Origin of the sequence: Amycolatopsis azurea DSM 43854 (assembly GCF_001995215.1) — a bacterium.
GTDB classification, from domain to species: Bacteria; Actinomycetota; Actinomycetes; order Mycobacteriales; family Pseudonocardiaceae; genus Amycolatopsis; species Amycolatopsis azurea.
On record NZ_MUXN01000004.1, the window covers coordinates 115,536 to 171,974 of the forward strand.

The 56,439-nt window shown below is 68.8% G+C and carries 54 protein-coding genes (2 of these 54 running past the window's edge); 27 read left to right on the plus strand and 27 right to left on the minus strand.

Annotated elements, in window-relative coordinates:
- The 3 genes from B0293_RS06955 to B0293_RS06965 form a co-directional block, all read right to left on the minus strand.
- On the minus strand, positions 1-1,048 hold the start of the coding sequence (locus B0293_RS06955; RefSeq protein WP_039915340.1) for an MMPL family transporter. 1,067 nt of this gene lie to the left of the window's left edge; only the first 1,048 of its 2,115 coding nucleotides appear in the window; it begins with the start codon at positions 1,046-1,048; its stop codon lies beyond the left edge, outside the window.
- A 109-nt stretch (positions 1,049-1,157) separates the two neighbouring features.
- Entirely contained in the window at positions 1,158-1,826 is a 669-nt protein-coding gene (locus tag B0293_RS06960) for a response regulator (protein WP_005150595.1), read from the minus strand.
- Positions 1,823-2,899, minus strand: a complete 1,077-nt coding sequence (locus tag B0293_RS06965) for a sensor histidine kinase (RefSeq protein ID WP_005150592.1) — start codon at positions 2,897-2,899, stop codon at positions 1,823-1,825. The genes B0293_RS06960 and B0293_RS06965 overlap by 4 nt, the downstream gene beginning before the upstream one ends.
- A 115-nt stretch (positions 2,900-3,014) precedes the next feature.
- On the opposite strand from B0293_RS06965, the gene B0293_RS06970 reads away from it, so the two are divergent.
- From B0293_RS06970 to B0293_RS06990, 5 genes are all read left to right on the plus strand, one after another.
- Positions 3,015-3,572 carry a helix-turn-helix domain-containing protein gene (locus B0293_RS06970; protein ID WP_039915243.1) on the plus strand — a complete coding sequence of 186 codons (558 nt, stop codon included), beginning with the start codon at positions 3,015-3,017 and terminating at the stop codon, positions 3,570-3,572.
- A complete protein-coding gene (locus tag B0293_RS06975; RefSeq protein WP_005150588.1) occupies positions 3,565-4,452 on the plus strand; it encodes an SRPBCC family protein in 888 nt (295 codons plus the stop codon). Before B0293_RS06970 ends, B0293_RS06975 begins: the two co-directional genes overlap by 8 nt.
- A gap of 10 nt (positions 4,453-4,462) precedes the next feature.
- Positions 4,463-5,215, plus strand: a complete 753-nt coding sequence (locus B0293_RS06980; protein WP_005150586.1) for an SDR family NAD(P)-dependent oxidoreductase — start codon at positions 4,463-4,465, stop codon at positions 5,213-5,215.
- A gap of 72 nt (positions 5,216-5,287) precedes the next feature.
- Entirely contained in the window at positions 5,288-5,785 is a 498-nt protein-coding gene (locus B0293_RS06985) for a DUF3761 domain-containing protein (protein WP_245191816.1), read from the plus strand.
- 57 nt (positions 5,786-5,842) lie between these two features.
- A complete protein-coding gene (locus B0293_RS06990; RefSeq protein WP_005150583.1) occupies positions 5,843-7,270 on the plus strand; it encodes an MFS transporter in 1,428 nt (475 codons plus the stop codon).
- Between the two features lie 41 nt (positions 7,271-7,311).
- Here B0293_RS06990 and B0293_RS06995 read toward each other — a convergent pair whose 3' ends face one another.
- Both B0293_RS06995 and B0293_RS07000 read right to left on the minus strand, forming a co-directional pair.
- The gene (locus B0293_RS06995) at positions 7,312-8,865 is read right to left on the minus strand and encodes an acetolactate synthase large subunit (RefSeq protein ID WP_039915239.1); all 1,554 of its coding nucleotides are present in this window, start codon (positions 8,863-8,865) and stop codon (positions 7,312-7,314) included.
- 11 nt (positions 8,866-8,876) lie between these two features.
- Positions 8,877-10,259 (minus strand): FAD-binding oxidoreductase, encoded by a 1,383-nt coding sequence (locus B0293_RS07000; RefSeq protein ID WP_005150580.1) that lies wholly within the window; start codon positions 10,257-10,259, stop codon positions 8,877-8,879.
- A gap of 190 nt (positions 10,260-10,449) precedes the next feature.
- Between B0293_RS07000 and B0293_RS07005 the strand changes: the two genes are divergently transcribed.
- Positions 10,450-11,238, plus strand: a complete 789-nt coding sequence (locus B0293_RS07005) for a Calx-beta domain-containing protein (protein WP_005150579.1) — start codon at positions 10,450-10,452, stop codon at positions 11,236-11,238.
- On the opposite strand, the gene B0293_RS07010 is transcribed toward B0293_RS07005, so the two are convergent.
- Entirely contained in the window at positions 11,222-14,209 is a 2,988-nt protein-coding gene (locus tag B0293_RS07010; protein WP_245191815.1) for a BTAD domain-containing putative transcriptional regulator, read from the minus strand. The two genes, B0293_RS07005 and B0293_RS07010, sit on opposite strands and share 17 nt — an antisense overlap.
- Positions 14,210-14,358: 149 nt before the next feature.
- Here B0293_RS07010 and B0293_RS07015 point away from each other — a divergent pair, with 149 nt between their 5' ends.
- A complete protein-coding gene (locus B0293_RS07015; protein WP_005150576.1) occupies positions 14,359-15,345 on the plus strand; it encodes a hypothetical protein in 987 nt (328 codons plus the stop codon).
- 63 nt (positions 15,346-15,408) lie between these two features.
- Here the strand turns inward: B0293_RS07015 and B0293_RS07020 are convergent, their stop codons facing one another.
- The gene (locus B0293_RS07020) at positions 15,409-15,906 is read right to left on the minus strand and encodes a DUF3830 family protein (RefSeq protein WP_005150574.1); all 498 of its coding nucleotides are present in this window, start codon (positions 15,904-15,906) and stop codon (positions 15,409-15,411) included.
- Entirely contained in the window at positions 15,906-17,156 is a 1,251-nt protein-coding gene (locus B0293_RS07025) for an aspartate aminotransferase family protein (RefSeq protein WP_005150572.1), read from the minus strand. Before B0293_RS07025 ends, B0293_RS07020 begins: the two co-directional genes overlap by 1 nt.
- An 88-nt stretch (positions 17,157-17,244) precedes the next feature.
- Between B0293_RS07025 and B0293_RS07030 the strand changes: the two genes are divergently transcribed.
- The 3 genes from B0293_RS07030 (at position 17,245) to B0293_RS07040 (ending at position 20,618) form a co-directional block, all read left to right on the plus strand.
- On the plus strand, positions 17,245-18,708 hold the full coding sequence (locus tag B0293_RS07030) for an NAD-dependent succinate-semialdehyde dehydrogenase (protein ID WP_005150570.1): 1,464 nt from the start codon (positions 17,245-17,247) through the stop codon (positions 18,706-18,708).
- A complete protein-coding gene (locus B0293_RS07035) occupies positions 18,705-19,808 on the plus strand; it encodes a tartrate dehydrogenase (protein WP_005150568.1) in 1,104 nt (367 codons plus the stop codon). Before B0293_RS07030 ends, B0293_RS07035 begins: the two co-directional genes overlap by 4 nt.
- Positions 19,809-20,141: 333 nt before the next feature.
- Positions 20,142-20,618 carry a DUF4262 domain-containing protein gene (locus B0293_RS07040; protein WP_005150565.1) on the plus strand — a complete coding sequence of 159 codons (477 nt, stop codon included), beginning with the start codon at positions 20,142-20,144 and terminating at the stop codon, positions 20,616-20,618.
- A 4-nt stretch (positions 20,619-20,622) separates the two neighbouring features.
- Here B0293_RS07040 and B0293_RS07045 read toward each other — a convergent pair whose 3' ends face one another.
- The 3 genes from B0293_RS07045 to B0293_RS07055 are packed head-to-tail and all read right to left on the minus strand — an operon-like array spanning position 20,623 to position 22,874.
- Positions 20,623-21,315 (minus strand): GntR family transcriptional regulator, encoded by a 693-nt coding sequence (locus B0293_RS07045; RefSeq protein ID WP_005150563.1) that lies wholly within the window; start codon positions 21,313-21,315, stop codon positions 20,623-20,625.
- Positions 21,316-21,318: 3 nt separating this feature from the next.
- Positions 21,319-22,089 (minus strand): maleate cis-trans isomerase family protein, encoded by a 771-nt coding sequence (locus B0293_RS07050; RefSeq protein WP_005150554.1) that lies wholly within the window; start codon positions 22,087-22,089, stop codon positions 21,319-21,321.
- 44 nt (positions 22,090-22,133) lie between these two features.
- On the minus strand, positions 22,134-22,874 hold the full coding sequence (locus tag B0293_RS07055) for a maleate cis-trans isomerase family protein (protein WP_005150553.1): 741 nt from the start codon (positions 22,872-22,874) through the stop codon (positions 22,134-22,136).
- Between the two features lie 99 nt (positions 22,875-22,973).
- Here B0293_RS07055 and B0293_RS07060 point away from each other — a divergent pair, with 99 nt between their 5' ends.
- On the plus strand, positions 22,974-23,963 hold the full coding sequence (locus tag B0293_RS07060; RefSeq protein ID WP_005150552.1) for a D-2-hydroxyacid dehydrogenase: 990 nt from the start codon (positions 22,974-22,976) through the stop codon (positions 23,961-23,963).
- A gap of 7 nt (positions 23,964-23,970) precedes the next feature.
- A complete protein-coding gene (locus B0293_RS07065) occupies positions 23,971-25,347 on the plus strand; it encodes an amidase (RefSeq protein ID WP_005150551.1) in 1,377 nt (458 codons plus the stop codon).
- A 42-nt stretch (positions 25,348-25,389) separates the two neighbouring features.
- On the opposite strand, the gene B0293_RS07070 is transcribed toward B0293_RS07065, so the two are convergent.
- On the minus strand, positions 25,390-26,610 hold the full coding sequence (locus tag B0293_RS07070) for an MFS transporter (protein WP_005150544.1): 1,221 nt from the start codon (positions 26,608-26,610) through the stop codon (positions 25,390-25,392).
- Positions 26,607-27,125, minus strand: coding sequence for an ArsR/SmtB family transcription factor (locus B0293_RS07075; RefSeq protein WP_005150542.1), 519 nt, complete (start codon positions 27,123-27,125; stop codon positions 26,607-26,609). Before B0293_RS07075 ends, B0293_RS07070 begins: the two co-directional genes overlap by 4 nt.
- A gap of 145 nt (positions 27,126-27,270) precedes the next feature.
- Between B0293_RS07075 and B0293_RS07080 the strand changes: the two genes are divergently transcribed.
- Positions 27,271-28,209, plus strand: a complete 939-nt coding sequence (locus B0293_RS07080; RefSeq protein ID WP_005150540.1) for an aldo/keto reductase — start codon at positions 27,271-27,273, stop codon at positions 28,207-28,209.
- Here B0293_RS07080 and pqqB read toward each other — a convergent pair.
- From pqqB to pqqA, 5 genes are all read right to left on the minus strand, one after another.
- Complete coding sequence (gene pqqB / locus B0293_RS07085) at positions 28,206-29,069, minus strand: pyrroloquinoline quinone biosynthesis protein PqqB (RefSeq protein ID WP_039915229.1); 864 nt, start codon at positions 29,067-29,069, stop codon at positions 28,206-28,208. The genes B0293_RS07080 and pqqB overlap by 4 nt on opposite strands.
- On the minus strand, positions 29,066-30,154 hold the full coding sequence (gene pqqE, locus B0293_RS07090) for a pyrroloquinoline quinone biosynthesis protein PqqE (protein WP_005150538.1): 1,089 nt from the start codon (positions 30,152-30,154) through the stop codon (positions 29,066-29,068). Before pqqE ends, pqqB begins: the two co-directional genes overlap by 4 nt.
- Positions 30,145-30,417 carry a pyrroloquinoline quinone biosynthesis peptide chaperone PqqD gene (gene pqqD, locus B0293_RS07095; protein ID WP_005150536.1) on the minus strand — a complete coding sequence of 91 codons (273 nt, stop codon included), beginning with the start codon at positions 30,415-30,417 and terminating at the stop codon, positions 30,145-30,147. Before pqqD ends, pqqE begins: the two co-directional genes overlap by 10 nt.
- Before the next feature lie 2 nt (positions 30,418-30,419).
- A complete protein-coding gene (gene pqqC, locus B0293_RS07100) occupies positions 30,420-31,100 on the minus strand; it encodes a pyrroloquinoline-quinone synthase PqqC (RefSeq protein ID WP_039915226.1) in 681 nt (226 codons plus the stop codon).
- Positions 31,101-31,200: 100 nt separating this feature from the next.
- Positions 31,201-31,296 (minus strand): pyrroloquinoline quinone precursor peptide PqqA, encoded by a 96-nt coding sequence (gene pqqA / locus B0293_RS07105; protein WP_007033797.1) that lies wholly within the window; start codon positions 31,294-31,296, stop codon positions 31,201-31,203.
- Positions 31,297-31,634: 338 nt separating this feature from the next.
- Between pqqA and B0293_RS07110 the strand changes: the two genes are divergently transcribed.
- Positions 31,635-32,621, plus strand: a complete 987-nt coding sequence (locus B0293_RS07110; protein WP_005150532.1) for a PQQ-dependent sugar dehydrogenase — start codon at positions 31,635-31,637, stop codon at positions 32,619-32,621.
- A 72-nt stretch (positions 32,622-32,693) separates the two neighbouring features.
- Here the strand turns inward: B0293_RS07110 and B0293_RS07115 are convergent, their stop codons facing one another.
- Positions 32,694-34,070 (minus strand): WS/DGAT/MGAT family O-acyltransferase, encoded by a 1,377-nt coding sequence (locus tag B0293_RS07115; RefSeq protein WP_005150531.1) that lies wholly within the window; start codon positions 34,068-34,070, stop codon positions 32,694-32,696.
- A gap of 96 nt (positions 34,071-34,166) precedes the next feature.
- Between B0293_RS07115 and B0293_RS07120 the strand changes: the two genes are divergently transcribed.
- The 8 genes from B0293_RS07120 (at position 34,167) to B0293_RS07155 (ending at position 43,963) form a co-directional block, all read left to right on the plus strand.
- Entirely contained in the window at positions 34,167-35,180 is a 1,014-nt protein-coding gene (locus B0293_RS07120; protein ID WP_005150530.1) for a glutathione S-transferase family protein, read from the plus strand.
- The gene (locus B0293_RS07125) at positions 35,164-36,321 is read left to right on the plus strand and encodes an NAD(P)/FAD-dependent oxidoreductase (protein ID WP_005150529.1); all 1,158 of its coding nucleotides are present in this window, start codon (positions 35,164-35,166) and stop codon (positions 36,319-36,321) included. The genes B0293_RS07120 and B0293_RS07125 overlap by 17 nt, the downstream gene beginning before the upstream one ends.
- The gene (locus tag B0293_RS07130; protein WP_005150526.1) at positions 36,314-36,940 is read left to right on the plus strand and encodes a pyridoxamine 5'-phosphate oxidase family protein; all 627 of its coding nucleotides are present in this window, start codon (positions 36,314-36,316) and stop codon (positions 36,938-36,940) included. The genes B0293_RS07125 and B0293_RS07130 overlap by 8 nt, the downstream gene beginning before the upstream one ends.
- 140 nt (positions 36,941-37,080) lie before the next feature.
- Complete coding sequence (locus tag B0293_RS07135; protein ID WP_052014245.1) at positions 37,081-38,712, plus strand: thiamine pyrophosphate-binding protein; 1,632 nt, start codon at positions 37,081-37,083, stop codon at positions 38,710-38,712.
- Positions 38,709-40,769, plus strand: coding sequence for a hydantoinase/oxoprolinase family protein (locus tag B0293_RS07140; RefSeq protein ID WP_005150523.1), 2,061 nt, complete (start codon positions 38,709-38,711; stop codon positions 40,767-40,769). The genes B0293_RS07135 and B0293_RS07140 overlap by 4 nt, the downstream gene beginning before the upstream one ends.
- A complete protein-coding gene (locus B0293_RS07145; RefSeq protein ID WP_005150521.1) occupies positions 40,766-42,475 on the plus strand; it encodes a hydantoinase B/oxoprolinase family protein in 1,710 nt (569 codons plus the stop codon). Before B0293_RS07140 ends, B0293_RS07145 begins: the two co-directional genes overlap by 4 nt.
- Positions 42,476-42,477: 2 nt before the next feature.
- Entirely contained in the window at positions 42,478-43,263 is a 786-nt protein-coding gene (locus B0293_RS07150; protein WP_005150519.1) for an SDR family NAD(P)-dependent oxidoreductase, read from the plus strand.
- 4 nt (positions 43,264-43,267) lie between these two features.
- The gene (locus B0293_RS07155; protein ID WP_005150516.1) at positions 43,268-43,963 is read left to right on the plus strand and encodes a GntR family transcriptional regulator; all 696 of its coding nucleotides are present in this window, start codon (positions 43,268-43,270) and stop codon (positions 43,961-43,963) included.
- Between the two features lie 276 nt (positions 43,964-44,239).
- On the opposite strand, the gene B0293_RS07160 is transcribed toward B0293_RS07155, so the two are convergent.
- Positions 44,240-46,192: an NPCBM/NEW2 domain-containing protein gene (locus B0293_RS07160; RefSeq protein WP_005150510.1), complete on the minus strand. Its 1,953-nt coding sequence runs from the start codon at positions 46,190-46,192 to the stop codon at positions 44,240-44,242.
- A 216-nt stretch (positions 46,193-46,408) separates the two neighbouring features.
- On the opposite strand from B0293_RS07160, the gene B0293_RS07165 reads away from it, so the two are divergent.
- A complete protein-coding gene (locus tag B0293_RS07165; RefSeq protein WP_005150503.1) occupies positions 46,409-47,680 on the plus strand; it encodes an aminotransferase family protein in 1,272 nt (423 codons plus the stop codon).
- Here the strand turns inward: B0293_RS07165 and B0293_RS07170 are convergent.
- Positions 47,677-48,858 carry an alpha/beta hydrolase fold domain-containing protein gene (locus B0293_RS07170; RefSeq protein WP_005150501.1) on the minus strand — a complete coding sequence of 394 codons (1,182 nt, stop codon included), beginning with the start codon at positions 48,856-48,858 and terminating at the stop codon, positions 47,677-47,679. The genes B0293_RS07165 and B0293_RS07170 overlap by 4 nt on opposite strands.
- Before the next feature lie 107 nt (positions 48,859-48,965).
- Here B0293_RS07170 and B0293_RS07175 point away from each other — a divergent pair, with 107 nt between their 5' ends.
- The 3 genes from B0293_RS07175 to B0293_RS07185 are packed head-to-tail and all read left to right on the plus strand — an operon-like array spanning position 48,966 to position 50,888.
- Positions 48,966-49,376, plus strand: a complete 411-nt coding sequence (locus tag B0293_RS07175; RefSeq protein WP_005150498.1) for an alpha/beta hydrolase fold domain-containing protein — start codon at positions 48,966-48,968, stop codon at positions 49,374-49,376.
- Between the two features lies 1 nt (position 49,377).
- Positions 49,378-49,983, plus strand: coding sequence for a dihydrofolate reductase family protein (locus B0293_RS07180; protein WP_005150494.1), 606 nt, complete (start codon positions 49,378-49,380; stop codon positions 49,981-49,983).
- Positions 49,980-50,888: an NAD-dependent epimerase/dehydratase family protein gene (locus B0293_RS07185; protein WP_005150492.1), complete on the plus strand. Its 909-nt coding sequence runs from the start codon at positions 49,980-49,982 to the stop codon at positions 50,886-50,888. Before B0293_RS07180 ends, B0293_RS07185 begins: the two co-directional genes overlap by 4 nt.
- 338 nt (positions 50,889-51,226) lie before the next feature.
- Here the strand turns inward: B0293_RS07185 and B0293_RS07190 are convergent, their stop codons facing one another.
- The 4 genes from B0293_RS07190 to B0293_RS07205 all read right to left on the minus strand — a co-directional run bounded on the left by B0293_RS07190 (position 51,227) and on the right by B0293_RS07205 (position 53,406).
- Complete coding sequence (locus tag B0293_RS07190; protein ID WP_005150490.1) at positions 51,227-51,649, minus strand: VOC family protein; 423 nt, start codon at positions 51,647-51,649, stop codon at positions 51,227-51,229.
- Positions 51,628-51,822: a hypothetical protein gene (locus B0293_RS07195; protein ID WP_005150488.1), complete on the minus strand. Its 195-nt coding sequence runs from the start codon at positions 51,820-51,822 to the stop codon at positions 51,628-51,630. Before B0293_RS07195 ends, B0293_RS07190 begins: the two co-directional genes overlap by 22 nt.
- A gap of 235 nt (positions 51,823-52,057) precedes the next feature.
- Complete coding sequence (locus B0293_RS07200; RefSeq protein WP_005150487.1) at positions 52,058-52,576, minus strand: GNAT family N-acetyltransferase; 519 nt, start codon at positions 52,574-52,576, stop codon at positions 52,058-52,060.
- Between the two features lie 53 nt (positions 52,577-52,629).
- Positions 52,630-53,406: an IclR family transcriptional regulator gene (locus B0293_RS07205; RefSeq protein WP_039915217.1), complete on the minus strand. Its 777-nt coding sequence runs from the start codon at positions 53,404-53,406 to the stop codon at positions 52,630-52,632.
- Positions 53,407-53,518: 112 nt separating this feature from the next.
- Here B0293_RS07205 and B0293_RS07210 point away from each other — a divergent pair, with 112 nt between their 5' ends.
- On the plus strand, positions 53,519-54,427 hold the full coding sequence (locus tag B0293_RS07210; RefSeq protein WP_005150485.1) for an SDR family oxidoreductase: 909 nt from the start codon (positions 53,519-53,521) through the stop codon (positions 54,425-54,427).
- Here B0293_RS07210 and B0293_RS07215 read toward each other — a convergent pair.
- Both B0293_RS07215 and B0293_RS07220 read right to left on the minus strand, forming a co-directional pair.
- Positions 54,418-55,947, minus strand: coding sequence for a PH domain-containing protein (locus B0293_RS07215; protein ID WP_039915215.1), 1,530 nt, complete (start codon positions 55,945-55,947; stop codon positions 54,418-54,420). The two genes, B0293_RS07210 and B0293_RS07215, sit on opposite strands and share 10 nt — an antisense overlap.
- On the minus strand, positions 55,944-56,439 hold the 3' portion of the coding sequence (locus B0293_RS07220; protein WP_039915212.1) for a PH domain-containing protein. Its footprint extends 59 nt past the window's final position; only the last 496 of its 555 coding nucleotides appear in the window; its start codon lies beyond the right edge, outside the window; the stop codon is at positions 55,944-55,946. Before B0293_RS07220 ends, B0293_RS07215 begins: the two co-directional genes overlap by 4 nt.

The window sequence follows — 56,439 nt, forward strand, 5'->3', positions numbered from 1 at the left end:
TGCGGATGCTCTTTTCCAGGCGGCGGCCGAAAAGGGAGAGCAACGCGGGCAGCAGGGTGACCGACGCGAGCATCGTCACGAGCACGGTCAGCGCCACCGAGAGCGCGACACCGCGCAGAGAACCGAGGCCGAGCGCGAGCAGGCCGAGCAGCGCGATGATCACCGTGCCGCCGGCGAACAGCACCGACCGGCCCGCGGTGTCGAGCGCCCGTCGTGCCGCCCGCTCGCGGTCGAGGCCACCCAGGATTTCGCCGCGGTACCGGGAAAAGATGAGCAACGCGTAGTCGACGCCGACACCGAAGCCGACCAGCATCATCAGCGGCGCCGTGTAACTCGCGATGTCGACGAACCGGCTGACGAGCACGATCACACCGAGTGTGCTGCCGACGGCGAAGATCGCCGTGATCACCGGGAGCCCGGCGGCGAGGATCGAGCGGAACAGGAAGACGAGGATCACCAGCGCGGCCAGCATCCCGACGCCCTCCGACGGGCCGCCGCTCTCATTGGTCCGCTGGATCGGCTCACCGCCGAGTTCGACCTGGAGCCCGGCGGATTCGGCCTTCTTCGCGGTGTCGACGACGCGCACGATGTCGTCGTACGGCAGATCGTTCGACTCGAGGTCGAAAGCGATGGCCGCGTAACCGATCGTGCCCTCGCGGGAGATCGCGGAAGGGTTGTCGAAGGGGCTCGTCACCGCTTTGACGTGCGGCTTGCCCCGGACTTCGGCGAGCATCGAGTCGATCGGCCCGCGTGCGGTCACGAGCCCGTTGTCGGTCTTGAAGACGATCTCGGCGGTCGCGCCGGTCCGCGCGGGAGCCTGTGCCTTGAACAGGTCCATGATCTGCTGGGATTCGGTGCCCGGCAGGGAATTGTCGTCGTGGTAGGCGCTGCCCGCCAGCTGTGAACCCAGCGTGACACCGATGAGGGTGAGCAGCCAGAGCGAAACGGCGAGCCAGCGGTGGCGCTGCGACCAGCCCGCCAGCTTCGACAGGCCGCCCCCAGGCTGTCTGTCCGGCTGTGTCTCTGAATGAGTGGTGATGGTGTCCATGGCGGAAAGCATCGGCTTTCGCCGACGGCGAATCGTCGGGCTCCGGCGGACACTCCGGCCACAACTTCTGGGTACCCCTAAGGCACTTCCCGTACTACCGGGGTTGTGGTCACGGGGTCAACCAGCGAGGGGTGACCATGCCCGATTCGTAGGCAAGGACGACGAGTTGCGCGCGGTCACGGACATCCACCTTGGTCATGATGCGGCTGACGTGCGTCTTCGCCGTCGCCGGGCTGAGCACGAGTTCCTTCGCGATTTCGTCGTTGGACAGACCGGCCGCGACGAGGCTCATCACCTCGCGTTCCCGTTCGGTGAGCCGGTTCAGCACCGGCGAAGGGGCGGGGCGGGCCACCCGGCCGGCGAACTCGGAGATCAGGCGGCGGGTGATCGACGGCGCGAGCAGCGCGTCGCCCCGGGCGACCACCCGGACACCGTGGATCAGTTCCTCCGGCTCGGTGTCCTTGACCAGGAACCCGCTGGCGCCCGCGCGCAACGCGCCGTAGACGTCCTCGTCGAGGTCGAAGGTGGTGAGGATGACGACCTTGATCCCGGTCAGCGCCGGGTCTCCGAGCAGATGCCGGGTCGCGGTGAGCCCGTCCATCACGGGCATCCGGATGTCCATCAGGACCACGTCGGGTTTGTGTTCGTGCGCGGCTTCGAGGGACGCATGCCCGTCCGCCGCTTCGGCGACGACGGTGATGTCGTCCTCGCCGTCCAAAATGGACTTGAAGCCGGCGCGGACCAGCCGCTGGTCGTCGACGAGCAGGACCCGGATCACTTCTTCACCCGGAGCGGAAGCCGTGCGCGGACGCGGAAGCCGCCGTCCTCGCGGGCGGACGCGGTCAGCTCGCCACCGAGTGCCTCGGCCCGTTCGGTCATCCCGCGGATCCCGTTGCCGGGTTTCGCCGCGCCTCCCCGGCCGTCGTCGTCGATCTGCACGGACACATCATGGTGTGTGTAGCCGATCCGCACCACGACGGTGTTCGCGGCGGCGTGGCGCGCGACGTTGGTCAGCGCCTCCTGGACCACGCGGAAGGCGGCGTGTTCGACGTCGGGCGGCAGATCCCGCGCCGTGCCGTCGATCTCGGTCCGGACGGTCAGGCCGTGCGCGCCCGCCGACTCGGCCAGTTCGGCGACCCTGGCCAGGCTCGGCGTGTCCGCCTGTCGCAGCATTCCCAGCGTGGCGCGGAGTTCGCGCAACGCGTCCTTGCTGGTCTGTTTGATCGTGGCCAGGGCCTCCTCCGATTTCGCCGGATCCTTGCCGTGCAGTGCCGCACCCGCCTGGACGTTGATGAGCGCCAGGTTGTGGCCGAGGGCGTCGTGCAGCTCGCGCGCGATCCGGAGCCGTTCGTCCGCGGCCCGGCGCTGTGCCTCGGCCTCCTTGGTGCGCTCGGCTTCACGGCGGTAGAACGTCACGGCGCCGACCGCGATCAGCGCGATGAACCAGCCCGCCATCAGCAGGAACGCGAAGTTGTCGACCTGCCGTGCGGCGCCGGCCTGTGCCTCGCCGATCGCGACTCCGCCCATCGAGGCCGCCGCGACGACCGCCGCGCTGCGGATCCGCCCGGTCGAGGCGTTGTTGTACAGCGCGAAGGCGAACGCGAGCAGGACGAACCCGTCCGGATCGGTCCGCGGGTAGTAGACCGCGCAGCAGACCGCGGTGAAGATCGCGACCGGGAGCGGGTACCGGCGGCGCAGGAACAACGCGGCGCACGCGAGCACCGCGCAGATCCAGCCGAGGACCGCGTTGCGCGGCGGTTCCGCGCTCGCGCCGAGCGAGACCGCGACGGAACTCGCGAGCACCGCCACGGTGACCGCGATGTCCGCCGCGTACCGACGCAGGATCGCCACACGACGAGAGTAGCGCGATCGAGCCCGATTGACAAAATGGATTTTTACGTTCAAACTTATTTTTGTGATCGAGGATGTGGCGCCGTGAAGGACGTGCTGTGAAAGACGACGTGCAGTGAAAGACGTGGAGTACCTGGAGCGGATCGAGCAGGCGGAGGCGCTGCTGAAGCCCCAGCGGGTGGACGTCCTGCGGCAGCTGGCGGAGCCACGGTCCTGCACCGAGGTGGCGGCGGTGCTGGACCAGACGCCGCAGCGGGTCTATTACCACGTGAAACGCCTGGTGGAAGCCGGGCTCGTGAAGCAGGTGACGGAGCGGAAGGTGCGCGCCGTCAGTGAGGGCGTGTACCAGGCGACCGCGCGTTCGTACTGGCTGTCGCCCGGATTGGTCGGCCGGATCGGTCCGCGGGCGGCGCGGGACGAGCTGAGTCTCGGCTATCTGGTGGACCTCATGGAGGAGGTCCAGTCGGACGTCGCCGCACTCGACAGGACCGCGCCGGAGCTGCCGTCGATCGGTGTCTCGGGCGAGATCCGGGTGGAGCCGGAGCGGCGCCAGGAGTTCCTCGACGAACTGAAGACGACTTTGCAGGATCTGTTCACTCGCTACGGCGGAGCGGAAGGCGACGCCTTCAAACTCGCCGTGGCCTGTTACCCGAAAGGAGAAGCCCGTGACTGAACCGGCGAGCTTCCAGGTGCGCGTGCGCGCGCCGATCGACGAGGTCTGGCACGCACTGATCGACCCCGGTGCGCTGCGCACGTGGTTTTCCGAACACGCGGAAGTCGACTTGCCGTCCCGCTACGAGTTCTGGGGTCGCTACACGCCGGACGGCGAGGTCCCGCGTCAGCGGCTGTTACTGGCCGAGGACAACGTCCTGCGGTTCGCCTGGACCGTCGACGGTACGGAGACCGTCGTCGAACTCGAACTGGCGGAAGACGGAGCCGGAACCTCTTTGTCGTACAGCCAGACCGGCCTGCCGGACTTCGCCGCGCTGATGGCGGACTCGGACTCGCCGCTCGGCATGATGCACACGTTCTGGGCGCTGGCGGTCGCGAACCTGGTCGATCACGTCGAAGGGCGCCCGATCACCGCCCGCTGCGATCTCACCTCACCGGTGATGCGGGAAGAAGTGCGCATCGGCGCGGCGCGACCGGAGGTCTACCGCTCGATCACCGATCCCGCCGAGTTCACGCGCTGGTTCGGCGCGCGGATCGAAGCCGAGATGCGCGTCGGCGGACGCTGGGCGATGGGCTCACTGGAGCAGGACCCGGACCCGGCGAAGATCGTCGATCTGGTGCCCGGCGAGAGGATGACGCTCGCGTACGAGGAAGGCATCGTGACGTCCTGGGAACTCGAGGACTCCGGTGGTGGTACCAAGCTGACGTTCGTCCAAAGTGGATTCTCCGGCGAGAAGCCGCCGTATGGCTCCTGGATGGGCTGGCTCAGTGGCTTGGCGGAGCTGCGCCGGTTCCACGAGGTCGACATGTGGCTCCCGATCTGGGTCGACGTCCACCTCGACGGAATGCCCGAAGGGCTTATCGCACTGGATGGGAAGTAGGGAGGATCCGATGTTGCTCGAAGGCAGGAACGCGATCATCTACGGTGCGGCGGGTGGGATCGGGAGCGCGGTGGCTCGCGGATTCGCCAGGGAGGGCGCGACGGTCCATCTCGTCGGCCGCACGCTCAAGAAGCTCGACGCGCTGGCCGGCGAAATCCGTGCGGCGGGCGGGAAAGCGGAAACGGCGGAGTTCGACGCCCTCGACGAAGCGGCCATCGACGAGCACGCCGCTTCAGTGGCTTCTTCGGCGGGCAGTGTCGACATCTCGATGAACGTCATCACGCACAACGACGTCCAGGGCACCCCGCTGGTCGAAATGTCGTTGGCGGACCTCGAAAGCCCGGTACGCACGGCGGTCCGGACCAACTTCCTGACCGCGCGGGCGGCCGCCCGGCACATGATCGGGCAGGGATCCGGGGTGATCCTGATGTTCGGTGGCGACGGCGATCCGCTGCCGGGATACCACCTCGGCGGATTGCAGGTCGCGTTCAGCGCGATGGAAGCGTTGCGGCGAGGGCTGGCGTGCGAGCTCGGACCGCAGGGCGTCCGTGTCGTGACCCTGCGTACCGGCGGGATTCCGGAGACGATTCCGGCGGGTGCCGGGCTCGACGACGCGATCCGCGACATGGTCGACGCGACGATGCTCAAGCGAACGGCATCACTCGAAGACGTCGCCCGTGTCGCCGCTTTCGCCGCGTCGGATCATGCACGCAGCATGACGGCGACGGCGCTGAACATCAGTTGCGGCACGATGGTCGACTGACCTCCCGCCGGAAGTAACACCGGCGAACGATCTCCCGACTACGCGGCACTACCACGTGCCGGGGAGGCCGTTATGCCGAAGAGAACGACGAAGCTGGGTATGGCCCTGGCGATCGGGCTTCTGGTCGCCGGGGGGTGCGGTGTCGAGACCGGACCCGCCGGGCGGGTCACGACGCAGAGCAGTTCGACGACACAGAGCACTTCGACAACGCAGAGCAGTTCGACACCGGCAAGCAGCAGCTGGGCGGCGCCGACGACCACGGACACACCTACTTCGGCACCTCAGCAGTTCGTTCCGCCGAGCACGACCGCCGTCGCGGTGCCGAAGCAGGTCGATCCGGCGCCGTCGAAGACCCGCCCGAAGACGACGCCCACGGCGAAGGCGCCGAATCTGGCGGAGTGCGGCAGCGACTACTACCGCAACACCGACGGTGTCTGCGTCCACCGGCCGGCGACCGGACCCGGTGCGGCCAACGGCGCGACCGCCCTCTGCAAGGACGGTTCCTATAGCTACAGCCAGAATCGTCGCGGTACCTGTTCCGGACACGGTGGGGTTCGCACCTGGTTGTGATCCCGTCGGTCAATCATTCACTCAGGAGGGTGGTGCTGTGTAAGGTCGGATCATGGGATGCGCAAGGTGAAACCGGTCGGACGGGCACCTTCGCCCAGGATCTTCGTCGTCGTGCTCGCCACCTGCGGTTTGGTGGCCTCGTTCATGCAGACGCTCGTCGTCCCGCTCATTCCGGCGTTTCCGCGGCTGCTCAACACGACCCCGTCGGACGCGTCGTGGGTGGTGACGGCGACCCTGATCGCCGGAGCCGTGGTGATGCCGGTGAGCGGCAGGCTCGGCGACCTCTACGGTAAACGCCGGTTGCTGCTGATCAGCCTGGGTTTCCTGGTCGCGGGCTCGGTGGTGTCCGCGTTGACCAGTTCGCTCGCGCTGATGGTCGTCGGCCGGGGACTGCAAGGCTGCGCGATGGGCGCGATCCCGCTGGGGATCAGCATCATGCGTGACGAACTCGCGCCGGACCGGGTCGGCGCCGCGATCTCGGTGATGAGTTCGACGCTCGGCGTCGGCGGCGCCATCGGGCTCCCGGTGTCGGCGCTGGTCGCGCAGAACGCCGATTGGCACGTCCTCTTCTGGGCGTCGGCGGGGCTCGGGCTCGTCTGTGGCCTGCTGATCCTGTTCGTGGTGCCGGAGTCGCCGGTGAAGACACCGGCGCCGTTCGACTACCTCGGCGCCGTGGGGCTGACGGTCGGGCTCGTCTGCCTACTGTTGCCGATCGTCAAGGGCGGCGAATGGGGCTGGGGCAGCGGTCGCACCCTCGGTTTCGCCGGGACCGCGGTGGTGCTCCTGCTGGTCTGGGGCGCCTATCAGCTGAGGCGCCGCGATCCACTCGTGGACCTGCGGGTGTCCGCCCGGCGGCCGGTGCTGTTCACCAACCTCGCGTCGATCATGATCGGGTTCGCGCTGTACTCGATGGCGTTGTCGTTCCCGCAGTTGCTGCAGGCGCCCGGGTCGACCGGTTACGGCCTCGGCCTGACGATGGTGCAGGCCGGACTCTGTCTGGCGCCGAACGGGCTGGTCATGTTCCTGCTGTCGCCGGTTTCGGCCAGGCTCATCGAGCGCTACGGACCGCGTACGACGCTGATGGCCGGTGCCACCACCATCGCGACCGGGTACGTCTTCGCGACCGTGTTGATGGACAACGCCTTCGAGCTGATCACGGCGTCGATCATCATCGGTGGTGGCGTCGGCATCGCCTACGCGGCCATGCCCGCGCTGATCATGGGCTCGGTCCCGGTCACCGAAACGGCGTCCGCTAACGGGTTCAACTCGCTGATGCGCTCCGTCGGCACGTCGACGTCCAGCGCGGTGATGGCGACCATGCTCGCGTCGCTGGCGATCACCGTGGGCGGGGTCTCCGTTCCGTCCGCGACAGGGTTCCGGCTGAGCTTCGTGGTCGCCGCCGGTGCGGCACTGCTGGGACTCGTCCTGACCGCCTTCGTCCCGAAGCAACGCCAGCCCGAACCGCTGGTCGCGTCGGTTCGGTAACGCCCCCGCGTGCGATCTCAGCGCACGCGGGGGCGCTCCGCTCAGAACAGCGTCGGAACGATCGCGTCGATCAGGTGCGGTCCCGGCTCGGCGAGCGCGCGCTGGAACTGTTCGGCCAGCTCCTCCGCGGTCGTCGCCCGGGTCGCCGGGACGCCCATGCCCTCGGCGATCTTGACGAAGTCCATGTCCGGCCGGGAAAGGTCGAGCAGTTCGTTCGCCTTGGGGCCGCTGGCGTCCGCGCCGACGCGCTGCAACTCCAGCCGCAGGATCGCGTACGCGCGGTTGTTCAGCAGGACCGTGGTGACGTCGAGGTTCTCCCGCGCCTGCGTCCACAGCGCCGAAATCGTGTACAGCGCGCTGCCGTCGGACTGCAGGTTGATCACCGGCCGGTCCGGTGCGGCGACGGCCGCCCCGGTCGCGACGGGCATGCCGTAACCGATCGCGCCGCCGGTCAGGGTCAGCACGTCGTGCCGCGGCGCACCCGCGGTCGCGGCGGGCAGCAGCAGACCGGAGGTGTTCGCCTCGTCGGCGATGATCGCGCGCTCCGGCAGCAGCGCGCCGATCACCTCGACCCAGTTCTGCGGCGTCAGTGGCCCGGAGGGCAGCGCCGGCCGCGAGGCCTCTTGCAGTACCGGTTCCGTCTCGGTGGCGACCAGGTCCGCGACGTCGTTCAGGGCGCGCGGGACGTCCTGCCCCACTTCGGCCAGCACATGGACCTGCGCGCCTTCGGGGACCAGATCGCTCGCCTTGCCGGGGTAGGCGAAGAACGACACGGGCGCCTTCGTCCCGGCGACGATCACGTGCTTGATCCCGTCGAGCTGGTACGCGACCTGCTCGGCGAGGTAGCCCAGCCGCTCGATCGTCGGCAGGCCTTCGCCGCGCTCGAGCCGGGCGGGGAACGTCTCGACGAACGCCTTCACCCCGGTCGCGGCGGCGATCCGGCTGGTCGCGCGCAGGCCGGCCTCGCGGCAGCCACCGCCGCCGACGAGCAGTGCCACCGGCTCACCACTGGCCAGCACTTCGGCGATGGTCTTCACCTTCGTCGCGTCGACGACCTGCGGGATCCGCGGTGGGATGGGCGCGCAGGTCTCGCCGCCGTCGCCCCAGGACGCGTCGGCGGGGAGGATCAGCGTCGCGATCTGCCCGGGGGAATCCTGAGAGGCCGCGACCGCCGCGGCGGCGTCGGCACCGACGTCCTTCGTGTGTTCGGAGCGGCGGACCCAGCCCTGGAGCGAACCGGCGACGGCTTCGATGTCCGATTCGAGCGGGGCGTCGTACTGCTTGTGGTAGGTCGCGTGATCGCCGATCACGTTGACGATCGGGGTGTGCGCGCGGCGCGCGTTGTGCAGGTTCGCCAGCCCGTTCCCCAGTCCCGGGCCGAGGTGCAGCAGCGTGGCCGCCGGTTTGTCGGCGATCCGCGCGTAACCGTCCGCGGCGCCGGTGACGACGCCTTCGAACAGGCCGAGCACACCGCGCATCTCGGGCACGGTGTCGAGCGCGGCCACGAAGTGCATCTCCGAGGTGCCGGGATTCGAGAAACACACATCGACGCCACTGTCGACGAGCGTGCGGATCAGGGACTGGGCGCCGTTCATCTCACTCACTTTCAAGCCCTCTCAGCGAAAAGGACGCCGGGGTTGAGGATCCCGGCCGGGTCGAAGGTCTCCTTGATCCGGCGCATCAGCGCGATCTTCGCCGGGTCCTCCAGGTCGAGGAAGTAGCCGGCCTTGGCCTTCCCGAGGCCGTGCTCGCCGGAGATCGCGCCGCCGAGTTCCATGCCGAGCGCGAAGATGTCGGTCAGCAGTCGCTTCCGCTTCTCCGTGTCCTTGCAGAAGATGGCAAGGTGGACGTTCCCGTCGCCGGCGTGTCCGCAACCGAGCGCGCCCGCCTCGCGCGAGAGCGCCATTTCCCTGCTCCGGCGCATGAACTCCGGCATCGCGGACCTCGGGACCACCACGTCGATGACGTCGTCGGCACCGGCGGCCTTGGCCGTCCAGAACGCCTTCTCGCGGGCCTCGATGAGCTTGCGCGCCGAAGTGCCTTCGAGCACGTACACGTCCATCGCGCCGAGGTCGCCCAGCATGCCGCCGAGTTCCTCGATGTCGGCGTGCAACCGGTCGTTGTCCCGGTTTTCCAGTGCCACCACCAGATATGCCTGGGCGGTGTCGCGGATGGAGTCCGGGACACCGAGGCTGAGCTTCTCGTTGTAGCTGATCGCGGCGAGCGTCAGGTTGTCGATGTACTCCAGGATGTGCGGCGAGAGCCCGCTGGAGATGATCTTCGGGACGACGGTCATCACCTCGTCGAAGGTCTCGAACGGGGCGAACACCGTGGCGCCGTGCGGCAGGCGCGGGTGCAGCTTCACGATGACCTCGGTCGCGATCGCGAGCGTGCCCTCGGAGCCGATGATCAGCTGCGTCAGGTCGTATCCGGTCGACACCTTCGAGGTCTTGCCGCCGGTCCGGATGATCTCGCCGGTCGGCAGCACCGCCTGCAGGCCCACGACGTTGTGCCGCGTGACGCCGTACTTCACCGCGCGCATCCCGCCCGCGTTCGTCCCGACGTTGCCGCCGACGCTCGCGCTCAGCTCGCCGGGGTGGACGGTGTAGCCGAGTCCCGCCGCCGTGGTCTTTTCGTCCAATTCGGACAGTGTGACGCCCGGCTGAACGACCGCGACGTGGTTCTCGGTGTCGATCTCCAGCACGGCGTTCATGCGCTCGAAAGAGATCACCAGACCGTCTTCGCGGGGCTGCGCACCACCCGAAAGCCCGGTTCCCGACCCTCTCGCGGTCACCGGCACGCCGTGTTCGCTCGCGGCCTTGAGCAGCTCCGCGACCTCCTCCGCGCTTCCCGGTTTCGCCAGGTGGGCGGGCCGCTGTGGGCTGACGGTCAAAGCCTCGTCGTGTGCGTAGTCCTCGGGGATCGCTTCGCCTGAAAGCAGATTCGTGTCCCCGACGATCTCGGCGAACCGTGCCGCAACATCGCCCATCGACTGCCCTTTCCTCACGCGTCTTTGCCTGGTTACCGAAGCGTAGTACGTCATGGGCGGCGATGGCCATGAATCATTTTCATGTTTGCTTCGAGCGGTCACAACCTCATGACAACCTCACTCGGTTACCCATGTCGCAGCGGGCCACGGCGGCCCGCCGGAAGGGGTGGGACGCTCGATGGGATCAACGATGAGACGGATCGCGGCGCTGGGGGCGGCGGTCGCGGTCACGTTCGGACTCGCGGTACCGGTGGCCGAAGGCGGGGAAGCGGGCTGCACGGCGCCCGTGGTGAACGTCAGCGGCGTCAGCCAGGCCGAAGGGACGAGCGCCGGGTACACCACTCTTCTCTTCACCGTTTCCGTCGACGACGGTGGCTGCGCGCCGCAGGGCTCGGTCGAGTACCGGACGATCGAGGGCAACGGGTCGCCGGTCGATCCGGCGTTCACCGCGAAGGAAGGGGTCGACTACCTGCCGAGCGCGGGCACGCTGACCTGGTCCGGGACCGCGAACACGCAGACCGTCGCGGTCAAGGTCCGTGCCGACTCCCTCGTGGAGAACGACGAGATGTTCTCCCTGCGCCTGTACGGCGAGAAGGGATTGCGGATCGGGCACAGCGTCGGAGTCGCCTGGGTGGCCGACGACGACTCGACGAAGACCACACCGCAGATCACCACCCAGGACGGTGAGATCTGCTGGTCGATCCCGCCCAACTTCGCGCAGCCCACCTGCAAGGTGCCGCTCGTGCTCTCCCGACCGTGGCTCGCGGGACCGCTCACGGTCCGCTACCGCACCGAAGGCACCGGCCACGTGCCGGTGAAGGACGGTGTCGTCACCTTCCAGCGCGGTGAGACCAGGGGATACGCCGAGTTCACGGTCCTGCCCGGCCAGCAGGGCAGGGCGCGGGTCGAGTTCTTCGAGCCGTCACAGGGCAAGCTCGTCTACGCGACCTCGACCGTGGTGATCAGCCCCGCCCGGTGACGAGATCGGCGTCGGCCGTCGCGTTCGCCCGCCGGTACAGCTCGATCGCTCGAGCCCAGTGGGCGGCCGCGGCGGCCGTGACGCCGCATCGCGCCTCGAGGTCACCCAGGTCGCGGTGCAGGTGGGCCTCCTCGTACGGGTCCGGGACGCTTTCCCGGACCGCGAGGCCTCGCTCGAGGTTCTCCCGCGCCGCGGCCAGGTCGCCGAGTCCGAGATGGGCCCGGCCGAGCCGGTCGAGCGCGGCCGCCTCGCTGTGCCGGTTCCCGACGTCGCGGCTGATCAGCAGCGCCTGGTCGAAATCGTCCCGTGCGGCCCGGAAGTCGCGGCGGGCGAGGTGGACCTGGCCGGCGTGCAGCAGCGATTCCCACTCCTGCCACCGGTCGCCGATCGCCCGGGACGCGGCCAGCGCCTTGCCGAGATGCTCCAGCGCGACGTCGTGATCGCCGAGTTCCTCGTACGCCTCGCCGAGGGTGTCCAGAGTGGCGGCTTCCAGCCTGGCGTTGCCGAGTTCACGGAACGTCGCCAGCGCGGCCGCCAGCGGGCTGAGACCGTCCATCGGCTGGCCGCGCCGGACGTAGGCGTGGCCGAGGTTGCGCTGGGACAGCGCGCGTCCGAGCCGGTTGCCCGCCGAAGTGCACCGCTCCACCGCAAGCCGGTACGCGGTGATCGCCTCGTCGAACCGGCGCAGCGCGGCGTAGGCGTTCGCGGTGTTGTTGTAGATATGCCCTTCGCCTTCGAGATCCCCCGCGGCGCGGGCGGCCTTCAGCGCGCGGGCGTTGGTTTCGAGCGCGTCCGTCAGACGACGGGTCATGAAGTAGGCCGCGCCCAGCGCACGCAGCATTTCCGCCTCGGCCAAGGGATCGTCGAGTTCGGCGGCCGCCGCCGCTCCTTCGCGGCAGAGCCCGATCCGCTCGTTCCAGCCGCCCATGGTGTCGTAGAAACTGGTCAGCAAATAGGTGAGCTGCCAGGCGGCGGTGTTGCGGCCGTGCTCGCGCGCGAACCGCACCACCGGCAGCAGGTTCGCGCGCTCGGCGCCCAGGAACGCCAGCGCCGCACGCCGTTCCGCGGGGAACGGGCGCTCGGGCTGAGGGTGACGCAGCGCCGGGGTGACCAGATCGCGGTTCGGGTCGATGATCCGGTTCGCCTCGGCGGCGACGTGCAGGTACCAGTCGATCAGCCGGTCCGCCGCCTCGGCGCGGCTCGACGCCGTCTCGTCGGCGCGGGCGCACGCGACGGCGAACTCACGGATCAGATCGTGCAGGCGGTGGCGATCCTGACCCGCCGGGGTGATCAGGTGAGCGGCGGACAACGCGGCGACCGCGGTCCGGCCGGCTTCGGCGGGCACCCCGCACAACGCGCTGCCCAGGGCCGAGCTGAACGACGTCCCCGGGATCAACCCGGACAGCCGGAACAGGTGCGCCGGGTCGTGCTCCAGCGGCAGATAGGCGCTGGCGAGGACGGTTTTGACGGTCCGGGAATCTCCTTGCACGGCAAGGGTTTCGAGTCGGCCGACGCCGGTCAGCTCATGGGTGAGCTCCGCGATCGGGCGGCTCGGCTCACCACTCAGGCGCGCGGCGGCGATCCGCAGCGCCAGCGGCATCCCGTCGCACAGCCTGGCCAGCCGCGCGGCCTGCGCGGGTTCACGGGCGACCCGGTCCGGGCCCAGCACCCGGGTGAGCAGGGTCATCGATTCCGTGTCGGCCAGCGCGTCGAGAGCGAACACACGGACGGCGTGCCTGCTGCCGAGCGCGGCCAGGGTCTGCCTGCTGGTCACGATCAGCAGCGCCTTCGCCGTCCCGGGGACCAGCGGAAGGATCTGATCCACGCTGCCCGCGTTGTCGGCGACGATCACGCACCGCCTTCCGTGCAGCAGCGAGCGGTAGAGCGCCGCGCGTTCGGCCGTCGCGTCGGGCAGCCGGTCGTCGGGGAGGCCGAGCCCGCGCGACAGATGCGCGAGCGCGTCGCCCGGTGTGATCGCTTCGTGCGGGTCGTGCCCGGCGAGGTCGAGGAAGAGTTGGCCGTCGGGGAAGTGGTCCGCGATGCGGTGCGCCCATTGCACGGCGAGCGCGGATTTGCCCATCCCCGCCGCGCCGGAGATGACCACGACCGGCGGCTCGGGTTCGTCGAGAAGCCTGTCGAGCGAAGCGAGTTCCTGCTGCCGTCCGGTGAAGTGCCCGACCCGGGCGGGGAGTTGTGCGGGCGCCGTGCCCCGCACCGGCGCGTCGAGTTCGGGCGCGCGGCGCAGGATCGCCGTATGCAGTTCGACCAGGTCCGGGCCGGGATCGACGCCGAACTCGTCGGCAAGTCCCCGGCGCACCGCCTGGAACGTCTCCAGCGCCTCGGCGTGTCTTCCGCAGCGATGCAGGGCGAGCATGTGCAGCGCGGCGAGCCGTTCGCGATACGGCTGCTCGGCACGGAGCCGCGGAAGTTCCCGGAGGACCTCCTCGTGGTCGCCGAGCCTGAGTTCGGCGTCCCAGAGTTCTTCCCAGGCGGACAGCCGCAGTTCCTGGAGCCGTTCGACTTCGCGGAGCCCCCAGCCGTCGAGTTCGGCGTCCGCGAAGGCTTCGCCACGCCAAAGCCGCAACGCGTCGCGCAACGCCGTCACCGCTTGGCCGGGATTGCTCCGCTTGGCGGCACGGAGTTCTTCCTCGAAACGGAGAGCGTCGACTGAGGACGGTGCGACCGTGAGGACGTACCCGGGTTTGCGCGTCAGCAGAACCGGAGGGAACCCGCAGTCCTCCAGCGCCTGACGGATCCTGGCGACGTGGCTGTGCAGGGTCTTCACCGCGGTACGGGGCGGATCCTCACCCCACAGCACGTCGACCAGCCGGGGGATCGGGACGACGGAACCCGCGTGCAGGGCGAGGACGCCGAGCACGGCTCGCTGGCGGGCGCCGTGCAGCTCCGCCCGCCCGGTGGGGCCGATCGCTTCGACCGGGCCCAGCACCCGTAATTCCCCTGGCCCGGGCACCCTGCTCCCTCCGGCATGTGACCACGGTGAGCGTATCCGGGCGAAGACCCACCGAAATCGGCCAATTAGGGCACACGATCTCCACAACCCCGCCACAACCCGGCTGACCGACGGTCAACAGGTCGAATGTTTCGCCCAAGGAGGGAAACATGATCAGCAGGAATCCGCGGCGTCGTCGAACGCTGCTCGCCTCGGCCGCTTTGGCCGTCGCGACGTTGTTCGCGGGTGTCGCACCGGCGGTGCAGGCCGCACCGGAGGCTCGGAGCGACGTCTTCATCCGGGACAACGGATCCGATTACGGCTACGAGGCCTCGTCCGGTTCGCTCTACTCCAGCCCCGACATCCGGGTGTGTTTCTCGGCGACGGTGCTGTGCGCCACCGACGATCCGATCGTCCAGGGGAGCACCGCCTACATCCATGTCACGCTGAATCGTCCCGGCCCGTACGGGGATGGGTACGAGAAGGGGAACCTGCAGGTCTGGTACACCAAACAGGGCACCGTGGCCCAGTGGCCGAACCAGTGGAACTACATCGGCTCGAAGCTCGACGTGGATGTGCCCTACGGCACCAAGACGGTCGTCATCCCGTGGAAGGTCCCGATCGGCTCGCACTTCTGCCTGCTGGCCCGGTGGCTTTCGCCGACCGACCTGCCGACGGAGGGCGTCAGCACGTCCCTCAACACGCGGAACAACAACAACATCGCCTGGCACAACGTGAACGCCGTCCCGTTCAAGATCAAGGTCCCGGTGATCCGGCCCATCGTGTTCGGCTGGCACGGTCCTGACCCGACAGCGGTCGGCGACATCGTCTTCACCCAGCCGGGCAAGCCGTTCACCGGCCCGGGACGGATCACCATCGACCTCGGTCCTGATCTCGCCGCGCGCTGGCGGGCAGGCGGAGCGAAGGGTGAGGGCATCGAACGAGTCGGCGAGACCGAGCTGGCCATCGTGAACCCGCAGCGGGCCCGGATCAGCGGGCTGGCGTTCAAGGCGGGCGAACAGATCGACGCCAAGCTGAGCTTCACCGCCGGAGCCGAGGCGGCCGGTGGTCAGTACACCGTCCACGTGACCCAGGTCGACCAGCGGGGCGAAGAGGTCGGTGGCGTCGAATATCGGCTCGCGGCCGAACGGCAGTAAGCCAGGGAGGGGTGCCGGCCCGTGGGCGGTGAGGGAGGGGAACCCTCGCCGCCCACGGGCTTTTCACGCGCGTGAGAACGAAAGCGTCTCGCCCTCGACACCTCGCAGCCAGAGGTCCTGTGCGGCTTCCGCCATCTCGGCCAGTCCTTCCTCGATCGTCGCGAACACGTTGCCGGGCACCCAGCCCGCGTCGCCGTTGATCAGCAGGTTGTTGCGGCCGTAGAAGATCGCGAGATCCGTGGCTCCCTGGTCGCTGTGCGCCTCACTGTCCTCGTCGTAGCCGTACGCCGGGTTGCCGATCTCCCACGCCTCGAACCCGAAGTACACGACGTCGCCCGGAATCGGCGTCACCGTGGGGTTTTCGCGGCCCGGCTTCGGTTCGGCGAAGGGCGGCACGAGGGTGTAGACCTCGTTCCGCGCGTACTTCGCGTGGTAGGCCGAACCGCTTTGCGGCAACGCGTCCCAGACCGCGCGGCAGGTCCGCGGCGCCTCGGCGTCGAGCAGCCTGGCCCGGCAGGAGACCCCGCGCTTGTCGAGCGTGATCGTGATGTAGCGGGCCATCACTCGACCCCCGCCACGACGTCACCCCAGATCCGCAGCGCTTCGTCGACCTGTTCGGTGTCGACGATCAGCGGCGGCACCATCCGGACGACGTTCATGTACGCGCCGCACGTCAGCAGCAGCAATCCGTTGGAGGACGCGGCCTTCTGCGCCGCCTGGGCCTTCGCGGTGTCCGGCTCGCCGTCCGGCGTGGTGAATTCGGAGCCGACCAGCAGCCCCAGCCCGCGGACGTCGCCGATCGACGGCGACTTGTCCGCGATCACCCGGACACCTTCGAGCAACTGGCGTCCGCGTTCGGCGGCGTTCTCGACGAGACCCTCCTGCTGGATCACCTCGAGCGTGGCTATCGCCGCCGCGCAGGCCACCGCGTTGCCGCCGTATGTCCCGCCCTGGGAACCGGGGAGCGCTTTCGCCATCAGCTCCTCCGATGCGGCGATGCCGGAGATCGGGAAACCGCTCGCGAGTCCCTTCGCGATGAGCACGATGTCCGGGCGCACCCCGAAGTGCTCGTGCCCCCAGAACCTGCCCGTCCGGCCGAAGCCGGTCTGGATCTCGTCCATCACCAGCAGGATCCCGTGCTTGTCGGCACGCTCCCGCAAGCCGGCCAGGAACGCGGGGTTCGCCGGGACGTACCCGCCCTCGCCGAGCACCGGCTCGATGAAGAACGCGGCCGTCTCGTTCGGCGCGCAGACCGTCGCGAACAGGTAGTCGAGCTCGCGCAGGGCGAACTTCGTCGCGGTCTCCTCGTCCCAGCCGTAGTGGAAGGCGTACGGGAAGGGCGCGACGTGCACACCGGACATGAGCGGCGAGATCCCGGCGCTGAACCGGGTGCCCGACGTCGTCATCGTCGCGGCCGCGACGGTCCGGCCGTGGAACCCGCCCTGGAAGACGATGACGTTGGGCCGCTTGGTCGCCTGCCGCGACAGCCGGAGCGCCGCCTCGACCGCCTCGCTGCCCGAGTTCGAGTAGAAGAGGGAGTCGAGGCCTTCCGGCAGGACCCCGCCCAGCTTCTCGGTCAGCTCCAGCATCGGCTTGTGCATGACCGTCGTGTACTGCCCGTGGATGAGCTTGCCGACCTGTTCCCGCGCGGCGCTCACCACGTGCGGGTGACAGTGGCCGGTGCTGGTCACGCCGATCCCGGCGGTGAAATCCAGGTGACGTTTGCCATCGGTGTCGTAGAGGTATACCCCTTCACCGTGGTCGACCACGACCGGCGTTGCCTGCTTGAGCAGCGGTGATAGCTGGGCCATGGGCTGCGCTCCTAGGTCGGCTGAGCTGTTGTCGATTGTTGACAATATCCATAGCATGGCGTTCGGGACAACATGGAGGAGCGTTGGGATGAGCTCGATCAGTGAGGCCGGCGTAGTCGCGGCGGTCGACAAGGAACTGTTCATCGGCGGCAAGTGGGTGCCCGCCGCGGGTGGGAAGACCTTCCCCGTTCTCGACCCCTCGACGGGCGAAGCCTTGTGCGAGGTGGCCGACGCGTCACCGGCGGACGGTGTCGGCGCGCTCGACGCCGCCGTCGCCGCACAGGCCGACTGGGCGAACGTCGCCCCGCGCGAACGCGGCGAGATCCTGCGTCGCGCCTACGAACTGCTCATCAAGCGCGCCGATGAACTCGCGCTGCTGATGACCCTCGAGATGGGCAAGCCGCTCGCGGAGTCGAAGGGCGAGGTCACTTACGCGGCCGAGTTCTTCCGCTGGTTCGCGGAGGAAGCCGTCCGGATCGACGGTGGTTACGCCGTCGCGCCCAACGGGACGGGCCGGTTCCTGGTGACCAAGCAGCCCGTCGGGCCGTGCCTGCTGATCACACCGTGGAACTTCCCCATGGCGATGGGCACCCGCAAGATCGGCCCCGCGGTCGCGGCAGGCTGCACGATGGTCATCAAGCCCGCCGCTCAGACCCCCCTTTCGATGTTGGCTCTCGCGGCGATCCTCGCCGAAGCGGGATTGCCGGAAGGCGTGCTGAACGTGCTCACGACGTCGGACTCCGGCGGCGTGATGGAGCCGCTCATCCGGGACGGCCGTGCCCGGAAGCTGTCCTTCACCGGCTCGACCGGCGTCGGCCGGAAGCTGCTCGAACAGTGCGCGGACAAGGTGCTCCGCACTTCGATGGAACTCGGCGGCAACGCTCCTTTCCTTGTTTTCGAGGACGCCGACCTCGACGCGGCGATCGAAGGCGCGATGACCGCGAAGATGCGCAACATCGGTGAGGCCTGCACGGCCGCGAACCGCTTCTATGTCCAGCGAGGCATCGTCGACGAGTTCTCCCGGCGCCTCACCGAGCGCATGGAAGCCCTGCCGATGGGGCGCGGCACCGAGGAAGGTGTCGTCGTCGGCCCCCTCATCGACGAAGCCGCCGTCGAGAAGGTCAGTAGCCTGGTCTCGGACGCCGCCGGGCGAGGAGCGCGCGTCCTCACCGGCGGGTCCACAGTGGACGGTCCAGGCAACTTCTATCAGGCCACGGTGCTCACCGACGTGCCCAAGGACGCCAGGCTCGCTTCGGAGGAGATCTTCGGGCCGGTCGCCCCGATCACTCCGTTCGACAGCGAGGACGAGGCCGTCGCGGCGGCGAACGACACCGAATTCGGTCTCGTGTCCTATGTGTACACCTCCGATCTCAAGCGGGCGCTGCGGGTTTCGGAACGGCTGGAGGCCGGCATGATCGGCCTCAACCAAGGACTGGTCTCGAACCCGGCGGCACCTTTCGGTGGGATCAAGCAGTCCGGACTCGGCCGCGAAGGTGGCACCGTCGGCATCGACGAGTTCCTCGAGACCAAGTACATCGCGGTGGCTCTGTGAATTCTCAAGCAGGGACTTCTCAAGCGGCGACTTCTCAAGCAGGGAAGTCGTATCGGATCGCCAGCATTCCCGGCGACGGGATCGGTGTCGACGTGACGGTCGAGGCCCGCAAGGTCCTCGACCGCGCGGCGGCGTCTCATGGTTTCTCGTTGTCCTGGCAGGAGTTCGACTGGAGCTGTGAGCGGTACACCAAGACCGGCTCGATGATGCCGGACGACGGTATCGAGCAGCTTTCCCGGTTCGACGGGATCTTTCTCGGCGCGGTCGGGTTTCCCGGTGTCCCGGATCATGTGTCGTTGTGGGGCCTCCTCATTCCGGTGCGGCGCGCGTTCACGCAATACGTCAATCTCCGGCCGGTCCGGTTGCTGCCGGGCACCACATCGGCACTCGCGGGCCGCAGTGCCGAAGAACTGGAGATGGTGATCGTCCGGGAGAACTCCGAAGGCGAGTACTCGGAGATCGGCGGCAGGCACAATCGGGGACAGGCGAACGAGGTCGTCTTACAGGAATCCGTGTTCACGCGGGTCGGGGTGGAGCGGATCATCCGCTATGCCTTCGAGCTGGCGAAGACGCGGACGGGGCGGGTCTGCTCGGCGACCAAGTCCAACGGGCTCATTCACTCGATGCCGTTCTGGGACGAGATCTTCGCGGAAATCTCCGCGGAATATCCGGACGTGCATGCCGAGCAGTGCCATGTCGACGCGCTCGCCGCGCGAATGGTCCAGGCGCCGGACCGGCTCGATGTCGTGGTCGCTTCCAATCTTTTCGGCGACATCCTGAGCGACCTGGCGGCGGCCGTGACGGGAGGGCTCGGGATGGCGCCTTCGGGCAATATCAATCCGATGGGTGAGTTCCCTTCCATGTTCGAGGCCGTGCACGGCAGCGCTCCCGACATCGCCGGACAGGGCATCGCGAATCCGGTGGCGCAGATCCTGGCGGGTGCGATGATGCTCGACCATCTCGGTGAAACCGTTGCGGCACAAGATGTTCACGCTGCGGTGGAGAAGGTTCTCGAGGAGGGTGCCGTGCAGACCCCTGACCTCGGCGGGAAGTCCACCACCGCCGAACTCGGGTCCGCGGTGGTCGCCGCTCTATCTTGAACCATCCGCATAGTGGCGTGTCAAGTCCGGGAAGTCATGAACGGTCCATTCATGATTTCGGATGGCAGTAGTACATGAAGGCCCCCTTCCTTGCGCCAGGCGCAAGGAAGGGGGCCTTCATGTACTTGGATCGTGAGTGACAAGTGGGTTCATCGGGCCGAAGGCGAAGTTTCCCCTCGGGCGGCCAGGCGAACGTGCCTGGCGGAAACCGATGTCCCCGATGTGGCATTCGGGACACCACGACGCGAACACGTTTCGATCCCGGGTGTGAGTTTTTGTCGGTGCCTCGGTGCACAGTGTCGATCGTCGGATTCGACGACTGGAGGAGTGCCGATGTGCTGGCATTGCGACAACCCCCGGAAGACCCACGACGACTACCTCAAGGAGGAGGTCCGTCCGCTTGTCCGGGAGTACGGCTGGATGGTGCAGGCGGTCGAGAGCGGGACGGCTCAACCCGCCCTCGCCTACACGGTCGGGCTCACCGACGCCGGGCTGCCCGAGCTGGTCGTCACCGGCCTGAGAGAACGAAGATCCTGCCAGCTGCTGAACTATTTCGCCCAGCAGTCGGTCCGGTCGGGGCCGCCGGAGCCGGGTGAGGTGGTGCCCGCCGCGGTGGGATGGCCCGCGTTCGAGGTCGTTCCGCTCAGCGCGCCGTCGGCGCACCTGCTCACCGCCGTCCTGATGTACGGCGAAGAATTCAGTGCCCTGCAACTGGTCTACGAGGACGAGCACGGCATCTGGCCGTGGGACAGGGAGTTCCGCGGCGGGACGGGCGGGCAGCCGGTGCTGGGGGCGCGGGGCCGTGGCTGAATCCTCAAGGCACCGCGGGAGCTTCGCCCTCTCGCAGGCTGGTCCCCGGGGCCAGCCGCTGGACGGCGTCCTCCATATGGGCTTCCAGCAACGACAGCGCGGTCTCTTCGTCGCCGGCCCGCAGGGCCTCGATGATCCTGGTGTGCTCGGTGACCCGTTCTTCGACCTGCTGGTAGGTCCCCTGCAACGCGGTCAGGCACATCCGGGTCTCGATCAGCAGGGTCCTGGCCATGCGCACGAGCCGTTTACTGCCGGAGGCGGCGATCAGCGCCTCGTGGAAGCGGAGGTCCGCCCAGGAGAGCGCGGTCGGATCGTCGTCGTCCGCGGCGGCGGCCATGGCGGCCACGGCCTGTTCGAGTTCGGTGGCGACCCGCTCCCGGTCGCCGCGCAGTGCCCGCAGCATCGCGGCGCGCTCGATGGCCGAACGCGCCGAGTAGATGTCGTAGACGTCGCCGGGTTCGAGGTCGATCACGAACAGGCCGCGGTGGCGCTCACTGCGCAGCAGTCCCTCGGAAACGAGATGCTGCATCGCCTCTCGCAACGGTCCCCGCGAAACCTCGAACCGGGAGGCCAGGTCCGTTTCGCCGAGCTGGGTGCCGGGAGGGAGAGCGCCGGTCATGATCGCGTCCCGCAGCTGGCGCGCGATGATCCCGGCGGTCGATTCCCGGCTGACCGGCTCGATTTCCGGCAAGGACATGGTTCAGCTGCCCCTCTGCCCGAACAAGGCGCCCAGTGTGCGGACCAGCGGGGCCTTCCCGGTGAGCCGCAGGCCCTCCCAGACGGTGACCTGGTTGGCGGTCAGCACCGGCTTGCCGAGCCGGGTCTCGAGAGTGTTGATCTCGCCGAGCGTCCGCATGGCGGTGTCGGGGACGAGCAGCGCGTCGGCGGCCGGGTGATCGCCGCTCGCCGCGAGTTCGACGACGGCTTCCGGGCTGAGTTCGCCGACCTCGGCGGCGGTGTCGATGTCCGCGCTGCCCATCGAGACGACTTCGATCCCGCCCGCGCCGAGGAACTCGACGAACAGCCGGGCGACGTCGTCCGGGTAGCTGGCGGCGACCGCGACCCGCCGGACATGAAGGGAGTGAGCGGCGTGGACGAAGGCGAAGGAGGTGCTCGACGCCGGGACGCCGGCGACGGCGGCCAGCCGGTCTGCCTGGTCGCGGGCGCCTTCCCAGCCGTAGACGAAGCTGCCGCTGGTGCACGCCCAGACCACCGCGTCCGGTTCGTGTTTCGCCAGCAGCGCGGCGCCGTCGGCGAGACGGCTTTCGCTGCCGAGGTCCAGCAGCTCGGGCACGGCGTGCAGATCGGTCCCGTAGATGTGCTCGACGGGCAGCTTGATCCCGGCCATGTCGCCGCCGAGGAGCTGCTCCGCGAGCGGGTAGTCGTCTTCGGCCGCGTGATCGGGGTAGATGAATCCGATCGTGGTCGTCTCGGACGGCGGCTCGGGTGGGCTGAACGGGGTGATGGGCACGGGACCTCCGGAGGACAGATTGTCGACAATCGTAGGCGAAGAGGTCAGTCGACCTCCCGGAGCCACTTGCCGGGCCCGACGATCGGCAGGTTCATCCGCCGCAGGCAGGCCCACATCGTGAGCTGGTTCGCGGTGAGGACGGGCTTGCCGACCGCGCTTTCGAGCGGCTCGATCAGATCGTAGGTGGGGAGGTTGGTGCAACTGACGAAGATGGCGTCGGCGTCGGCGTGGTCGGCGGCGAGGATGCGTTCGGCGATGGTCCGGTAGCTGACCTTCCAGATGCCTCCGCCGAGGCCGAGGTGATCGCTCGAGACGGTCCGCACGCCGAGTTCGCCCAGGAAGTCGTGCAGCTTCCCGGTCAGGTCGCCGTCGTACGGGGTCAGCACCGAGACCCGGTGGAGGTCGAGCTGGTGCAGGACCTCGGCCAGGGCGCCGGAGGTGGTGACGGCGTCCGGCGCGCCCGCGTCGCAGATCGCCTTGGTCAGAGAGCGTTCGTAGTCCACACCGTTGACGAAACTGCCGGAGGTGCAGAGATAGGCGACGACTTCGGGCTCCACGTGGAGCACGTCTCTCGTGGCGGCGGCGAGATGCCTGCTGTCGCTGACGAGCTGGGCCATCTCCATGCTGACGGGCACGGGCTCGTACGGCGTCCGAGCCAGATGGAGGGAGACCTCCATGGGCACCCAGCGCCACAGCTCGCGTTCAAGGGCAAGGTCGAAGGGAGCGATCACGCCGATACCGCGCTGCGCCAACGGGCCTTCGAACTCCAGTAAGTCGAAATCCAAGTCTCAGCCTCCGGAAAACTACTGCCGCCACAGGTCCGGTGCTCCGGGGTCGTTCCTCGGATTGTTGACAATCATACGAGCCACTTTTACGGTGTCAACGTGATCGCCTCGGAGACCCCTGTGCTGGCGGTGCTCTGCGGAGACGCACGCCCACCGGACATGCGCGCTATCGAAGCCGAAGCGGTGGTTCGTTACACCGACGCGGCAGGGTTGGCCGACGCGTTATCCGGAGCCGACGCGCTCTTCGTCTACGACTTCCTGTCGACCGCCGTCCCCGGTTCCTGGCACGCGGCCGACCGGCTGCGCTGGCTGCACATCGCCAGCGCCGGCGTCGACCCCGTGCTCTTCCCGGGGCTGCAGGAGAGCGACGTCGTGCTCACCAACTCGCGGGGCGTGTTCGACGGGGCGATAGCCGAATACGTCCTAGGGGTCGTCCTCGCCTTCGCCAAGGATTTCGTCCGTTCGTGGGACCTGCAGCGGGAGAAGCGGTGGAAGCACCGGGAGAGTGAACGGATCTCCGGCCGCCGGGTCCTCGTGGTCGGCACCGGTCCGATCGGCCGGTCGATCGCGCGGATGCTGCGGGCGGCCGGGATGTCGGTGGCGGGTGTCGGGCGACGTCCCCGGGAGGACGATCCGGACTTCGGAGACGTCCATTCCTCTTCGGACCTGGCTCGTCATCTTCCCGAGGCCGACTACGTCGTCGCGGTCGCGCCGCTGACCGAGCAGACGAAGGGCATGTTCGACGCCGAGGCCTTCGCCGCGATGAAACCCGGCGCGCGGTTCATCAACGTCGGCCGCGGTGAACTGGTCGTCACCTCGGACCTGGTCGGCGCGCTGCGGGACGGTCCGCTCGGCGGGGCCGCGCTCGACGTCTTCGACACCGAGCCCCTGCCGCCCGAAAGTCCTTTGTGGACTATGGAGAACGTGCTGATCTCGCCGCATATGTCGGGCGACTTCGTCGGCTGGCGTAATACTCTGGTAGAGGTGTTCGCGGACAACTTCCGTCGCTGGCGCGCGGGGGAGCCGCTGCGCAACGTCGTGGACAAGCAGCTCGGATACGTGCCGTCGGAGACGCTTCGCCAAGGTTAGGGGCCGGATGAACGACACCAAGTTGACCGCGAGCGAGCTCGTCGCCGCGTATGCCACCGGAGAGCTGTCGCCGGTCGAGGCCACTCAGAACGCGTTGCGGGTCATCGAAGAACGCGACGGTGAGACCAACGCCTACTGCCTCGTCGACGCCGACGGCGCGATCGAACAGGCGAAGGCGTCCGAGATCCGCTGGCGGGACGGCAATCCGATCGGCTGGCTCGACGGTGTCCCGGCCTCGATCAAGGACATGTTCCTGACGCAGGGCTGGCCGACGCTGCGCGGTTCACGGTGCATCGACCCCGGCCAGCCGTGGGACGTCGACAGTCCCGTCACCGCGAGGCTGCGCGAGAACGGCTTGGTACTGCTGGGAAAGACCACGACGCCGGAACTCGCGTGGAAGGGCGTCACCGACAACACGCTGACCGGGATCACCCGCAACCCGCACGACCTGTCGACGACGGCGGGCGGGTCCAGCGGTGGGAGCGCCGCGGCCGTCGCGGCGGGGATGGGTGAACTCTCCGTCGGCACCGACGGTGGCGGCTCGATCCGGATCCCGGCTTCGTTCTGCGGAATCGTCGGCCTCAAACCGACACACGGCCGGATCCCGCTGTTCCCGGCGAGCCCGTTCGGACCGCTCTCGCACGCCGGTCCGATGGCGCGTTCGGTGGACGACACGGCGCTGCTCCTCGACGTCCTCGCGATGCCCGACTACCGCGACCCGGCGGCACTCGCCCCGCCCGTCTCGACCTTCCGCGAAGCCGTCCGCCGGGACGTGCGCGGACTGAACGCCGCCTACTCGCCGACACTCGGCTACGTCGACGTCGACCCGGAGGTCGCGGCGATCGTCAAGTCGGCCGTCCAGGCGCTGGGTGACGCGGGCCTGCACATCGAAGAGACCGATCCCGGCTTCACCGACCCCAAGGCCGCCTTCGACATCCTGTGGTCGACGGGGGCGGCGAAGTGGCTGGACACGTTCCCCGCCGGTTCGGAGACCAAGGTAGATCCCGGGCTGCGGAAGGTGTGGGAGCTCGGCAAGACCTTCTCGGCGAGCGACTACCTCGGCGCCAACGCCGAACGGGCCGCGCTGGGCATCCTGATGGGTGAGTTCCACACGCGCCACGACGTGCTGATCACGCCGACCCTCCCGATCGCCGCCTTCGAAGCCGGGCACGAGGTGCCGCCGGGCAGCGGGCTGAGCGGCTGGCCGGACTGGACGCCGTTCACCTACCCGTTCAACATGACCCAGCAGCCCGCCATCAGCGTCCCGGCCGGTCGCACCTCCGGCGGGCTTCCCGTCGGTCTCCAGATCGTCGGGCCGCGGCACTCCGACGACCTGGTGCTCGCGGTCGCGAAACTCCTCGAAGAGGTCCGTCCCTGGCCGTGACCTGCGGAAAGGGAGCAAGGGACCTTTGCTATCGCTCCCGGGTCAGGGCTGGGTGGCGTGGGTCTTCCGGACCAGGCCGCGCACCTGGCCGCTGCACAGCGCGAGACAGGTGGCGATCACGACCAGCGCGGCGCACGCGAGCAGGGTCGTGCCGACCCCGAAGTGCTGTGCGGCGGGTCCGGCCGCCATCTGGCCAAGCGGCAGGGCGATGAAGGAACCGAGCATGTCGTAGGAGTAGACGCGCGCGAGTTTGTCCTCGGGCACGTTCTCCTGCAGCGAGACGTCCCATGCCACCACGAACTGCTCGATCGCCAGGCCGGAGACGAACATGGCCGCCAGCAGGAGCGGCAGCAACGGTGCCTGGCCGAGGAGGATCAACGGCGGCGCTTCGAAAAGGATCACCGCGACCCCGACGAAGAGCGCGCGCCGCGGCTGCCAGCGGGCCACGAGGATCCCGCCGGCGAGTGAGCCGATCGTCTGCGCGGCGAGGGCGAATCCCCAGCCGGTGCGCCCGAAACTGCCGTCGGCGACGAGGGGGCCGAGTACCCCGATCCCACCGGCGATGACGGCGTTCACCACCATGAACTGCACGACCACGACCCACACCCAGGTCCGTGACCGGAACTCGCGCCAGCCTTCGGCGAGTTCCGCCAGCGGGCGGCTGCCGGGGACCCGTTCCCGGCGGTTGAGGCGGATGCGCCGGTACGACAACGCCGAGCCGAGGAACAGCAGCGCGTTCCCGGCCAGCGCCCAGCCGGGGCCGACCGCGGTGACCAGGATGCCGCCGAGTCCGGCGCCGGCGATCCGGCCGGAGTTCGAGAGCAGCCTGGCCAGGGCGTTCGCCTGTGCCAGCTGGGCGGCGGGCACCGTCAACGGGGTGAGCGACGCCGAGGCTGGTGCGGAGATCGCGGCCACCGCGCCGTTGACCACGCTCAGGCCGACCAGCAGCGGGATCGACGCGAATCCACAAAGGACACTCGCCGCGATGAGGGCCTGGGTCAGTGTCGCGGCGACTTCCGTGCCCTGCAGGATCACCGACCGCGGCAGCCGGTCCGCCAGCACTCCGCCGAACAGCAGCAGGACCACGCTCGCCACCGACCGCGCGCCGACGACGATGCCGATGTCGACGGCCGAACCGGTCAGGTCGATCACCGCGAACGCCAGTGCCAGCGGGGCGACGGCGTTGCCGAACTCCCCGAACGTGCGGCCGCCGATCAGCCACCGGAAGTTGTGGTGGCGCAGTGGTTCACGCAGGGACGTCACGGTCGCCTCATCTCGAACATCGCGACCGTCGCGCTGACCGGGATCGTGCCCCGGGTCCGGGGCGGTTTCGCGGCCGTGTGCAGAAGTTCGCTGAGCTCGTGAGCGTGCGCGAGCGCCTTCTCCCAGGTCTCGCGGTCGACCCACATCTCCGCGTCGGCCGTCAGTCCACGCTTGCCTTGAACGCGGAATTCGCTGCGGCGCTTGAGTTCCTCCGCCATCGTCGCGATGAGAAGCTGTCCTTCCCGCGGATCCGTCGACATGAACCGCGATCCCGACTCCGGATCGTGCCGGTAGCGTTTCGCCAGCCCGCCCCGGATCCGGACCTCCTCGACGACGTCGAGCAGCCCGGCCTCGTGCAGCCGTCGCAGGTGATAACTGACATTCGCTTGTGTCTCACCGAGTTCGCGCGCTGCCTCGGCCGCACTCATCGCGGCACCGGTCAAAAGCGACAGAATACGCAGGCGGACGGGATGGGCGAGGACGCGCAGGTCGTCGAGGCCGGGGGACTCAGGCATGCCGCCGAGTATCGACTGCCGGGACATCAACCGTCAAACAGTTATTTGGGGGTTTCGTTGGCCGGGAGATCCGGTGCAATGGTCCGATGTCTGTGCTCTGCTGGGAGGTATGCGTACGACGACATTGGGCAGGAGTGGTCTCGAGGTGTCGAGGATCGCCTTCGGCACCTGGCAGCTCGGCGGGGGCTGGGGTTCGTTCGACGAGGACGCGGCGATCGCCGCGATCCACCACGCCCGCGAACTCGGGGTCACCTTCTTCGACACCGCCCAGGCCTACGGTTTCGGGAAATCCGAAGCGCTGCTCGGGAAGGCGTTGCGCGAGGAACTCAAGCGCGACCGCGACAACCTCGTCATAGCGACGAAAGGCGGCACCAGGCCGCGTTCCGAGCGGCCGCGTGACTCTCGCCGCGAGTGGCTGACGCAGGGGATCGAGGACAGCCTCCGCTTCCTCGACGTCGACCACATCGACCTCTACCAGATCCACTGGCCCGATCCCGACACGCCCGCCGAGGAGACCGCGAGCGTTCTCCAGGAGTTCGTCGACGCCGGGAAGATCCGGCACATCGGTGTCTCGAACTACGACGCCGCGGCGCTGGCCGACTTCGACGAGACCCGTCCGGTGGAAACCCTTCAGCCGCCGTATCACCTGTTCCGCCGCGACATCGAAATCGACCCGCTGCCTTATGCGCGGGAGAACGACATCGGCGTGCTCGTGTACAGCCCGCTGGGCAGCGGCCTGTTGACCGGATCCCTCACGCCGGAGACGACGTTCGAGAAAGCCGACTGGCGTTCGCAGTCGTCGGCGTTCACCGGGGAGACCTTCCGGCGCAACCTCGCCATCGTCGACAGGCTCAAGGAATTCGCCGCGGACAAGGGGATCTCGGTCGGTCAGCTCGCGATCGCCTGGACGCTCGCCCGGCCGGGGGTGCACGTCGCGATCGTGGGCGCGCGCAAGGCGGCCAACATCGAAGCCAGTCTCGCCGCGGCCGACGTCGACCTGTCCGCGGACGAACTCGCGGAGATCGACCGGCTCACCGCCGGCGCCGTCCCCGTCGCGGGCGCGAGCCCCGAAGGCATCGCCTAAAGCTTGAATTCGGTACCGTCCAAGGGAAGCGAGGCGCCGCCGTCCAGTACGGCGGCGTGCTCCGGCGAGGCCGGGTCGACCGCCGGGTTCGTGTTGTTCAGATGCGTGTACGCCCAGCGCGGGCCAGGGCGGAGTTTCGCGAGACTGCCGGTGATCGGCAGATGTCCCATCGCCAGCTGGGCGCCGTCGCCGACCTTGGCCGCGGTGGCGCCCGACATCTCGTCCGGCGCGTAGAAGGTCCCGTCCAGCAACACCAGGCCGGCGTCGCGAGTGAAGTCGTCGAATCCGTCCGGCCAGCTCTTCAGGCAAGGCGCGTAAACGAAGACACCGCCGGTCTCGACGTCTTCGATCCGGTACGCGACCACCCACGGACCGTCCTCAGTGGACGAACGTGCGTACTTCGGCCGTTTGTCGCTCACCGGAAGCGCGCTCACCCGGAGCCCGTCGATGGAGACCTCCGACGACGGCAGCCAGTCCCAGCCGCCGTAGCCGTCGATGATCGACCGTGCGGGGAACTGCCCGGACAGCGCGCCCAGGACGGCGTCCGGAGCCCAGACCGGAAGCCCGCCCGCCTCCCGCAACAGGAGCAGGCCGAGTGAATGATCGAGTTCGGCGTCGGTGAGCAGCACCCCGCGCAGCGGGATTTCCCTCGGCCCAGGCCCGGCCCGCAGCTGCGGTGTGGCGAGGATCTGCGCGCGGATGTCCGGTGACGCGTTGAGCAGGTACCAGCCCTTGCCGTCCGCGCTGACCGCGACACAGTCCTGCGTCCGCGGCGGCGCGTCGGAAACGCACAGCGCGCAGGCGCAGTTCCACTGCGGGAATCCGCCACCCGCCGCGGTGCCGAGCAGGATCACCCTCATCGCGGCCCCCGCATCACGAGCTCGTCAGTTTTCGGGGGTGTGGCCAGGATGAGGTCGACGATGCCGCGATCCGGCGAACGTGAGCACACCGGATCCGTCGCCGAGGCGTCACCGGTGAGCTGGAACGCCTGACACCGGCAGCCGCCGAAGTCGATCGATCGCCGATCGCAGGTGCCGCAGGTGTCCGGCATCCAGTCCTCGCCGCGGAAGGCGTTGAAGGAACTGGATTCGTACCAGATCCGCGCCAGCGGCTTGTCCCGGACGTTGTCGAACTCCAGCGTCTCGATCGCCGTCGACGCGGGACACGGCAGCACGTTCCCGTCCGGTGCCACGGTCAGTTGCCGCGCGCCCCAGCCGTACATGCACGGTTTCGGGTACTGCTCGTAATAGTCGGCGACGACGTAGATGATCTCCATGCGGTCGCGTAGCCGTTCGGTGGCCGCGCGCACGATCGGCTCGGCCTCGTCGAGCTGCCGCCGGGTCGGCATCAGGGCGTCGCGGTTCCGCAGCGCCCAGCCGTAGTACTGCGTGTTGGCCAGTTCGAGCCGGTCCGCGCCCATCTTCTCGGCCAGGTCGATGATCCCGGCGAGCTGGTCGTGGTTCTGCCGGTGCAGCACGACGTTCACCGAAAGCGGCAGCCCGGCCTTCTTGATCAGTCCGGCGACGACCAGTTTCCGGGCATGGGCCCGCGCGCCGGCGAGCCGGTCCGCGCGTTCGGCCGTCGCGCCCTGCACGGACAGCTGGATGTGCGCGATACCGCGTTCGAGAAGATCGTCCAATCTGGACTCGGTCAGCCCGAGCCCGGAGGTCACGAGGTTGACGTAGCAGCCCAGTTTCGTGGCGTGCTCGACCAGGATGGGCAGGTCCGGCCGGGCGAGCGGTTCACCGCCGGACATGTGCACCTGGAGCACGCCGAGTTCCCGTGCCTGGGTGAGCACGGAAAGCCATTCCTCTGTGGACAGTTCGCCGTCGCGGGCGACCAGCTCGACCGGATTCGAGCAGTACGGGCAATGCAGCGGGCAACGGTGGGTCAGCTCGGCCAGCATGCCCAGCGGCGGCGCCGCGGTGGAGGTGTTCAGGTCCATTCGACGATCCGCCGATCTCCCAGCCGGGACAGGACGTCCAGGATCTCTTCCTCGCGGACACCGGCGTAGCGCTCACGCAACGCCGACGCGATCGCCGCGACGTCTTCGACACCGTCGCAGAGCGAGAGCACGGCCGCGGCGGTCGGATTCGGGACGAGCACGCCCTCGGGGAACAGGAGGACGTGCGTTTCCCTGGTCTGGTCATAGCTCAGCCGGACGCCGCGCCGCAGCCGCGGCACCGAGCCCATCTCGAGGGTGGTCATCGCTACTCCTTGGCGGCGGCGCGCTCGATGGCGTCGAGCAGGGACCAGAGCACGTCGGTCTTGAACGCCAGCGCGGCGATCGCCTTCTCCTGCTGTTCGCGGGTGACGGCGTGCCGCACGACGATGTCGAGGGTCCCCTTGCCCTCGCCGGAGACCTTGTCGATGCGATTGGTGAAATAGGCGAGGTCTTCCGGCGCGATCCACGAGTAGTTCGCCAGCATGTCGGCGACGCGCCGCTGCATGAGATGACCGGCGAACATTTCGGTCAGTCCCGAAGCGACCGCTTCGAGCCAGGGTTTCGTGCGGGCGAAATTCACATAGGCGTCGACGGCGAACCGTACGCCGGGGGCGACGTGCCGTTGATCGAGAACCTCTTCACGATCGAGCCCGACAGCGGTGCATAACCGGAGCCACCGCTCGATTCCGCCGTCGCCCTCTTCCGTCCCGTCGTGATAGACGATGCGGTCGAGCCATTCCCGGCGTATTTCCGGTACCGGGCAGTTGCTGATGATCGCGGCGTCCTTCTGCGGGAGCACGCATTGGTAGTACCAGCGGTTGGCGGCCCAGATCTTCAGTTCGTACTCGGACAGTTCGCCGCCGTGCATCCGTCGATGGAAGGGATGAGTACCCCAATAGCGGTGAGAAAGACCACGCAAGGCCGCGACGAATTCCGGCGGCGACATCGCGGCGGAAAGGGAAAGAGACACGGTGCTGCCTCCAACGGCTCGCTGATCGGGACGGCGGCGCGGTGGTGGGGGACGACCCCCACCACCGAGTGGGAAATCAGTCCTCCATACGGGCCGCGTACGCGGTGACCTCCATGGGAGTTTCGTATTCGACGAAGTCCGGCGTGGTCCATACCTCGATGGTTTCGATCATTTCCTACTCCTCGGATCGCTGACGTCAATCCCCGGAACGTCCACATGGGAACGAACCGGGCCGAGCCCCGTCACCCTAGAAGCGGGCCGCCGATTCTGGCCAGATGCGCGGTCAAGTTCCGATGGCATTTTGTAAAGTTTCCTACCTATGGCCGATCGAGCTGCCCCGATCGTCACGCTCGGCGCATACAGCGATAGGAGGTAAGCGCTTTCCTTACCCCGTCCAGTGGTGTCCGTTCCGTCCTACGGTGTGTTTGTATCCAACGCGACGGGTGCACCCCGACCACCCGTCTTCCGCCGCCATCCGAGCTCCAGGGGTGTAGCTGAAGGAGGCGTCCCATGTCCTTACGTCATACTCTCACCTGCGCGTTCGCCGCCGCGACGGCCGCGTCTGTCGTGGCCGTTCCGGCCGCGGCCGGCGAAGCGCCGTCGGTCCAGGCGATCAAACAGATCGCGAGCGGCCTCAACCAGGCCTGGTCGATCGATTTCCTGCCCGACGGCACCGGTCTCTTCACGCAGAAAGACGCCAAGACGATCAGCAAGATCGACAAGGCGGGCAAGGTCACCACGGTCCAGACCATTCCCGGGGTGAGCGTCACCCCGGAAGCCGGTCTGCTCGGCATCGCCGTCTCGCCGAAATACGCCACCGACCAGACGGTCTTCATCTACTACACGACCAGCTCCGACAACCGGATCGCCAAGCTGAAGCTGGGCCAGGCGCCGACGCCGATCGTCACCGGTATCCCGCGTGGCGCGAACTTCCACCACGGCGGGCGGATCAGGTTCGGGCCGGACGGCTACCTCTACGCGGGGACCGGCGACGGCCAGAACGGCGCCAACGCGCAGAACAAGAACTCCCTCGGCGGCAAGGTCCTGCGCGTCACCACCGACGGCGCGCCCGCGCCGGGCAACCCGTTCAACAGCCGCGTGTACTCCTACGGCCACCGCAATGTCCAGGGGCTGACCTGGGCGAACGGGCAGCTGTACGTCTCCGACATCGGTGCGAACAAGCTCGACGAGCTGAACAAGGTCGAACCGGGCAAGAACTACGGCTGGCCGACCTGCGAAGGCCCGTGCAACACGGCGGGGATGACCAACCCGGTCAAGGCGTGGCCGACGTCTTCGGCGACGCCGAGCGGGCTGGCGGCGTACAAGGGCTCGCTGTACATGGCCTCGCTCAAGGGCGGGACGTTCAAGCTCGACCTGAACGGCAACGGCGGCAAGCTCTGGACCGACCTCGGCCGCACGCGTGACGCGACCGCCGGCCCGGACGGCCGGCTGTACACGATCACCCCGGGCGCCATCTACGTCTCCGACGGCAGCTGACGTCAGGCGTTTCGTCCTCTGGATGCGGTAGTTGCCTGCGCAAGTACCGCATTCAGAGGACGAAACGCGGGGTCAGCTGCGCCCAACAGACACCGCGTGTTCCAGTTCGGCGAGCGCGGTGTCCAGGTGGGTCAGGATGCGCTGGAGGTGCGGGACGCTCCGGCGGCAGCCGGTGACGCCGAAGTCCAGGTTGTCCCCGTTGCTGGTCAGCGTGATGTTCAGCGCCTGCCCGTCGAGCAGCACGGACGCCGGGTAGATGCCGTCGAGCGACGCGCCGTTCCAGTACATCTGCTTGCGCGGCCCCGGCACGTTGGAGATCACCAGGTTGAACGGCGGTTTCGTGTTGTTCACGAAGCCCGGGATCGGTGACACGCCGAGCTGGGCGACGTTGATCCCGGACAGCAGCAGCGTCTGCAACGGGGTCAGCTCGGAGAAGAGCTTCTTGCCGTTGCGCATGGACGCGTTGATCGTCGCGAGCCGCGCGGCCGGATCGGTCAGGTGGGTGGCGAGGTTGCACAGCAGCGCGCCGATGTTGTTCCCCGCCGCGTCCCCGCTGTCCTTGCGCCGCAGGGAAACCGGCACCATCGCGGTCAGCGGCGCGTCGGGGAGCGAGTTCTGTTCGATCAGGTAGTCGCGCAGCGCGCCCGAGCACATCGCGAGGACGACGTCGTTGCGCGACACCCCGGCGGCGGTCGCCACCTTGCGCACCCGGTCCAGCGACCACGACTGCGCGGCGAACCGGCGTGCCCCGCCGATCGGCACGTTCAGCATCGTCTTCGGCGCCTGCGCCGGCAGCGTGAGGGTGTGTTCCTGGAACGCCTCCCGCGCCACCTTCATCGCGGCGGGCGCGATGCCGGCGAGCTGGTTGACCGTCTTGCCGAAGGTGCTGAGCACCGAGGGGGACGCCTTGCCGTTGCGGCCGCCGTCCGGCTTGGGCCGTCGGCCCCACGGCGGCGGGCAGTCGAGGTCGGTGGGGTCGTCCGACAGCGTGCCCTGCAGGTGACGCAGCGCCGAGACGCCGTCCATCAGCGCGTGGTGGATCTTGCTGTAGATCGCGAACCGGCCGTCCTGCAGGCCCTCGACCAGGTGGATCTCCCACAGCGGGCGGTGCCTGTCGAGCAGGGTGCTGTGCCAGCGTCCGGTCAGTTCCAGCAGCTCCCGGATCCGGCCCGGCTGGGGCAGCGCCGAATGGCGGAAGTGGTAGTCGAGTTCGAGGTCGTTGTCCGTCGCCCAGGCGACGTGGCCCGCGGTGTTGACCGGCCGGGCGGGCCGTCGGCGGAACACGTCGCGCATGTTGTCGGAATCGAGCAGTTTCCGGCGGAGGTCCCGCAGGTAGTCCGGTCCGGCGTCCTCGGGTTTCTTGAACAGTTGCAGACCGCCGACGTGCATCGGATGCTCGCGCGTTTCCACGAGGAGGAACATCGAGTCGGTGACGGGCATGAACGGCATCGTGGGGACCACCTTCCGCGCGGCGGCGTGCGAGCACGCCGGGTGCCAGAGTCTACGCACACCGCAACCACCTTCTCACGCTTTAGGGTGGCTCACATGACGATCCCGACCGATCCGCAGACGGGTGAGTTCCGTCGGTCCGCCAACCATTTCGACGCGCGTATCACCGCGGACGGCCGCGACGGCTGGCCGGTGGCGGCGGGAAGGTACCGGCTGGTGGTCAGCCGGGCCTGTCCCTGGGCGAGCCGCGGGCTGATCGTCCGGCGGTTGCTCGGTCTCGAGTCCGCGCTGAGCGTCGCCGTGGCCGACCCGATCCAGGACGACAAGAGCTGGCGCTTCACCCTCGATCCCGATGACCGGGACCCGGTACTGGGCATCAAGTACCTGGCCGAGGCCTATCACGCGGCCGATCCGCACTACATGGGCGGGATCAGCGTTCCGGCCATTGTGGACATTCCGAGCAAGTGGCTGGTGAGCAACGACTATCCGCAGATCACCCTGGATTTTTCCACCGAATGGACCAGCCTCCACCGGCCCGGCGCGCCCGACCTCTACCCCGAGCGGCTGCGCGGCGAGATCGACGACGTCAACGCGGGCGTCTTCGCCGACGTTAACGCCGCCGTCTACCAGGCCGGGTTCGCGAGCAAACAGGAAGCGTACGAAGACGCGTACCACCGGCTCTTCGCCATGCTGGACGCGCTTTCCGACCGGCTCGAAACGCAGCGCTACCTCGTCGGCGACACGATCACCGAAGCGGACATCCGATTGTTCACCACGCTCGTCCGCTTCGACTCCGTCTACCACGGACACTTCAAGTGCAACCGGAACAAACTGACCGAACAGCCGGTGCTGTGGGCCTATGCCCGTGACCTCTTCCAAACGCCGGGATTCGGTGACACCGTCGATTTCGACCACATCAAGCGGCACTACCACGTGGTGCACGAGCAGGTGAACCCGACGCGGATCGTCCCTTTGGGACCGGACCTGTCCGGCTGGACGACGCCGCATCACCGGGAGCAGCTGGGCGGGCGCCCGTTCGGCGACGGCACGCCGCCGGGACCGCCGCCCGAGGACGAACGGATCGGGGACACGGATGGAGCCACTTCCTGAACGCACCGACGTCGTCGTGATCGGCGGCGGCATCATCGGGGTCAGCTGCGCGTACCGGCTCGCCGCCGCCGGGGTCTCGGTGCTGCTGCTCGAACGCGACATCCTGGGCGCGGGCTCGACGGCGAAGGCGGCGGGCGGGATCCGGTCGTCGTTCACCACCCGGGTCAACATCGAGATCGGGCTGCGCGGGCTGGCCGAGTACGCCTCCTTCGCCGAGACCTACGGAACCGAGATCGACTTCCGCCGCGACGGCTACCTGTACCTGGTCACCGACCCCGCGGACCTGCCCGAATTCGAGCGCTGTGCCGACCTGCAGAACTCCTACGGCGTCCGCAGCCGGCTCGTCGAGCCCGCCGAAGCGCGGCGGTTCTCCCCGCTGATCGACACCGGAGGCGTCGTCGCGGCGCTGTGGTCACCGGACGACGCCAAAGCCACCCCGGACTCGGCGGTGCAGGGTTACGCGCGGGCCGCCCGCGGGCACGGCGCGGTGCTGAAGACCGGCGTCGAGGTCGTCGGGATCGAACGCGACGGCGACGAGATCACCGGCGTCCGGACCGGCGCCGGTTTCGTGCGGACGAACGCCGTGGTCTGCGCGGCGGGCGCGTGGTCGGGCAAGGTCGGCGAGTTCGCCGGCGTCGACCTCCCGGTGCGGCCGTTCCGGCGGCAGGTCGTGTTCACCGGCCCGGTCGCGGACCTGCCCGCGTCGGTGCCGCTGACCATCGAGATGCCGTCGGCCTTCTACTTCCACCGTGAGGGCCTCGGCCTGGCGATGTCCTTCTGCGACGGTGACGGCGACCCGGGTTTCGACACCCGGTACCAGCCGGGCGACTGGCTGCCGAAGCTCGCCGAGATCGCCGCGCGGCGGGTGCCCGCCGTGCTCGACGCGGGGATCCGCGGCGGGTGGGCCGGGCTGTACGAGGTCACGCCCGACCGCAACCAGATCGTGGGGGAAAGCGTCCACCTGTCACGGTTCTTCTACGCGACCGGGTTTTCGGGACACGGGTTCCAGATGGGCCCGGCCGTGGGGGAACTCGTGCGGGACCTCTACCTGGGGCGGGTCCCGGCCATCGACATCACCGGGCTCGACGTCCGCCGGTTCGCCGGAGACCGGGCCGTGACGAGGGAGCACAACATTGTCTGACGATTTCGCCGAGGTCACCACCGTCGCCGAGCTGCGCGAGATCCTGCCGCCGCCGCTGGAGCGCACGGCGAACAAGGCGCGCCCGAGGCTGCACGAGATGGACCGTCAGTGGCTCGCGGAGTCACCGTTCGTGCTGATCGCGACGTCGGCGGCCGACGGCACCTGCGACGTCTCGCCGAAGGGCGACCCGGCCGGGTTCACGCTGGTCCTGAGCGACACGCGGATCGCCATCCCGGAACGTCCGGGCAACCGGCGCGCCGACGGCTTCCACAACGTCCTGTCGAATCCGCACGTCGGGCTGATCTACCTGATCCCGGGCCGCGGCGACACGCTGCGCGTCAACGGCCGCGCGCGGCTCGTGCGAGAGGCGCCGTTCTTCGACGACATGATCGTGAACGGCAGCAGGCCGAAGCTCGCGCTGGTGGTCGACATCGACGAGGTCTTCCACCACTGCCAGAAGGCGTTCATGCGGTCGAAGCTCTGGTCGCCGGAGAGCTGGACGCCCGACGCGATGCCGTCCCGCGCGGCGATCGCGAAGACCTTCGAGCGGCCGGAGGAGAGTATGGCCGACCTCGAGGCGTACTACGAGCCTGGCCGGTACGCGGCGGGCCTGTACTGACCTCGTGAGTGGAAAGCCCCCTTCACGGACTCGGCACCCGACAGGACACCCTGCCCTGCCCCCAATAACCGTCCTCACCACTCATGACGACCTCGGCCGATGGTTGCTGGATCGTTCAACGATCTGGCACTATCGGCGGGGTGCCTGCACCCACCGGAGCCCAGCATCTGGCCGACGCGCTGACCGCTCTGGGGACCGAAGTCGTCTTCGGTCTCCCTGGGGTGCACAACCTGCCGTTATGGGAGGCGCTGGCCGATACGGACATCCGGCTCGTCGGGGTCCGGCACGAGCAGACGGCCGGATACGCGGCCGACGGGTACGCCCGCGCGACCGGGAAGCTCGGCGTCGCCCTGGTGACCACGGGACCCGGCGCGGCGAACACGCTCGCCGCCGTCGGCGAGGCCATGGCTTCGGCCGCGCCCGTGCTGATCATCGCGACCGACATCCCGTCCACGCTGCGGCAGCCCGGCGTGGTCCGCGGCGTGCTGCACGAGACGTCGGACCAGCAGGCGATGTTCGCGCCGGTCACCAAGGCCGGGTTCACCGTCCCGAGCGCCGACCAGGTCGCCGCCACGCTCCACCGCGCGGCCCGGCTCGCGCTCCAGCCGCAGAGCGGGCCCGTCTACCTCGGCATCCCCACCGACTTCCTGTCGGAGCGGACGCCCGCCCGCCGTCCGCCGAGGTCGCACGCGCGGCCGTCCGAGATCCCGGACCTCACCGAGGCCGAGGCGATGCTGGCGGCCGCGGACAAGCCGCTGATCTGGGCGGGCGGCGGCGCGCTGCGCGCCGAGGCGGGCGAGGCGATCGGGAAACTCGCCGAACGGCTGGCCGCGCCGGTGCTCACCACGTTCGGTGCCCGCGGGCTCCTGTCGGTCGACCATCCCTGTCTCGCCCCGAACCCGGTACACGCGCCCGAGGTCGGCGCGCTGTGGGACGAGGCCGATGTCGTCCTCGCCATCGGCACCGACTTCGACGGGCTGATGACACAGAACTGGCTGATGCCGCAGCCGAAGAAGCTCATCGCGATCAACGTCGACCCGGACGACGCGGCCAAGAACTATCAGCCGGACATCACGCTGGTCGGCGACGCCAAGGTGCTCACCGAGGCGCTGAAAGTCGAGGAACGGTCGGGGATCGCGGCGCTCGTGGGCAGGCTCGCCAAGGTCTCCGCCCGGGTCCGGCGGCGGATCAGGGAAGAGGAGCCGCAGGCCGCCGATCTGCTGTCCACTTTGGACGAAGTGCTGCCGCCCGACGCGGTCGTGGTCGCGGACATGTGCGTGGCCGGGTACTGGATCGGCGGGTTCCACCGCGTCCGCGCCCCGCGCAAGCTCGCCTATCCGATGGGCTGGGGCACACTCGGGTACGGCTTCCCCGCCGCGCTCGGCGCCGCTGCCGCGGGCGCGGGCCGGGCGATCTGTGTCACGGGCGACGGTGGCTTCCTCTTCGGGTGCGGCGACCTCCACACGCTGGCGCAGGAACAGCTGCCGGTCACGACGATCGTCGTCGACGACGGCGGCTATGGGATGCTGCGCTACGACCAGGACCGCGCCGGGCTGCCGCGCCGGGGAGTCGATTGGGACAGCCCTGATTTCGTCGGCCTGGCCAGGTCCTTCGGGGTGCACGCGGACCGGGTCTCCGGGTTCGGGCGCGCGTTCCGGCGGCTGCTCGGCGAGTTCATCGAGTCCGACGAGCCGAACGTGCTGGTCGTCCGCGCGAAGATGGCGCCGCCGCTCAACACCTCGCCGCGCTGGTATCGCAAGGGTTCTTCGTGACCGGGCTCCGCGTCGGCGTGGACATCGGCGGCACGTTCACCGATCTCTGCGTGCTCGACGAGACCGGGGTCGTCGCCGTCGGCAAAGTCCTGACGACGCACGACGAACCCGCTCGCGCGGTCGAGGAAGGTCTGAAAAGGACACTCGCCGACGCCGGGCTGGACGCGGGAGACGTCGAGCAGTTCGTGCACGGGACCACACTGGTCACGAACGCGCTCATCGAACGCAAGGGAGCGCGCACCGCGCTGCTGGCGACCGCCGGTTTCCGTGACGTGCTGGAGATGCGGCGCGAACATCGCTACGAACTGTACGACCTGCTCATCGAATTGCCGACGCCGCTGGTCCCACGTCACCTGCGCTTCGACGTCCGCGAGCGGATCCTCGCCGACGGGACAGTCCACAGGGGACTGGACGAGGAGTACGTCGCGCGGCTGGGCCGCGAGCTCGACGCCCGTGGGATCGACGCGGTGGCGATCTGTTTCCTGCACGCCTTCACCAATCCCGCGCACGAACGACGGGCCGCCGAGGTGCTGGCGGACGTGGCGCCTCGGTTGAGGGTCGCGCTGTCCAGCGAGGTCGTCCCCGAGATCCGCGAATTCGAACGCGCGTCCACCACGGTCGCGAACGTCTACGTCCAGGACCTCACCGAACGCTATCTGCGTGATCTGGAACGGCGCCTGCACGAGGCCGGGGTGCGGCCGTCGCCGCACATCATGCTGTCCAACGGCGGGATCGCGACCGTCGACACGGCCGCGCGGTACCCGATCCGCATCCTCGAATCCGGTCCGGCGGGCGGGGCACTGGCCGCGTCCGCGATCGGGTCCGCGGCCGGTGTCGAAGACCTGCTGGCCTTTGATATGGGCGGCACCACGGCGAAACTGTGCATGATCTCCGGCGGCGCGCCGCTGGTGACGCACGAGTTCGAGGTGGACCGGAAGTACCGGCTGCTGCCGGGATCCGGGCTGCCGGTCAAGGTCCCGGTCACCGACATGATCGAGATCGGCGTCGGCGGCGGTTCGATCGCCCGCATCGACGCGCTCGGCCTGCTCACCGTCGGCCCGGATTCGGCGGGATCCGAGCCCGGCCCGGTCTGCTACGGACGAGGCGGCGCCGAACCCACCGTGACCGACGCCGACCTCGTGCTCGGCTACCTGGACCCCGGGTACTTCCTCGGCGGCGGAATGACTTTGGACGCCGAGGGCGCGCGCGAGGCGATCCGCGCGAAGATCGCCGGACCGCTCGGCGTCAGCGTCGAAGAGGCCGCTTGGGGCATTCACACCAGCGTCAACGAGGACATGGCCAACGCCGCCCGCGTCCACGCCGTCGAACGCGGCAAGGATCCGGCGAAGCTGCCGATGTTCACTTTCGGCGGTGCCGGGCCGGTGCACGGCGTCGGCGTGGCACGCGCACTCGGCGCCCCCGAGGTGGTCGCCCCGCCGGCGGCCGGGGTGCTGAGCGCGGCGGGATTCCTCACCGCGCCGCTGGCCTTCGATTTCGTGCGTTCGGCGCGTTCCGCGGTCCTCGATCTCTCGTGGGAGCAGGTCGACGCGCTGTTCGCCGAGATGGAGGCCGAGGGCGCGGAACTGCTGGAGAAGTCCGGTGTGGACGGTGCTCGGGTGACGCACCGCAGGATCGCCGAAATGCGCTATTCCGGTCAGGGGTACGAGATCCGCGTGCCGGTCGAGCCGGGGAAGTGGCCTGAGTCGCTGGTCAACGCGTTCACCGGGACCTATCGGACGCTGTACCGGCGGACCGGGCCGGACGTCGGGATCGAGGTGCTCAACTGGCGGGTCGTCTCCAGCGGTCCGGCACCCGAGGTCACGCTGAAACTCGCGGGGGCCGAGGCCGAGGGCGACGCGCGCAAGGGGACGCGTCCGGCGTACTTTCCCGCCGAGGGTGGCTTTGTCGACACGGCGGTGTTCGACCGGTACCGGCTCAAACCGGGTGATCGCGTCGAAGGCCCGGCCATCGTGGAGGAACGGGAGTCCACTGTGGTCGTTCCCCCGGGTTCTCACTGCGTGGTCGGCGAAGACGCCAGTCTGGTGGTGACGGTGTGAGCGTCGACCCGATCCTGGTGGGGGTGCTGGGAAACCGGCTGCACTCGATCCTGGCCGAACAGCAGAACGCGCTCGTCAACACGGCGTTCTCTTCCGTGGTGCGGGAATCGCTCGATCTGGCCTGCGCGGTGTTCGATTCGCGTGGCGAGATGATCGGCCAGTCCGTCGGCGGGACCCCAGGCCACATCAACGCGATGGCGACCGGGATGCACCACTTCGTCGCCGCGTACCCGCCGGAGACCCTGGAACCGGGCGACGTCCTGCTCACCAACGATCCGTGGCAGACGGCCGGGCAGATCAACGACATCACCGTCGCCACACCGGTGTTCCTGCGAGGACGGCTGGTCGCGTGGTTCGCGTCCTGTTGCCACGCCCCGGACATCGGCGGAAGGCTGGTCTCGGCGGAAGCGACCGAGGTCTTCGAAGAAGGCTTGCGCCTGCCGATCATGAAGTTCCTCCGCGCGGGCGAGGTCAACGCGGATCTCGAACTGCTGATCCGCGCGAACGTCCGCACCCCGGAGGAGACCATCGGCGATCTGTACGCCCAGGTCACCGGGAACGAGGTCGGCGCCGCCAGCCTGGTGCGGCTGCTGGAGGAATTCGACCTCGACACCCTCGACGACATCGCCGCGGAGATCATGAACCGGTCCGAGCGTGCCCTGCGTGACGCGCTGGCGAAACTGCCGGACGGCACGTACGCCAGTGAACTGGTGACCGACGGGTTCGACGACGAAGAGGTCGTCCTCAAGGTCACCGTGACCGTCGACGGCGACGAGATCCATCTCGACTTCGCCGGTTCGTCGCCGCAAAGCCGTCGCGGGATCAACGTCGTCCTGAACTACACCAGGGCGTACGCCTCGTTCGCGGTCAAGGCGGCCATCTCCCCGGAGGTGCCGCACAACGCGGGTTCGTTCCGGCCAGTGCACGTCACCGCGCCGGAGGGGTCGGTGCTGAACTGCACTCCGCCCGCGCCGGTCGCCTCTCGGCACCTGATCGGGCATTTCCTGCCTTCGCTGCTGATCACCGCCTTGCGCGAAGCGTTGCCCGGCAACGCGATGGCGCACAGCGCGGACGCGTTGTGGATGACGATCTGGCGCGGTACCGACGCCGAGGGCCGCGAGTTCATGCTCAACGTCTTCCAGACCGGCGGGATCGGCGCAAGGTCCACAAAGGATGGTCTGAATACGACCGGATTCCCGAGCGGGCTGCGGTCCACACCGACAGAGGTCATCGAGACGATGGCGCCGCTGATCCAGCATGAACGCGTGCTGCGCACGGACTCCGGCGGCGCCGGAAAGTGGCGTGGCGGTCTCGGCCAGTGCACCACGATGGGCGCCCGCGGTGAGATCTCCTGGAGTGTCAACGGGAACGTCGACCGGTTGCTCCGGGCGGCGTCCGGTGTGGACTCGGGGCGCGACGGGTCGGTGGGCCGGTTCGCACTGACCCGCGGTGCCTTGCCGTCGAAGAGCCGGGTGAACCTGAGCCCGTGCGACGTGGTGAACGTGTTCCTCCCGGGTGGCGGGGGTTACGGCGACCCGTTCGAACGGGACCCGGAAGCCGTGCTCGCCGACGTCGTCGACCGCTACATCTCGCCGCGAGCGGCGCGCGAGCTGTACGGCATCGAGGTCACCTATCACGGGGATCCTGAGGCGCTGGTGCGCCTTCCGGAGGACTACACAGCGGTTTCGTTGAGAGGGAGGAAATGAGCATGGGTCGGCTGGCAGACAAGGTCGCGGTGGTCTTCGGCGGCGCGAGGGGAATCGGGCTCGCCACCGTGAAGGAGTTCGTCGCCGAGGGCGCGACCGTGTTCTCCAGCGACATCCGCGAGCCCGCGGAGTCCGTTGAAGGCGCGGCACACTCCCTTGTGGACGCCACCGACGAGGGGCAGGTCGACGAGTTCGTGCGCGGGGTGCTCGCCGAAACCGGTCGGATCGACGTGCTGTTCAACAACGTCGGAATCCACCTCGGCAAGCCGCTGGCCGACACCACCTTGGCGGAATTCGACAACATCTTCGCGCTGAACGTGCGCGCGGCCTTCCTCGGCACGCGCGCGGTGCTGCCGCACATGATCGCGAACAAGGCGGGCAGCATCATCACGACGTCGTCCAACGGCGGGGTGATGGGCCGCCCGGCCGACCCGGTGTACAACGCCACCAAGCACGCGCTGGTCGGCCTGACGAAGTCGATCGCCGTCGCGCACGCGCACCAGGGGATCCGCGCGAACACGATCAACCCGGGCGCCATCGACACTGACATGCTGCGCGGCACCCTCGCGTCGCCCGAGGATTTCGAGGCCAAGCAACATCACTTGACCGCGAGCACGCCCGCGGGACGGGTCGGTGAGGCCTGGGAGGTCGCGAAGGCCGTCGTCTTCCTGGCCAGCGACGAATCGCGGTTCATCAACGGAGTCGCGCTCCCGATCGACGGCGCCAAGGCGGCGGGCGCGATGCCGGGCAACCGGTACAGCCTCGACTTCGAACTCGGCGTCAGGTAACGCCATGTCCACTCCTGCCGCCGAGGAGACACTGGCCCGGGACAGACCTCTGCTGGAACGAAGCGGGACAGCGGAACGGGTCGCGGAGATCCTGCGACAGCGCATCACGGAAGGTGTTTTCCCACCGGGGTCGAGGCTTTCCGAACCGTCGATCAGTGCCGCGCTGGGTGTTTCGCGCAATACCCTGCGCGAGTCCTTCCAACTGCTGGCACACGAACGGCTCGCGGTGCACGAACTCAACCGCGGCGTGTTCGTGCGGGAGCTGACCGCGCAGGACATCTCGGATCTCTACGTGATGCGGCGGGTCACCGAATGCGGTGCGCTGCGGTGCGCGTCCGAACTGTCCACTGTGGATCTTTCCGCCCTCGCCGCCGCGGTGACGAAGGGCCGGGCGGCGGCGGACGAAGGTGACTGGCAGGCCGTCGGGACCGCGAGTATCGCTTTCCATCAGGCGGTGGGCGATCTGGCGGACAGTGAGCGGGTCAGCACGACGATGCGCCAGGTGCTGGCGGAGACGCGGCTGTTCTTCGTGCTGGCGGACAACACGCGCGCGTTCTTCGAGCCGTTCCTGGTGCGGCACGAGCGGATCCTGCGGGACCTGGAGCGAGGGCGGTTCGGGCCCGCGGAGACGGCGCTGGAGAAGTATCTGCGGGACGCGGAAAGGCAGCTTCTGGCCGCTTACGAGCGCCGCGAGTCGTGAGTGGTGTCCAGGCAAAGGTGTCCTGTCGGGTGGCAGGTCCGTGAAGGCCTCCTTGAGGGACTCTGGGTCCCTCAAGGAGGCCTTCACGGACTTCTGCTCAGTGGTGACGAGCGGGGTGAAGGGGACTTCCCTCCATCGCACGAGCGGAAAGTCGTGTTGCGAAAGCCACTTTCGCAACCTTCAACGTTGCGAAAGTGGCTTTCGCAACACCTGAGGTCGGCGTACGACGAGGGACTGAGCACGCAACCAGACCCCGGCCCCGCCACTCACGAGCCCCTAGCAGCTCAGAGTCGCACCGGCCCAGTCCGCGTGATCGGAATCGACGCCGTCACCGCCGTCCGTGACGACCAGATCCACCACCTGGACCCCGCCCAGCGGAACGGAAAGCTTCTCCGCGGCCTGGCCGCGTTTGAGCACGCCGGTGTTCGCCAGTCGCTTCCCGTCGCCGAGGACCTCGAAGGCCACGCTGCCCGCGGCCTTCTCGTCGTCGACCCCGACCGACGACGTGAACGACGTGCAGCCGCCGCCGAGGTAGATCCGGACCTTCGACGGCGCGTGGACGCCCAGCCCGTCGTCGTAGGTCACGCCGCCGATGCTCATCTTGCGACCATCGCCGGCGCCCGATTCACCGTTGCTGGTCCCGCGTTCCACCGGGCCGTAGCCGTTGTCCGCCGTCATGAACGCCGCCTTCGACAGCGCGCTCGTCCCGGCGGCGGGCGCTTTCACGAGGGGAGCGCTTCCTCTCGTGGTCAACGATCGCGCGCCCCAGGCCGTCCGGTAGTCGATCCGGCCGGAGACCTCGACGTGGTCGCCGGAGGGTGACGACGGGCGCACGGTCCAGCTCCGTTCCCACGACTTCCCGGGCGCGACAACGGGAATCCCGACTTCGGTACCGCCGTCCGGCTTCCAGCCCGCGCCGACCGTCAGCTTCACCGTGCCCGACCGCACCGGCGTCCGGCCGTCGTTGAACACCCGCAGCGTCGTGGTGAACGGCTTGTCGGTCGCGACGTATTCGGGAGCCTGTAACGAAAGCGTCGTATGCGGCGCGGCCTGCGGCTTGCTGGACGGCCAGACCCGGAACGTCGCCGAGCCGTGGCTCGGCAGCCCGGCCCGCAGGGTTCCGGCGGATTCGGTCTCGGTGCCGGACCACAGATCCCGGACCCGGTAGCCGGACGACGCCGGGGCACCGATCTCCTTGGCTGTGGCAGACACTGTCGCCGACGCGCCGCCGCGGTTGAACAGCACGACGACGTTCGAGCCGTCGGACATCGGCTTGGCCCAGACCTCGGTGTCACCGTCGTCGCGGACCTTGTGGCCCTGTTTGCCGCCCCAGTCCTGGTTGACCGCGAGAAGATCCTTGTTCAGCAGGATCTTCTTGGTCGCCTCGGACATCGAGCGCAGGTCGTTGCCCGCCAGCAGCGGGGCGTTGAGCAACGACCAGAGCGCGAAATGGGAGCGGTATTCCGTGTCGGTCATGCCGCCGTTGCCGACCTCGAGCATGTCCGGGTCGTTCCAGCCGCCAGGTCCGGAGTAGGCCTCCAAGCCGACCTGCTGGTCGAGAAGGTTCATCACGCTCGCCCAGGTGTCGGTGATGTCGCCGGTGGTGCGCCACAGTTGCGCGCCCGCGTTCCTGCCCCATTCCCAGGGCTTGTTCTGGCCCCATTCGCAGAGGGCGTAGACGATCGGGCGGCTGGTCTTCTTCAGCGCCTCGCCCATTTTCGTGTACCGCTCCAGTGCGGGGCGGCCCTGGTTGTTGCAGTTGTCGTATTTGAGGTAGTCGACACCCCACTCCGCGAACGTCCGCGCGTCGACCTCTTCGTGGTCGAGCGAACCGGGCATGGTCCGCGCGCAGGTTTCCGTGCCGGCGCTGGTGTAGATGCCGAGCTTCAGCCCTTTGCCGTGCACGTAGTCGGCCAACGCCTTGATCCCGCTGGGGAATCGTGTGCGGTGTGGTTCGTACTTCCCGTCGGGGGTGCGGTTCTTTTCGGCCCAGCAGTCGTCGATGTTGACGTACTGATAGCCCGCGGCCTTCATCCCGGACGACACCATGGCGTCGGCGGTTTCCCTGATCAGCTGTTCGTTGATATCGCAGCCGAACTTGTTCCAGCTGTTCCAGCCCATCGGCGGCGTGGCGACCGGTGGGGACTCGCTCTCGGCGGCTGTCGCCGGAAGGGCGTAGAGGGCGGTGAGCGTGCAGGCGGCGACGAGCGCCCCGGCGAAAAGTCGCATTGAGGTCCTCCAGAATGCTCAACTTTGAACAAACCTGCTCATCAAACAACAGGATCGACCGATGCGGGTCAAGGGCCGTTGGGATGACGTGGGAAATTCACTGACGGTAGTCCTGACAGACCGGACAGGTCCGGGTGGCGAACTGTGCACGATGGAGTGTTCGCGTCACGACGGGATCCGGGTGAGGATGGGGGCACGAGCACGAGGAGGAAGAACATGGTTTCGTCGGCGTCCGCGCGCAATCCGCTGTGGCACCCCTTCGCGGACATGGGAGCGGTCGACGGTGACCGGCTCGTCATCACCCGCGGCGAGGGTTCCTACGTCTGGGACGACGAGGGGAAGCGGTATTTCGACGCGACCGCGTCGCTCTGGTACGCGAACTTCGGGCACGGACGCGAGGAGATCGCGACGGCGGTCGCGGACCAGTTGCGGACGCTCGATTCGTACAACCTGTTCGGCTACAACGCCAACGAGCCCGCGCTGAAGCTCGCCGAACGCGTCTCCGCGCTGACGCCGGAACCGGGCTCGAAGGTGTTCTTCGGTTCGGGCGGCGGCGACGTCATCGACACCGCCGTCAAGATCGCCCGCTCGTACTTCGCGCACACCGGGAGCCCGGAGAAGGTGCACGTCATCGGGCGGGTGCAGGGCTACCACGGCACGCACGGGTTCGGCACGGCCGTCGGCGGCATCGCGGCCAACGCCGCGGGTTTCGGGCCGCTGCCGGGCGACATCTCGCACGTGCCGTACGACAGCGCCGAAGCGCTCGAAGCGGAGATCCTGCGGGTCGGACCGGAGCGGGTCGCGGCGTTCTTCTGCGAACCGGTGATCGGCGCGGGCGGGGTCCTGCTGCCGCCGGACGGGTACATCGAGGCGGTCGCCGAGATCTGCCGCAAGCACGACGTGCTGTTCGTCGCGGACTGCGTGATCGCCGCGTTCGGACGGCTGGGCACCTGGTTCGGGATCGACCGGTGGGCCGTGAAGCCGGACATGATCACGACCGCGAAGGGCATCACCGGCGGGACGATCCCGCTGGGCGCGCTGATCGTCGCGCCGAGGGTGGCCGAGCCGTTCTTCACCGGCGCGCCGGGCGCGCCGGTGCTGCGGCACGGCGCGACCTACGCGGGGCATCCGGTCGCCTGCGCCGCGGGCAACGCGACGCTGGACATCTACGAACGCGACGGGCTCATCCCGCGCGGGCGTGAGCTGGAGAAGCCGCTGGCCGACGCGCTTTCGGGGCTGGTCTCGCATCCGCTGGTCGCCGAGGTCCGGGCCGGGCTGGGCTTCCTGGCCGCGGTCGAACTGAAGGCCGACGTCGTCGCGGCGAACCCCGGCGCGGCGAACCGGCTTCAGCGGCTGGCGCGGGACGAAGGTGTCCTGGTGCGGAACCTGGCCAAGGGCATCGCGGTCTCGCCGCCGTTGATCGCCGGGGAAGCCGAACTGGACCAGCTCGCGACGGCCTTGCCGCGCGCCCTGGACAAGCTCGTCTAGCCGGCTTCGGCCGCGGAACCGCCTTCGTCCTCGCCGAGGAAACCGGCGACCTGTTCGAGGGCGTCCGCGGCCTCGGGCAGGAACGACCAGAACAGGTGGAAGACGTGCGTGCTGACCGGGTACAGGTCGAAGCGCACGTCGAGCCCCTGCGCGCGGGCATGGTCGACGAAACGACGCGTCTCGGGCAGCGTCGCGTCTTCGGTACCCGACTGGACGAGCAGCGGCGGCAGCCCGGACAGGTCGGCCTCGAAGACGTTCAGCAGGGGATCCGTCGGCGGGTGGTCGCGGACGTAGAGGGAGAACCACCGCGCGACCGGGGTACCGCCGTCCGGCGGGTCCACGACGTCCACCGCCGGGCACAGCAGGACCACTTTGCCGGGCTGCGGCAGACCCTCCTGTTTGAGCTTGACCAGCAGGGAGACAGCCAGCCCGCCGCCCGCCGAGTCGCCGCTGACGGTCAGCCGCTCCGGGTCCGTGCCCTGGCCGAGCAGCCAGCGATATGCCCGGAGCGCGTCTTCCAGCGCGGCGGGGAACGGATGCTCCGGGGCGAGCCGGTAGTCCGGCACGAGCACGGCGGTGCCGGTCGCCGCCGCCAGCGCGCCGGCCAGCGGGCGGTAACCGAAGGCCGAGCCCGCGATGTACCCGCCGCCGTGCAGGTGCAGCACGGTCGGCCGGTGCCCCGGTCCGGGGGAGACGACCAGTGAGGACACGCCGTCCGCCTGGACCGGCCGCACCACCGTGCCGTCCGGGACGGGGAGTTGCGCGTTGAGTGCTTCGAAAGCCTCGCGCATCGCCGTGAGACCGCTTCCGCCGTCCTCGGCGACCGAGTTCCACAGCTGCGTGACCCGCGTGTTCACCTCGCCACCGACCGATCGGGTGAGGGCGATCGCGTCGTCCATGTCGGACAGCAACGGGAGTGTGGCGCCGAGCAGCGCCTCACCGGCGAGGGTCAGTTCGACACGGTGGGTCGAGCGGCGCAGCAGCTGACAGCCGATCAGCTGCTCCAGCGCCTTGATCTGGCGGCTGAGCGCCGGCTGGGAGACGAACAGCCGGTTCGCGGCTCGGCTGAAGTTGAGTTCGTCGGCGACCGCGACGAACGCCCGCAGATGCTTGAGCTCGATCGCGTCGGCGGCCGAAGGCATGCCCAGCAGCCGCGGCCCGGCGGGACGTTCGGACATGGCGTCGAGTATCCCCGCCCGCGCCGGACGTGGTGATGCGTTCCGCGCAAGAACGTCATGCGGGATCGGTCTTTCCCTTCCCCGCCTCGCCCGTGACAGGGTTGGTCATGGCCGAAACAGCAGGTCAGCGCGTCGCCGAGCTGCGGATGCGGGGCGGTGTCGCGCGGGTGCACTGGCCTTCCGGGGAGCCTGCCACAGCCCCCTTGGTGCTGTGGTTCGCCCCGGACGGGGCAGGCGCCGAACGGGTCGCGGGACGCGGGGCGGTCGTGATCGCCGCCGGATTGCCCGCGTTCCCGGCGTGGCGGGCGCTCCTGGAGTGGGCGGCGGCGCACGCCCGGAGCTTGGGTGCCGATCCGGGGCCGGTGCTGGTCGCGGGGGAAGGACCGGGAGCCGAACTGGCCGCACGCGTCGCGAAGTACGCGAAGGAACAGGGCTGGCCGCCGGTCCGCGAGGTGGACGGCGGTGCTGGGGGTATCGCCGCCCACCTCGGACAAACGAAACGAATCGTGGAGGAATGACATGAGCAAGGTCTTCACCGGCCTCGCCGTCTCGGTGGACGGCTTCATCAGCGGAAAGGTGCCCGAAGGTGCCGACGAGTTCGGAAGCGGGCTCGGCGACGCGCCGACGCTGTTCGACTGGTACTTCGACGGCGACACCCCGAGCGAGGTGTTCGACGGCTTCAAGCTGAGCGAACCGAGCGCGCGGTTCTTCGACACCATCGCGAGCCGGATCGGCGCGATCGTCGTCGGGCGCACCACCTACGAACACTCCGGCCGGTTCGGCGGCGGGAGCCCGCACCCGACGGCGCCGATGGTCCTCGTCACCCACGGTCCCGTGCCCGAAGCGAGCGACCGGCAGACCGTGGTCACCACCGGCGTCGAGGACGCCATCGCCGCGGCGCGCGAGATCGCCGGGCCCAAGGACGTCGGTCTGATGGGCGGCGGGCTGATCACCTCCGCGCTGGCCGCGGGGCTGGTCGACGAGGTGATCCTGCACCAGGTGCCCATCCTGCTCGGCCGGGGCAGGAGGTTCTTCAACGAACTCCCGGAACACGTGGAACTCCGTCTGCTGCAAGCGATTCCTGCTCCGGGCGTGACCCACCTGCATTACGGGGTGGGCCGATGATCCTCGTCACCGGCGGGCTGGGCATGATCGGCGCCCACACCGCCCGCGCGCTCACCGACCTCGGCCACGACGTCGTGGTCACGGCTCATCACCGCACCGAGGTCCCGTCGTTCCTCGAAGGCAAGGTGACCGTCGAACCTCTCGACGTCACCGATCGGGACGCCTTCCTGGCGCTCGCCGACCGGCACGACATCGAGGACATCGTCCATCTCGCCGGAACCGTCCCCGGCGAGGATCCGGTCGCCTTCTTTCGCACGGACACCACCGCCCTGCTCAACGCCCTGGACGCCGCGCGCACGTGGGGTGTCCGCCGATTCGCCGTCGCCAGCAGCCTCGGTGTCTACATCGGACAGACGGATTCCCCATGGCACGAGGAACTCGCCCTGCCCTCCGTGGAGCTGCCCCATCTGATCATCGCCTTCAAGAAGGCCGTCGAGGCGCTGACCGCGCACGCTCTCGCGGGCAGCGGGGTCCAGCCGGTCGTGCTGCGGATCGGGAGCGTCTGGGGTCCGCTGATGGATCCGGAATCGCCGTTCAACCCCATCCCGCCGTACATCAGCGCCGTCCTCCGCGGCGAGCGGCCGTCACCGCTGCTCGCCGACGACGGTGGCGACAGCTGCTACGCGCCCGACGCGGGGCGCGCGATCGCCGCGCTCATGACCGCGGACACCTTGCGGCACAACACCTACAACGTGTCCCGCGGGCGGCCGTCGCTCAACCGCGAACTCACCGGCGCGCTGGAGGCGATCACTCCGGGGCTCCGGCTCGATCTCCGGCCGGGAGGACAGTGCGGACCGCATCTCGACATCGCCCGGCTCGCCGAGGACACCGGCTTCGAACCGGCTTTCGACGTCGAGTCGGCCGTCGCCGACTACGTGGCTTGGCGGGGGAACAACCCGCGGTGAGGCGTCCGTCCGGGCGGCGGGGACGGCGTGGCTCGCGTGATCAGACGGCGCTCTCGCGTGATTGAACGCGTAACTCGCGTGATTGAAGGCGGAACTCGGTGTGCGGTGTCTGATCACGCGAGTTGCGTCTCTGATCACGCGAGATCGCCGAAGTACATGAAGGCCCCCTTCCTTGCGATAGGCGCAAAGAAGGGGGCCTTCAGGTCACACCCCGCGACTCGATGCCGAATCGCGGGGCCTGACGCGCACGAGGGCCGCGCGCTCGGTCATGAAGGGCACAGCCGACGGGACCAGGTCCCTTCATGACACCCCCAGTGGCGGGCCCTCGTGGGCCCGCCTCAGGAGAGGCAGAGTTCGTTGCCCTCCGGGTCCGCGATCGTGATCCACTCGGCGGGCCCCTGCTTGCCGCGGTGCAGGAACGTCGCACCGCAGGCGGTCAGCCGTTCGAGCTCGGCCTCGATCTTGTCCGCCCCCATCCGGATGTCGAGATGCAGGCGGTTCTTCACCGTCTTCCCCTCGGGTACCAGCTGGAAGAGGAACCGCTGCATGGTCTCGGGATGGACGATCGCCGCGCCGTCCTTCCACACCAGGACACCCTTGTGCGTGGTCGTCGCCTCTTCCGGGGCGTACCCCTTCGCGATCATCTCGCGGATGAACTCCTCGTTGCTCCCCTCGACCCGCCAGCCGAGCATCTCGGCCCACCAGTCGGCGAGGTCGTGGGGACGAGAGGAGTCCACGGTCACCTGGAAGTCATACGCCATACCGGCACGTTAACGACCCCCACCGACAATTCCGGGCGCTCGGGCCCGCTGACCACGGTGAACCGCCATTTGTCGACCCCGCCGCCCATGATCTCGGCGTAGCGCCGGGCGCCGTCCGCGTTGGCGAAGCGCACCTGCTGACCGTTGGTGAGATGGGTGATCTTGACCGCCATCCGTGCCTCCCTGAAGTCCGGTGCCGGCCCGCGGAGCTTCCCCCTCCGGGGCCGGCGCGGACAGTAGAACACACGTTCGACTGCGACGGCCAATCCGACCCCCCGCACGGGTCATCTCCGCATGATCTGGGCCCGGCCGGGCCGGTCCGTGAAGGCCTCCTTGAGGGACCCAGAGTCCCTCAAGGAGGCCTTCACGGAATCGCCGATCGCCACGTTTGCTCCGGCGTCACAGCTTCTACGCTTTCCGTGCTGGCCGGGAAATGAGCCGCATGGTCACCCGCGGCCACGCGTCCAGCCCGCGGGCGATCTCGTGGGCCCGGACGGCCCGCAGTCCTTCGGTGAGCGTCTCCTCGTCGAGGATCTCGAAGCCGAGCCGGGCGTAGTACGGCGCGTTCCACGGCACGTCGGCGTACGTCGTCAGCGTCAGCCCCGCGAGTCCTTCGCGCGCGGCCCACTCCGCGGCGTGCTCGATCAGCCGCCGTCCGAGACCGCGCCGCGCGTACTCCGGATGGACGGACACCTGCTCGATGTGGCCGTGGCCGTCGACGACCTCGGCGAGCAGGTACGCCACCGGGCCGTCGCCCGGGTCGTACACCCAGGCGCGGCCCGCGTCGCGGAAGTTCGTGAGGTCCTCGATCGACGGCGGGTCGTCGTCGGCGATCGCGGCCATGCCCAGCGCGTGGAACGGTTCGCCCGCGGCGCGCTCGATGTCTTGGAGCGCGGGCAGATCTTCGGGTACGGCGAGTCGGATCACGGGACGAGTTCTACCGCGTCGCGGGGGCCGGGCGCGCGCGAATTTGCCTCACGTCAAAGGGAGAACGACGAAACGGCACGGTGGATCCGGCTCGCGTACGACTGGAGCGTGACGATGGCGGCCCGTTTCGCGTCGTCGCCGATCCGGGTCGCCGGGGCGGCCAGGGTCAGCACCGCGGGCCGGTGCCCGGTGCTCGGTATCGGCACCGAGCACGACCAGACACCTTCGTCCAGTTCGCCCCAGCTGACCGAATACCGGTTCGCCCCGGCGCGTTTGACCTCTTCCCGCACGCTCGGGCCGCGACGCTGGACGATCGACGAAAGCCGTCGTTCGCGTTCGCCCTCCGGCAGCATGGCGAGCAGCATCTTGCCCGACGCGCCGGAGCCGAGCGGGACGGAATGGCCCGGCTGGAAGGTGAACCGCATCGCGCGTTCGCATTCGACCCGATCCGCGCAGACCGCGGAATCGCCGAAATGCTGGAACAGCAACACCGTTTCGCCGAGGTCGCGCGCCGCCTCCTCCATCGCCGGGCGGGCCAGCCGGGCGAGGTCGTTGGCCAGTTGCGCGGCCCTGGCGAGCGGCATCACCTGGCTTGTCACGTGATAGCGCCCTGTTTTTCCCTCCTCTAGTAGTTGAAGCTCCTTCAGCAGCGCGACATAGCGATATGTCGTGGCCACGGGGGTGCCGATCCTCGCTGCGAGTTCGGCGACACTCGCGTCCCAACGGCGCTCGGAAAAGGAAAGCAGCAGCTGGAGTACCTTGCGTGAGCTGCTGGCGCCGGGGGTGCGTTTCGGGGGAGCGGTGTCCAGGGATCGTGCGGCAGGTGTCATCTCGACCTCTCGCCGGGGCAATCACAAAGAGTCAAGAACGTAGCACATTGTGTGAATAGTGGACCAGGGACTTTGGTCCACGAACGTGCTGACTTCTTGCTAGGTTCGGATGATGGAAAAGCCATTGGCGGGCAAGATCGCGTTGGTCGCCGGGGCGACCCGCGGGGCAGGACGGGGAATAGCGGTCCAGCTGGGTGCCGCCGGCGCGACCGTTTACGTGACCGGCCGCAGTACCGGTTCCCGCAGGTCGGAAATGAATCGCCCGGAGACCATCGAGGAGACGGCTGCGCTCGTCGACGAAGCGGGCGGGCACGGGATCGCGATCGCCGTCGACCATTTGGTGGCCGACGAGGTCCGCGAACTGGTGGAACGGATCGACGCCGAACAGGGCGTGCTGGACGTGCTGGTCAACGATATCTACGGTGCCCCCATCGAATGGAACAAAACCGTCTGGGAATCCACTTTGGACACCGGGCTGCGCACGCTGCGGCTCGCCGTCGACACCCATGCCGTCACCAGCCATTTCGCGCTCCCGCTCATGATCAGGAAGCCGGGCGCGCTGGTCGTCGAGGTCAACGACGGGACCACCGACTACAACTCGGAGAACTACCGCGTTTCCTTCTTCTACGACCTTGCCAAGACCGCGGTGAACCGGATGGCGTTCGCGCTCGGCCACGAATTGGCGTCGTACGGCGGTACCGCGGTCGCGGTCACGCCGGGCTGGTTGCGTTCCGAGGCGATGCTCGACGCTTATCAGGTCACCGAAGAGAATTGGCGCGAAGCGACGAAGGTGCAGCCCCATTTCGCCATTTCTGAAAGCCCGGCGTTTGTCGGGAGGGCGGTCGCGGCGCTGGCCGGTGACGCGGAAGTCGCGCGCTGGAACGGGAAATCGGTTTCCAGTGGTGAATTGGCGAAGGAATACGGATTCACCGACCTCGACGGCAGCCGTCCCGACAGCTGGCGCTATCTCGTCGAGGTCCAGGATCCCGGCAAGCCGGCGGACGTCACCGGTTACCGCTGAGCCTCCCGTCGCAGGAAGGGCGTGAGCAGCCCGGGCGCGGTCTGTTCCGCCACCGCCAGCCCGGCCGATTCGCCGACGTCGACCACCCGGTACCCGCCGATGCCCGCCGCGATCGGGGCGGTCACGGTGATCAGCCCGGCGCGGCGCTGGAAGAACGAGCGGCTGACGACGATCCCGGTGACCCCTTCACGCCGGATCGCCACCGTCGAGCGCGCCAGCGAACCGGAGCGGCTGACCAGGTAGCGCCCGACGATCGCGTGACCGAGATTGCGGTACCGGTCCCAGCCCACGAGCGCGGCGAACGGCACCAGGCCGAGCGCGACCTGCCACATCCACGCCGGCAGGAAGTCGATCCAGGACAGGCCGAACAGCGCCGCCGCCAGGATCAGCACGCCGCCGACCGCCCGGGTGAGCCGCCGGGTCAGCGCCCGTCGCGGATGCCGGTTCAGCGGCACGGTGGCCGGGTCGAAGTTCTCCCGCAGCACCTCGGCCGCGACCTCGTGGACCCGGCCGACCGGCGCGGGCGGAAGCAGGAGCCCGCCGCCCTTGTCCCCGCCCTTGCCCTCGCGCAGCCCGCCCGCGATCGCGGTGAGCCGCGCGCCGCCCGCGATCCGCAGCGGCAGCGTTTCCTTCACCTCGACGCCGCGAAGCCGTTCCTCTTCGATGGACACCGAACGCGTGGTGATCAGCCCGCGCCGGACGTGCAGCGTGCCCTCGGTCTCACGGGTGAGCTTGAAGTTCCAGAACGAGAGCAGGTAGCCGCCGACGGACAGCAGCGAGACGACCACCAGCAGGGCGACCGCCGCGACGACCACGATCAGCCACACCGCCGTGTTCGCCAGATCGTCCATGAGGTCCCGCAGCGGCCCGACGTTCTCCGGGTCGATGTTCAGCTGGTGCGCGAAATGCCAGACGGCGGCGAAGATCGCGCCCACCACGGCGAGCCCGGACAGCGTGAACGGCGCGTACCGCACCCACTTCCGGTCGACCTCGGCCACGACCTGCTCGGGCGGCGGCGCTGCCTCGGCTTCCGAGCCGGCCGGGACCTCCTTGCGGTGCAGGAGAACCGTGCGCAGCCGGTGCGCCTCGGTCTCGCTGATCGCGTCGAGCACCAGTTGGTCGCTGCCCGAGCCCTGGCCGAGTGAATGCCGTCCGGTGCCGATGCGCACGGCGCTGAGGGAGAACAGGCGGTGCTTCGGTTCCGAGGTGACGTCGACCGTGCGGATCCGGTCCAGCGGGATCGCGCGGTGCTTGCGCAGCAACAGGCCCGTGGACCATTCCACCTGGCCGTCGGCGATGCGGTACCGCGACGTGAGCACGTGTGAGACACCGACGCACACGGTCAGCGCGGTGACGCCCAGCCCGATCCATTCCCAGCCGTTGCCCTTGCCGAGGAGCACCGTCCCGATCAGCACCGGCAGCGATTTGACGATGTCGAGCACCGGCCGGATCAGCAGCATCCGGCGGTCGAGGCGGTGCCACTGGCCGAGGGCCGCGTCCGGAAGCGTTTCGGTGCTCATGTCGCGTCACCAGGGGTGGCCTGCGTGGTCTTCGTGAGTTCCGCGGCCAGCGCCAGCGCGTCGGCGTGGTCGAGGCCGGAGATCTTCACCGGACCGGCGGCCGAAGCCGTCGTCACGGTGAGTTTCGCGAGCCGGAACAGCTGCTCGACCGGGTCGCGCTCGATGTCGACTGTCTGGATCCTCGAGATCGGCGCGATCCGCCAGTCCTGCTTGAGCCAGCCCTCCTGGGTGTACACGGCGTCGCCGGTGACCTCCCAGCGGTGGATCCGGTACCGCCACTGCGGCATGACCAGCAGATGCAGCGGCGCGAGCACACAGGAGATCGTCAAGGTCACCACGAGCCACGTCGGCGCGTCGTCGCTGGTGAACACGAACACCGCCTGGACGCCGACGAGGATCACCCAGCCGACCGCGGCCCACACCGCCCAGTAGCCCATGGCCCGGCGGCTGACCCGGTTGGCGGGCGGGCGCAGGGTGAGCCGTTCCGTCGTC

Coding starts and splice junctions, on each gene's coding strand:
- B0293_RS06980 (WP_005150586.1), top strand. CDS start 4,463: ATGTTGCTCGAAGGCAGGAACGCGATCATCTACGGTGCGGCGGGTGGG.
- B0293_RS06985 (WP_245191816.1), top strand. CDS start 5,288: ATGCCGAAGAGAACGACGAAGCTGGGTATGGCCCTGGCGATCGGGCTT.
- B0293_RS06990 (WP_005150583.1), top strand. CDS start 5,843: ATGCGCAAGGTGAAACCGGTCGGACGGGCACCTTCGCCCAGGATCTTC.
- B0293_RS06995 (WP_039915239.1), bottom strand. CDS start 8,865: ATGAACGGCGCCCAGTCCCTGATCCGCACGCTCGTCGACAGTGGCGTC.
- B0293_RS07000 (WP_005150580.1), bottom strand. CDS start 10,259: ATGGGCGATGTTGCGGCACGGTTCGCCGAGATCGTCGGGGACACGAAT.
- B0293_RS07005 (WP_005150579.1), top strand. CDS start 10,450: ATGAGACGGATCGCGGCGCTGGGGGCGGCGGTCGCGGTCACGTTCGGA.
- B0293_RS07015 (WP_005150576.1), top strand. CDS start 14,359: ATGATCAGCAGGAATCCGCGGCGTCGTCGAACGCTGCTCGCCTCGGCC.
- B0293_RS07020 (WP_005150574.1), bottom strand. CDS start 15,906: ATGGCCCGCTACATCACGATCACGCTCGACAAGCGCGGGGTCTCCTGC.
- B0293_RS07025 (WP_005150572.1), bottom strand. CDS start 17,156: ATGGCCCAGCTATCACCGCTGCTCAAGCAGGCAACGCCGGTCGTGGTC.
- B0293_RS07030 (WP_005150570.1), top strand. CDS start 17,245: ATGAGCTCGATCAGTGAGGCCGGCGTAGTCGCGGCGGTCGACAAGGAA.
- B0293_RS07040 (WP_005150565.1), top strand. CDS start 20,142: ATGTGCTGGCATTGCGACAACCCCCGGAAGACCCACGACGACTACCTC.
- B0293_RS07045 (WP_005150563.1), bottom strand. CDS start 21,315: ATGTCCTTGCCGGAAATCGAGCCGGTCAGCCGGGAATCGACCGCCGGG.
- B0293_RS07065 (WP_005150551.1), top strand. CDS start 23,971: ATGAACGACACCAAGTTGACCGCGAGCGAGCTCGTCGCCGCGTATGCC.
- B0293_RS07075 (WP_005150542.1), bottom strand. CDS start 27,125: ATGCCTGAGTCCCCCGGCCTCGACGACCTGCGCGTCCTCGCCCATCCC.
- pqqB (WP_039915229.1), bottom strand. CDS start 29,069: ATGAGGGTGATCCTGCTCGGCACCGCGGCGGGTGGCGGATTCCCGCAG.
- pqqE (WP_005150538.1), bottom strand. CDS start 30,154: ATGGACCTGAACACCTCCACCGCGGCGCCGCCGCTGGGCATGCTGGCC.
- pqqD (WP_005150536.1), bottom strand. CDS start 30,417: ATGACCACCCTCGAGATGGGCTCGGTGCCGCGGCTGCGGCGCGGCGTC.
- pqqC (WP_039915226.1), bottom strand. CDS start 31,100: ATGTCGCCGCCGGAATTCGTCGCGGCCTTGCGTGGTCTTTCTCACCGC.
- pqqA (WP_007033797.1), bottom strand. CDS start 31,296: ATGATCGAAACCATCGAGGTATGGACCACGCCGGACTTCGTCGAATAC.
- B0293_RS07110 (WP_005150532.1), top strand. CDS start 31,635: ATGTCCTTACGTCATACTCTCACCTGCGCGTTCGCCGCCGCGACGGCC.
- B0293_RS07115 (WP_005150531.1), bottom strand. CDS start 34,070: ATGCCGTTCATGCCCGTCACCGACTCGATGTTCCTCCTCGTGGAAACG.
- B0293_RS07120 (WP_005150530.1), top strand. CDS start 34,167: ATGACGATCCCGACCGATCCGCAGACGGGTGAGTTCCGTCGGTCCGCC.
- B0293_RS07125 (WP_005150529.1), top strand. CDS start 35,164: ATGGAGCCACTTCCTGAACGCACCGACGTCGTCGTGATCGGCGGCGGC.
- B0293_RS07150 (WP_005150519.1), top strand. CDS start 42,478: ATGGGTCGGCTGGCAGACAAGGTCGCGGTGGTCTTCGGCGGCGCGAGG.
- B0293_RS07155 (WP_005150516.1), top strand. CDS start 43,268: ATGTCCACTCCTGCCGCCGAGGAGACACTGGCCCGGGACAGACCTCTG.
- B0293_RS07160 (WP_005150510.1), bottom strand. CDS start 46,192: ATGCGACTTTTCGCCGGGGCGCTCGTCGCCGCCTGCACGCTCACCGCC.
- B0293_RS07165 (WP_005150503.1), top strand. CDS start 46,409: ATGGTTTCGTCGGCGTCCGCGCGCAATCCGCTGTGGCACCCCTTCGCG.
- B0293_RS07170 (WP_005150501.1), bottom strand. CDS start 48,858: ATGTCCGAACGTCCCGCCGGGCCGCGGCTGCTGGGCATGCCTTCGGCC.
- B0293_RS07175 (WP_005150498.1), top strand. CDS start 48,966: ATGGCCGAAACAGCAGGTCAGCGCGTCGCCGAGCTGCGGATGCGGGGC.
- B0293_RS07180 (WP_005150494.1), top strand. CDS start 49,378: ATGAGCAAGGTCTTCACCGGCCTCGCCGTCTCGGTGGACGGCTTCATC.
- B0293_RS07185 (WP_005150492.1), top strand. CDS start 49,980: ATGATCCTCGTCACCGGCGGGCTGGGCATGATCGGCGCCCACACCGCC.
- B0293_RS07190 (WP_005150490.1), bottom strand. CDS start 51,649: ATGGCGTATGACTTCCAGGTGACCGTGGACTCCTCTCGTCCCCACGAC.
- B0293_RS07195 (WP_005150488.1), bottom strand. CDS start 51,822: ATGGCGGTCAAGATCACCCATCTCACCAACGGTCAGCAGGTGCGCTTC.
- B0293_RS07205 (WP_039915217.1), bottom strand. CDS start 53,406: ATGACACCTGCCGCACGATCCCTGGACACCGCTCCCCCGAAACGCACC.
- B0293_RS07210 (WP_005150485.1), top strand. CDS start 53,519: ATGGAAAAGCCATTGGCGGGCAAGATCGCGTTGGTCGCCGGGGCGACC.
- B0293_RS07215 (WP_039915215.1), bottom strand. CDS start 55,947: ATGAGCACCGAAACGCTTCCGGACGCGGCCCTCGGCCAGTGGCACCGC.